Source organism: Photobacterium sp. NCIMB 13483, assembly GCF_003025475.1.
In the GTDB taxonomy this organism is placed as follows: Bacteria; Pseudomonadota; Gammaproteobacteria; order Enterobacterales; family Vibrionaceae; genus Photobacterium; species Photobacterium piscicola.
Genome location: NZ_PYLV01000004.1, coordinates 115,343 through 173,013, shown reverse-complemented (window position 1 = coordinate 173,013; position 57,671 = coordinate 115,343). Strand labels below are relative to the sequence as shown.

General features: G+C 37.8%; 51 protein-coding genes and 1 pseudogene (2 of these 52 running past the window's edge). 27 read left to right on the top strand and 25 right to left on the bottom strand.

All coding sequences use genetic code 11. From position 1 onward, the window contains the following. Positions 1–1,284, top strand: partial view of a carboxy terminal-processing peptidase gene (gene prc, locus C9I86_RS05550; RefSeq protein ID WP_080157468.1) — the 3' portion only. It extends 720 nt beyond the left edge of the window; the window shows 1,284 of its 2,004 coding nt (coding positions 721–2,004); its start codon lies off the left edge, out of view; it ends in the stop codon at positions 1,282–1,284. A 239-nt stretch (positions 1,285–1,523) separates the two neighbouring features. Next, positions 1,524–2,189 carry a hypothetical protein gene (locus C9I86_RS05545; protein ID WP_107275863.1) on the top strand — a complete coding sequence of 222 codons (666 nt, stop codon included), beginning with the start codon at positions 1,524–1,526 and terminating at the stop codon, positions 2,187–2,189. 98 nt (positions 2,190–2,287) lie between these two features. Here C9I86_RS05545 and pncB read toward each other — a convergent pair whose 3' ends face one another. Then, positions 2,288–3,487: a nicotinate phosphoribosyltransferase gene (pncB, locus tag C9I86_RS05540; RefSeq protein WP_107275862.1), complete on the bottom strand. Its 1,200-nt coding sequence runs from the start codon at positions 3,485–3,487 to the stop codon at positions 2,288–2,290. A 379-nt stretch (positions 3,488–3,866) separates the two neighbouring features. Between pncB and pepN the strand changes: the two genes are divergently transcribed. The 9 genes from pepN to rmf all read left to right on the top strand — a co-directional run bounded on the left by pepN (position 3,867) and on the right by rmf (position 16,787). Further along, a complete protein-coding gene (pepN, locus tag C9I86_RS05535) occupies positions 3,867–6,497 on the top strand; it encodes an aminopeptidase N (protein WP_107275861.1) in 2,631 nt (876 codons plus the stop codon). 120 nt (positions 6,498–6,617) lie between these two features. Next, positions 6,618–6,836 carry a DUF2835 domain-containing protein gene (locus C9I86_RS05530; RefSeq protein ID WP_107275860.1) on the top strand — a complete coding sequence of 73 codons (219 nt, stop codon included), beginning with the start codon at positions 6,618–6,620 and terminating at the stop codon, positions 6,834–6,836. A gap of 501 nt (positions 6,837–7,337) precedes the next feature. Further along, a complete protein-coding gene (gene pyrD / locus C9I86_RS05525; RefSeq protein ID WP_107275859.1) occupies positions 7,338–8,348 on the top strand; it encodes a quinone-dependent dihydroorotate dehydrogenase in 1,011 nt (336 codons plus the stop codon). Positions 8,349–8,565: 217 nt separating this feature from the next. Next, positions 8,566–9,108, top strand: coding sequence for a cell division protein ZapC (locus tag C9I86_RS05520; RefSeq protein WP_107275858.1), 543 nt, complete (start codon positions 8,566–8,568; stop codon positions 9,106–9,108). Positions 9,109–10,047: 939 nt separating this feature from the next. Continuing rightward, positions 10,048–12,186 (top strand): bifunctional 23S rRNA (guanine(2069)-N(7))-methyltransferase RlmK/23S rRNA (guanine(2445)-N(2))-methyltransferase RlmL, encoded by a 2,139-nt coding sequence (rlmKL, locus tag C9I86_RS05515; protein ID WP_107275857.1) that lies wholly within the window; start codon positions 10,048–10,050, stop codon positions 12,184–12,186. Then, positions 12,187–12,447 (top strand): glutaredoxin family protein, encoded by a 261-nt coding sequence (locus C9I86_RS05510; protein ID WP_080157458.1) that lies wholly within the window; start codon positions 12,187–12,189, stop codon positions 12,445–12,447. Positions 12,448–12,453: 6 nt separating this feature from the next. Next, the gene (locus C9I86_RS05505; RefSeq protein ID WP_080157457.1) at positions 12,454–14,388 is read left to right on the top strand and encodes an ABC transporter ATP-binding protein; all 1,935 of its coding nucleotides are present in this window, start codon (positions 12,454–12,456) and stop codon (positions 14,386–14,388) included. Next, positions 14,388–16,442, top strand: a complete 2,055-nt coding sequence (locus tag C9I86_RS05500; RefSeq protein ID WP_080157455.1) for a DUF3466 family protein — start codon at positions 14,388–14,390, stop codon at positions 16,440–16,442. The genes C9I86_RS05505 and C9I86_RS05500 overlap by 1 nt, the downstream gene beginning before the upstream one ends. A 171-nt stretch (positions 16,443–16,613) precedes the next feature. Then, on the top strand, positions 16,614–16,787 hold the full coding sequence (gene rmf, locus C9I86_RS05495) for a ribosome modulation factor (protein ID WP_036794667.1): 174 nt from the start codon (positions 16,614–16,616) through the stop codon (positions 16,785–16,787). 331 nt (positions 16,788–17,118) lie between these two features. Here rmf and fabA read toward each other — a convergent pair whose 3' ends face one another. Beyond that, positions 17,119–17,634: a 3-hydroxyacyl-[acyl-carrier-protein] dehydratase FabA gene (fabA, locus tag C9I86_RS05490; protein ID WP_045029019.1), complete on the bottom strand. Its 516-nt coding sequence runs from the start codon at positions 17,632–17,634 to the stop codon at positions 17,119–17,121. 68 nt (positions 17,635–17,702) lie between these two features. Beyond that, entirely contained in the window at positions 17,703–19,418 is a 1,716-nt protein-coding gene (locus C9I86_RS05485) for a Lon protease family protein (RefSeq protein WP_080157453.1), read from the bottom strand. Between the two features lie 196 nt (positions 19,419–19,614). Between C9I86_RS05485 and matP the strand changes: the two genes are divergently transcribed. The 3 genes from matP (at position 19,615) to C9I86_RS05470 (ending at position 20,914) form a co-directional block, all read left to right on the top strand. Beyond that, positions 19,615–20,076 (top strand): macrodomain Ter protein MatP, encoded by a 462-nt coding sequence (matP, locus tag C9I86_RS05480; RefSeq protein WP_080157452.1) that lies wholly within the window; start codon positions 19,615–19,617, stop codon positions 20,074–20,076. A gap of 66 nt (positions 20,077–20,142) precedes the next feature. Then, a complete protein-coding gene (locus C9I86_RS05475; protein ID WP_080157450.1) occupies positions 20,143–20,448 on the top strand; it encodes a DUF3634 family protein in 306 nt (101 codons plus the stop codon). Positions 20,449–20,512: 64 nt separating this feature from the next. After that, on the top strand, positions 20,513–20,914 hold the full coding sequence (locus C9I86_RS05470; RefSeq protein WP_107275856.1) for a PPC domain-containing DNA-binding protein: 402 nt from the start codon (positions 20,513–20,515) through the stop codon (positions 20,912–20,914). 34 nt (positions 20,915–20,948) lie between these two features. Here the strand turns inward: C9I86_RS05470 and C9I86_RS05465 are convergent, their stop codons facing one another. From C9I86_RS05465 to C9I86_RS05440, 6 genes and pseudogenes are all read right to left on the bottom strand, one after another. After that, positions 20,949–21,194, bottom strand: coding sequence for a hypothetical protein (locus C9I86_RS05465; protein WP_080157448.1), 246 nt, complete (start codon positions 21,192–21,194; stop codon positions 20,949–20,951). Between the two features lie 120 nt (positions 21,195–21,314). Next, a complete protein-coding gene (locus C9I86_RS05460; protein WP_107275855.1) occupies positions 21,315–21,734 on the bottom strand; it encodes a hypothetical protein in 420 nt (139 codons plus the stop codon). Next, the gene (locus C9I86_RS05455; RefSeq protein WP_107275854.1) at positions 21,724–22,518 is read right to left on the bottom strand and encodes a winged helix-turn-helix domain-containing protein; all 795 of its coding nucleotides are present in this window, start codon (positions 22,516–22,518) and stop codon (positions 21,724–21,726) included. Before C9I86_RS05455 ends, C9I86_RS05460 begins: the two co-directional genes overlap by 11 nt. A 486-nt stretch (positions 22,519–23,004) precedes the next feature. After that, positions 23,005–24,119: pseudogene (locus C9I86_RS05450) on the bottom strand (ISNCY family transposase); the annotation flags it as partial. 410 nt (positions 24,120–24,529) lie between these two features. Then, on the bottom strand, positions 24,530–26,626 hold the full coding sequence (locus C9I86_RS05445) for a PAS domain-containing hybrid sensor histidine kinase/response regulator (RefSeq protein WP_107275853.1): 2,097 nt from the start codon (positions 26,624–26,626) through the stop codon (positions 24,530–24,532). Between the two features lie 5 nt (positions 26,627–26,631). Next, positions 26,632–27,795, bottom strand: a complete 1,164-nt coding sequence (locus C9I86_RS05440) for an FIST signal transduction protein (protein WP_080157441.1) — start codon at positions 27,793–27,795, stop codon at positions 26,632–26,634. 150 nt (positions 27,796–27,945) lie between these two features. Here C9I86_RS05440 and C9I86_RS05435 point away from each other — a divergent pair, with 150 nt between their 5' ends. Then, positions 27,946–28,683 carry an SDR family oxidoreductase gene (locus tag C9I86_RS05435; RefSeq protein WP_107275852.1) on the top strand — a complete coding sequence of 246 codons (738 nt, stop codon included), beginning with the start codon at positions 27,946–27,948 and terminating at the stop codon, positions 28,681–28,683. Positions 28,684–28,746: 63 nt separating this feature from the next. Here C9I86_RS05435 and C9I86_RS05430 read toward each other — a convergent pair whose 3' ends face one another. Then, entirely contained in the window at positions 28,747–29,190 is a 444-nt protein-coding gene (locus tag C9I86_RS05430; RefSeq protein ID WP_080157438.1) for a hypothetical protein, read from the bottom strand. A 153-nt stretch (positions 29,191–29,343) separates the two neighbouring features. Between C9I86_RS05430 and C9I86_RS05425 the strand changes: the two genes are divergently transcribed. The 5 genes from C9I86_RS05425 to uspE all read left to right on the top strand — a co-directional run bounded on the left by C9I86_RS05425 (position 29,344) and on the right by uspE (position 34,668). After that, complete coding sequence (locus tag C9I86_RS05425; RefSeq protein WP_107275893.1) at positions 29,344–31,734, top strand: heavy metal translocating P-type ATPase; 2,391 nt, start codon at positions 29,344–29,346, stop codon at positions 31,732–31,734. Then, a complete protein-coding gene (gene ccoS, locus C9I86_RS05420) occupies positions 31,735–31,953 on the top strand; it encodes a cbb3-type cytochrome oxidase assembly protein CcoS (protein WP_080157437.1) in 219 nt (72 codons plus the stop codon). Beyond that, on the top strand, positions 31,940–32,617 hold the full coding sequence (locus C9I86_RS05415) for a sulfite exporter TauE/SafE family protein (RefSeq protein ID WP_107275851.1): 678 nt from the start codon (positions 31,940–31,942) through the stop codon (positions 32,615–32,617). Before ccoS ends, C9I86_RS05415 begins: the two co-directional genes overlap by 14 nt. Positions 32,618–32,691: 74 nt before the next feature. Then, entirely contained in the window at positions 32,692–33,447 is a 756-nt protein-coding gene (locus C9I86_RS05410) for an FNR family transcription factor (protein WP_080157434.1), read from the top strand. Between the two features lie 273 nt (positions 33,448–33,720). Further along, the gene (uspE, locus tag C9I86_RS05405; protein WP_080157432.1) at positions 33,721–34,668 is read left to right on the top strand and encodes a universal stress protein UspE; all 948 of its coding nucleotides are present in this window, start codon (positions 33,721–33,723) and stop codon (positions 34,666–34,668) included. 53 nt (positions 34,669–34,721) lie between these two features. On the opposite strand, the gene C9I86_RS05400 is transcribed toward uspE, so the two are convergent. The 3 genes from C9I86_RS05400 to C9I86_RS05390 all read right to left on the bottom strand — a co-directional run bounded on the left by C9I86_RS05400 (position 34,722) and on the right by C9I86_RS05390 (position 37,343). After that, positions 34,722–35,030, bottom strand: a complete 309-nt coding sequence (locus tag C9I86_RS05400) for a hypothetical protein (protein WP_080157431.1) — start codon at positions 35,028–35,030, stop codon at positions 34,722–34,724. Between the two features lie 78 nt (positions 35,031–35,108). Next, positions 35,109–36,002 (bottom strand): tRNA 2-thiocytidine(32) synthetase TtcA, encoded by an 894-nt coding sequence (gene ttcA, locus C9I86_RS05395; protein WP_080157429.1) that lies wholly within the window; start codon positions 36,000–36,002, stop codon positions 35,109–35,111. 162 nt (positions 36,003–36,164) lie between these two features. Beyond that, entirely contained in the window at positions 36,165–37,343 is a 1,179-nt protein-coding gene (locus C9I86_RS05390) for a D-alanyl-D-alanine carboxypeptidase family protein (protein ID WP_107275850.1), read from the bottom strand. A gap of 344 nt (positions 37,344–37,687) precedes the next feature. Between C9I86_RS05390 and C9I86_RS05385 the strand changes: the two genes are divergently transcribed. Continuing rightward, on the top strand, positions 37,688–39,172 hold the full coding sequence (locus tag C9I86_RS05385; RefSeq protein ID WP_107275849.1) for a carboxypeptidase M32: 1,485 nt from the start codon (positions 37,688–37,690) through the stop codon (positions 39,170–39,172). 157 nt (positions 39,173–39,329) lie between these two features. Next, positions 39,330–39,572, top strand: coding sequence for a hypothetical protein (locus tag C9I86_RS05380; RefSeq protein WP_107275848.1), 243 nt, complete (start codon positions 39,330–39,332; stop codon positions 39,570–39,572). 90 nt (positions 39,573–39,662) lie between these two features. Here the strand turns inward: C9I86_RS05380 and pepT are convergent, their stop codons facing one another. Beyond that, positions 39,663–40,892 carry a peptidase T gene (pepT, locus tag C9I86_RS05375; protein ID WP_080157421.1) on the bottom strand — a complete coding sequence of 410 codons (1,230 nt, stop codon included), beginning with the start codon at positions 40,890–40,892 and terminating at the stop codon, positions 39,663–39,665. Between the two features lie 309 nt (positions 40,893–41,201). Continuing rightward, positions 41,202–42,029: a hypothetical protein gene (locus C9I86_RS05370; protein WP_080157769.1), complete on the bottom strand. Its 828-nt coding sequence runs from the start codon at positions 42,027–42,029 to the stop codon at positions 41,202–41,204. A 444-nt stretch (positions 42,030–42,473) separates the two neighbouring features. Here C9I86_RS05370 and potA point away from each other — a divergent pair, with 444 nt between their 5' ends. The 4 genes from potA to potD all read left to right on the top strand — a co-directional run bounded on the left by potA (position 42,474) and on the right by potD (position 46,697). Then, positions 42,474–43,592: a spermidine/putrescine ABC transporter ATP-binding protein PotA gene (potA, locus tag C9I86_RS05365; protein WP_080157419.1), complete on the top strand. Its 1,119-nt coding sequence runs from the start codon at positions 42,474–42,476 to the stop codon at positions 43,590–43,592. Then, positions 43,576–44,433 (top strand): spermidine/putrescine ABC transporter permease PotB, encoded by an 858-nt coding sequence (potB, locus tag C9I86_RS05360; protein WP_080157417.1) that lies wholly within the window; start codon positions 43,576–43,578, stop codon positions 44,431–44,433. The genes potA and potB overlap by 17 nt, the downstream gene beginning before the upstream one ends. After that, positions 44,433–45,200, top strand: coding sequence for a spermidine/putrescine ABC transporter permease PotC (gene potC / locus C9I86_RS05355; RefSeq protein WP_080157415.1), 768 nt, complete (start codon positions 44,433–44,435; stop codon positions 45,198–45,200). Before potB ends, potC begins: the two co-directional genes overlap by 1 nt. Positions 45,201–45,644: 444 nt before the next feature. Continuing rightward, a complete protein-coding gene (potD, locus tag C9I86_RS05350) occupies positions 45,645–46,697 on the top strand; it encodes a spermidine/putrescine ABC transporter substrate-binding protein PotD (RefSeq protein ID WP_080157413.1) in 1,053 nt (350 codons plus the stop codon). Positions 46,698–46,784: 87 nt separating this feature from the next. Here the strand turns inward: potD and C9I86_RS05345 are convergent, their stop codons facing one another. The 10 genes from C9I86_RS05345 to C9I86_RS05300 all read right to left on the bottom strand — a co-directional run bounded on the left by C9I86_RS05345 (position 46,785) and on the right by C9I86_RS05300 (position 56,894). Next, entirely contained in the window at positions 46,785–47,027 is a 243-nt protein-coding gene (locus C9I86_RS05345) for a hypothetical protein (RefSeq protein ID WP_107275847.1), read from the bottom strand. Between the two features lie 174 nt (positions 47,028–47,201). Next, the gene (cobB, locus tag C9I86_RS05340) at positions 47,202–47,954 is read right to left on the bottom strand and encodes a Sir2 family NAD+-dependent deacetylase (RefSeq protein WP_255418359.1); all 753 of its coding nucleotides are present in this window, start codon (positions 47,952–47,954) and stop codon (positions 47,202–47,204) included. 158 nt (positions 47,955–48,112) lie between these two features. Continuing rightward, the gene (locus C9I86_RS05335; RefSeq protein ID WP_369925084.1) at positions 48,113–49,123 is read right to left on the bottom strand and encodes a formate dehydrogenase subunit gamma; all 1,011 of its coding nucleotides are present in this window, start codon (positions 49,121–49,123) and stop codon (positions 48,113–48,115) included. Positions 49,124–49,292: 169 nt separating this feature from the next. Next, complete coding sequence (gene fdh3B, locus C9I86_RS05330; RefSeq protein WP_045030423.1) at positions 49,293–49,910, bottom strand: formate dehydrogenase FDH3 subunit beta; 618 nt, start codon at positions 49,908–49,910, stop codon at positions 49,293–49,295. 11 nt (positions 49,911–49,921) lie between these two features. Next, positions 49,922–52,780, bottom strand: coding sequence for a formate dehydrogenase subunit alpha (locus tag C9I86_RS05325; RefSeq protein ID WP_107275846.1), 2,859 nt, complete (start codon positions 52,778–52,780; stop codon positions 49,922–49,924). Positions 52,781–52,792: 12 nt separating this feature from the next. Further along, positions 52,793–52,990: a twin-arginine translocation signal domain-containing protein gene (locus tag C9I86_RS05320; RefSeq protein ID WP_080157406.1), complete on the bottom strand. Its 198-nt coding sequence runs from the start codon at positions 52,988–52,990 to the stop codon at positions 52,793–52,795. A gap of 66 nt (positions 52,991–53,056) precedes the next feature. Then, entirely contained in the window at positions 53,057–53,674 is a 618-nt protein-coding gene (locus C9I86_RS05315) for a molecular chaperone (protein ID WP_080157404.1), read from the bottom strand. A 9-nt stretch (positions 53,675–53,683) separates the two neighbouring features. Continuing rightward, positions 53,684–55,393 carry a 4Fe-4S binding protein gene (locus tag C9I86_RS05310; RefSeq protein ID WP_107275845.1) on the bottom strand — a complete coding sequence of 570 codons (1,710 nt, stop codon included), beginning with the start codon at positions 55,391–55,393 and terminating at the stop codon, positions 53,684–53,686. 294 nt (positions 55,394–55,687) lie between these two features. Further along, on the bottom strand, positions 55,688–56,413 hold the full coding sequence (locus C9I86_RS05305; RefSeq protein WP_158258919.1) for a DUF3306 domain-containing protein: 726 nt from the start codon (positions 56,411–56,413) through the stop codon (positions 55,688–55,690). Next, complete coding sequence (locus C9I86_RS05300; RefSeq protein WP_107275843.1) at positions 56,403–56,894, bottom strand: DUF3305 domain-containing protein; 492 nt, start codon at positions 56,892–56,894, stop codon at positions 56,403–56,405. The genes C9I86_RS05305 and C9I86_RS05300 overlap by 11 nt, the downstream gene beginning before the upstream one ends. A gap of 263 nt (positions 56,895–57,157) precedes the next feature. Between C9I86_RS05300 and fdhD the strand changes: the two genes are divergently transcribed. Then, a protein-coding gene (gene fdhD, locus C9I86_RS05295) for a formate dehydrogenase accessory sulfurtransferase FdhD (protein WP_080157397.1) crosses the window boundary here: on the top strand, positions 57,158–57,671 show its 5' portion. The gene runs 332 nt beyond the window's last position; only the first 514 of its 846 coding nucleotides appear in the window; its start codon is at positions 57,158–57,160; its stop codon lies off the right edge, out of view.

Sequence of the window (57,671 nt, the reverse complement as noted above, 5' to 3'; positions counted from 1 at the left end):
ATGAATCTGTCATTAGAAGGAATTGGTGCAGTATTGCAGGTTGAAGACGACTATACCAAAATTCGTTCTTTAGTTGCTGGTGGACCAGCGGCAAGTTCGAAAAAAATTACAGCAGGTGATCGCATTATTGGCGTAGGTCAAGAAGGCAAGAAAGTTGTTGATGTTATTGGTTGGCGTCTTGACGATGTTGTGCAGTTAATCAAAGGGCCGAAAGGCAGTAAGGTTATTCTGGATATACTACCTGAAGGCAATAATGCAAAGAGTTACACCGTAACTATTGTACGCGACAAGATTCGTCTTGAAGATCGTGCAGCGAAGTCGGAAGTGAAGACTGTCGATGGTAAAAAAATTGGTGTACTTGAAATTCCAAGCTTTTATGTGGGACTGTCAGAAGACACCAAAAAAGAACTGGTCAAATTAAACGATCAGAACGTTGACGGTGTTGTGATCGACTTACGTAATAATGGCGGTGGTGCATTAACTGAAGCGACAGCATTAACAGGACTCTTTATTGCAAGTGGACCTGTCGTGCAAGTTCGAGACAGTTATGGTCGAATTAAAGTAAATGGTGATTCAGATGATCAAATTTCTTTTGATGGCCCATTAACTGTATTGATTAACCGTTATAGCGCATCAGCGTCAGAAATATTTGCTGCCGCTATGCAAGATTACGGACGTGCTATTGTTTTAGGTGAACAATCTTTTGGTAAAGGTACGGTGCAACAACACCGGTCATTAAATCATCTGTATGATTTATTTGATAAACCATTAGGCCATGTTCAATATACTATTCAAAAATTCTACCGTATTAATGGTGGAAGTACTCAGAATCTAGGTGTTGTGCCTGATATTTCTTTTCCTTCAGCTATCGATCCTGCTGAAACAGGAGAGAGTGTTGAAGATAATGCATTACCTTGGGATAGTATAAAACCAGCAGGTTATAAGAAGTTACATAATTACACTACGCTTGTACCGAGACTAACCGCTGACCACCAAGCTCGTATTAAAAATAATATGGAGTTTGGTTTTATCAATGAAGATATTTTGACCTATAAAAAGGAAAAAGATATCAATACGATTTCATTGAATGAAAAGACACGTGTAGCTGAACAAGATAAAGAAGATTCAGATCGTTTAGCCCGCTTAAATAAACGTCAAAAAGTATTAGGTAAAAAACCTTTTGCTGATTTGGATGCGGTGCCAAAAGATTATGAAGCACCAGATGTTTATCTTGATGAAGCTGTCGCGATAACAGCAGATTTTAGTGATCAGAAACAATCGTAATATTGAGTAACGGAATGACATTACTGTGTTGATGTCTCTATTATTAAAGCGCTCTTAGGAGCGCTTTTTTTTTGATCGTACTTTTAGTGTCTTATTATTGAGATAGATGAAATCACAAACTGTGATATTCCGCATATTTTTCATCGAGAATTAGGTTTCCCAACTAGCTTTAAGTATATGACCTCTGCAATTTGAAGAGGTGATACAAAAACTAAAATCTTCACCAAGGGGAAATGCGTATGATGAAGACGTTTTATTTTTTCTGGTTATTTATCTTAAGCTTGTTTAGCTTTCATTCTTCTGCTGATGATATTACTGAATTTGATTATCCTTTCTTATTAGGTAATTGGTATTGGTTTAGTGATCAACAAGAAGGTATTGAAAGTGATGGTGAACGATACCGAGCAATGCATGTCATGTTCAAATCAGATTATCAATTTGCAATGCGTTTATTACGTATAGATGGTCAAGTTGAACAATGGACAGGTGGTTATGATATTGATGACACCAACATCACTTTTATTTCAGCGGGTGAAGATGATCAAATTCATACTTATTTACTAAGTTACAATCGATTTATTCTTGATGGTGCTCAGTTTACTAAATTAGCGCCTGAACATTTAGCGGGTAATTGGAGAACAAAAGATATTTCAGGCCAAGATGTTGCTGATAATATTTCAGAATTTGCCTTGTCATTACGACCAGATTTTTTATTTTCTGCTGAAATTTCTAATCAAGCAGGTAAAACGAAAGAGCACCGTGGCGTGTATTATTTAGAAGATGATCAAATTGTATTGTTATATGAAGAAGGACAACATGATAGCCGTTTTGTATTAAATGGACATAATACCTTAACGTTGACGAATAAACATTTTGGAATGGAAGCGATATTAAATCGAGAATAATATAATTAATAAAAAGTATTAACTATTGGTTTGGGGAATAATAAAAGAGCGAACAATAACTTGTTCGCTCTTTTAATTAAATAATGATGAGTAGGTTATTATTCGTTAACTAACTGAAATGCAGTACGCAATTGATCAAGATAGTCTTCATCACGACAAATACTTTTACCTGGTTCATCTGATATTTTGGCAACCGGTCGACCTTCACACTCTGTCAGTTTTAAAACGACATTCAATGTTTTTACATCAGGTAGATCACAAGTAAGTTGTGTACCAATACCAAAGCTAACATTGATGCGATCATTAAAGTGTTTATAGATCACTAAAGCTTTATCAAGTGTAAGGCTGTCTGAAAAAACCAAAGATTTTGTTTTTGGATCAATACCTAATGCTTGGTAATGTGCAATGGCTTTTTCACCCCAAGAAATAGGATCACCACTGTCATGGCGTAAACCAATAAAACGCTCAGATAAACGCTGATCGAAATCACGTAAGAAAGCATCCATATTGATGCAGTCTGTTAGTGCTATACCTAAATCATGTGGATATTCTTGTAACCAGCGGTTAAGTGCTAACTGTTGAGAATCAGCCAATTCACCAGACAGTTGTTGATGTGCTTGGAACCACTCATGAGCTTGAGTACCAACAGGGGTTAATCCGCGAGTATAAGCTAAATAGTAATTCGATGTGCCTTTAAATTCAGGCATATTATCTTTAAGATAATCAACAACATGGTGATGAACGTCTTTTGAAAAACGACGACGCGTACCAAAATCAACTAACGCAAATTGGCTCAAATCACAATCTTTTGCATCATGATAGAAACGGTCAATTTTTGTTTTTAGTTGTTCAATAGCAATGGCGGCTGTCGCTTGTGGATAAAGATGCTTACAGCGCGTTTCACAAATAATGGCAAGTAATGGTACTTCCCATAAAATGATGTCTAGCCATGTACCACGAATAGTAATCGCCAGTTGATCACCTGAGATATCAATATCAACGTCATTTGCTTTAAGTTTAAAATCTTTTAAGAATGCAAGGTAATCAGCATGAAAAAAAGTTAGAGTCGATAAGAAGTCGAGTTCACCTTGGGTGAAAGATAAGGTCGCAATGTGATCAATTTGTGCTTGAATTTCAGCAGCGTAAGGACGTAGATCTTCTTCGCTACGGCAATGAAATTCTGCCACAGCTTCAACGCCTGGGTATTGATGGAAAACTGCTTGTTGCATATGCAATTTATAAGCATCCGTATCAAGCAGGGAGTCGATAACCCCAATATTGTGTCTGTTATTATTCATACCTGGTAATAGATACTCAAATTAATAAACTTAAAGAATTTATTTTTATAATTATAGGATCTTTAAATTCAATGTCTTGGACATGGTTTATAAGGTTTAGTAAATAAATAACTAAACTATTTAACTGGTGTGAGATTGTGACCTAAGAGGTGAACTACGTCAAGGAATATCAAGTTTACGCCTTGTGACTGTTGCATTAATCATCTCAACGTGTATCACGAGTAAAACACGGAAACGATTTCGTTTGTAATAATATATATTGTCGATTAAGTCATGCTTGAAAAGTGTTAGTCGTGACACAATATTAATATATGACAGTCAACATTAATCGGTCGCTCATGCCTATCGCATTTGAGCAATCATAAAGGATATAAAAATAATGACAGAACATTCTACAGTGACTCAACCTGCGGCAAAATATCGTTCAGACTATCGCTCGCCTGATTACACCATTACGGATATCGATCTGACATTTGACCTTCATGATACCAAAACAACAGTTGTTGCTATTAGTCATGTAGTACGACTTAGTGAGCAAGAAAATGCTGAGTTAGTGTTAGACGGTGATGATTTAACATTGATCAGTGTGACTGTGAATGGCCAAGCGTGGTCAGATTACCACCAACAGTTAGGCCATTTGACGTTAACTAATCTTCCTGCTGATTTTGAATTGGCAATTACGACTGAAATTAATCCTGAAGCTAATACGCTACTTGAAGGTCTATATAAGTCTGGCGGTGGTTTTTGTACTCAGTGTGAAGCAGAAGGTTTCCGCCGCATTACGTTCTATTTAGATCGCCCTGATGTTTTAGCACGTTTTACTACTAAAATTATTGCAGATAAAGCCGCTTTTCCTTACATGCTAAGTAATGGTAATCGAATTGCGGAAGGTGAGCTTGATAATGGCCGTCATTGGGTACAGTGGCAAGACCCATTCCCTAAACCATCGTACTTATTTGCACTTGTTGCTGGTGATTTTGATGTATTGCGCGACACATTCACCACTATGAGTGGACGTGATGTTGCACTAGAAATTTTTGTCGATAAAGGTAATCTTGATCGTGCTGATTATGCAATGACATCATTGAAGAATTCCATGAAGTGGGATGAAGAACGTTTCGGTCTTGAATACGATCTAGATATTTACATGATTGTGGCGGTTGATTTCTTTAATATGGGTGCAATGGAGAATAAAGGTCTCAATGTCTTTAACTCTAAGTTTGTATTAGCAAATCCAAATACCGCAACAGATACTGACTATCAAGGTATTGAAGCAGTGATTGGTCATGAGTATTTTCATAACTGGACAGGTAACCGTGTTACTTGTCGTGATTGGTTCCAATTAAGTTTAAAAGAAGGCCTAACCGTTTTCCGTGATCAAGAGTTTTCTTCAGATTTAGGCTCTCGACCTGTTAACCGTATTGCTAATGTGCGTATTGTTCGTGGTCCACAATTTGCTGAAGATCGTGGCCCAATGTCTCATCCAATTCGTCCTGAAAAAGTCATTCAAATGAATAACTTCTACACATTAACTGTGTATGAAAAGGGCAGTGAAGTGATCCGTATGCTACATACTTTATTGGGTGAAGCAAATTTCCAAGCGGGCATGAAGCTATACTTTGACCGCCATGATGGTACAGCAGCAACCTGTGATGATTTTGCACAAGCAATGGAAGATGCTTCTGGGATTGATTTAAGCCGTTTCCGTCGTTGGTACAGTCAAGCAGGTACACCGGTCGTTAGTGTATCAACCGCTTATGATGCATCAGCGAAGAGTTACGCTGTCACTATTAAGCAGCAAACCCCATCAACAGCCGAGCAAGTTGAAAAGCAACCACTGCATATTCCGTTTGATATTGAATTATACAATAGTAAAGGTGAAGTGATTGCCTTACAAATCAATGGTGAAACAGTACATAATGTACTTGATGTAAAAGAAGCAGAGCAAACATTTGTATTTGAGAATATCGCAGAGCAGCCTGTCATTTCGATGTTACGTGAATTCTCAGCACCTGTGATCTTAGAATATGATTACACTGATGATGAGTTGATTTTCTTAATGGTTAATGCATCGAATGAATTTGCTCGTTGGGATGCGGGACAAATGCTATTAGCGAAATATATTCGTCAAAATGTAGCCCAAGTACAACAAGGTCACAGTGTAACGTTACCTGACGCTGTTATTGATGCGTTCCGTGGTGCATTACTGGATGAAAATCTTGATCCTGCTTTTATTGCTGAAATGCTAACACTGCCAAGTGAAAATGAAATTGCAGGTTGGTATACAACTGTTGACGTTGATGCGATCAATCAGGTTGTGGGTGCATTTACCCAGTTACTTGCTTCTGAAATGGAAGATGAGTTTAGTGCGATTTATCATAGCTTAACGCAAGGTAGCTATAGCTTAGATCATGCGGCAATGGCACAACGCGCACTGCGTAATAAATGTTTGTCATACTTAGCATATACTGCACAAGGTAATGCATTAGTTGCAGCACAATATAAAGCAGCTGACAACATGACAGATACGATGGCCGCAATGTCAGCAGCCAATAATGCGCAACTTGATTGTCGTGCAGAGCAAATGGCTGATTTCAGTGATAAGTGGAGTCATGATGGCTTGGTGATGGATAAGTGGTTTATGCTGCAAGGCACTAATCCTGCGGCAGATGCATTAGAAAATGTGCGTCAGACAATGAATCATCCTACATTTAGCTTGAAAAATCCTAACCGTACTCGTAGTTTAGTTGCAGGTTTTAGTGCTAATAACCCAGTACATTTCCATGCTAAAGATGGTTCAGGTTATGCGTTTTTAACTGAAATATTAACGATTCTAAACACCAGCAATCCACAAGTAGCGGCACGTTTGATTGAGCCTTTACTTAAACTTCGCCAATACGATGCTAACCGTCAACAACTAATGCGTGAGCAACTTGAAAAGTTAGCCGCGATGGATAATTTGGCTAAAGACTTGTTTGAAAAAGTCCAAAAGACACTTGTTCAAAAATAAGTGATTGATGTTTTAACGTGAGTGTAAGCGAAAGCCAGTGACTGATTGATAATAGTCACTGGCTTTTATTTTATCTTATTGTTTTAAAGATTTTATATAACAACGAATGGGGGATTAGCGATGCGCAGTTTTACGTTTACCATTAATATTAGTTACACTCTTTTTCTGCAACATTATTCAGGTGCCACCAGTAATGTGGTGGTTTTAACTGATACTGGCTTAAAACTCCAACTTCCTGCGGTAAGGTTGCGAGGTTTTTTAACTCATGCAGGTATTACAGGGAAATTTCGTGTCGTCGTTAACAGTGATAATAAACTTGAGGCAATCGAACGCCTTTAACTGTGGTTTTACCTATTTTTAATAGCGACAAATAACGAATGGAAATAATATTATTGCATGCTATTTCACAAAAAGGTCATTGTTCTCACTGCATCAAATGCCATCATTAATCTTGTTTGTTTAAATGAAAAAAATAAATAATAGCAAAAATGAAAAGTAAGGAAATACACGTTTGTGGTTAACCGTTTACTCAATCTTTCGTCTACACCTTATTAAAATAAAAAGTATATTTGTTTACTTTTAGTGTAAATAGAATGTATCAGTTAATATTATTGTGTGTTTCAAATGTTACTAGATAGTGCGTTTTACTTGAACTCACGAAAACGTTTGCTTTTGATGATAATTATTTAAAATTAATGCCACTCATAAGCCATTGTAAATATTGATATAAAATATAAGTCCATGTTTTATTGATAATAATCAAATGAATAGGGATTGTATTTAGCCTTATAACTGTGAATAATACCACCCCGTTTATACGGGATTTTTAATGGAGTTATAATGTTATATCGCATCGCACGATCCGCTATTTTCCAGTTGGATGCAGAAAAAGCACACGACCTCGCTATTCAGAATTTTTCTCGCTTTACTGGTACTCCACTTGATCTCTTTTATCGTCAACATGTTCCTGAGCGTCCTGTTGAAGTTATGGGTATTACGTTTAAAAATCCTGTCGGTCTAGCGGCTGGCCTAGATAAGAATGGCGAATGTATTGATGCATTTGGCGCAATGGGATTTGGTTTTGTTGAAGTTGGTACTGTAACACCTCGCCCTCAGTCGGGTAATGATAAGCCGCGTTTATTCCGCTTGATTCCTGCTGAAGGTATTATTAACCGTTTTGGTTTTAATAACCTCGGTGTCGATAATTTAGTTGAGAATGTTAAGAAGTCGACTTATGACGGTGTGATTGGTATTAATATCGGTAAGAATAAAGATACACCGATTGAAAAGGGTGCTGAAGACTATTTAATCTGCATGGAAAAAGTTTATCAGTATGCAGGTTATATTGCAGTCAACATCTCATCACCAAACACACCAGGATTACGTTCGCTACAATATGGCGAAGCATTAGATGATTTATTATCGCAACTAAAACACAAACAAACTGAGCTAGCTGAATTACATGGCAAGTATGTACCGCTAGCACTTAAGATCGCCCCTGATCTTGATGATCAAGAAATTGTTCAAGTTTGTGAATCACTCATTCGCAATAATATTGATGGCGTTATTGGTACTAATACCACATTAGATCGTACCTTAGTTGAAGGTATGGATCATTGTGATGAAATGGGAGGCTTAAGTGGCCGTCCATTACAAAATAAGAGTACTGACGTTATTCGTAAAATGGCAATTGCGTTGAATGGTGCATTACCGATTATTGGTGTGGGGGGTATTGATTCGGCAATGTCTGCTCGTGAAAAAATCCAAGCTGGTGCGCAATTGGTTCAAGTTTATACTGGCTTTATTTACCATGGTCCACGTTTAGTAAAAGACATTGTTAACGGCCTTTAATATAAGCAGCTAAGCCCATCCATCATACGATATTTATTGATAAGCCAAATTGGATCATGCATTCAATTTGGCTTTTTTATATCTACAAATTAAAAAATTAATAAAACTACATAATTAATGATGAAATATTGTCATCATTTTTCCCCTTTTAATTTGTCATCTGTGACGTAAAATTTTATCTATAATCGTTGATACAGAGTAAGAGAGCGAGGGATCCATGCTAACTCCAAACAATTCTTGGCACTGGCGGTTTGATATAAAGCGCAATACATTGATGCTCGATCTTGGCAATGAATTATTATTTTGTGTTTCTATACCAACAAAAAAATTAGTTGAAGAAGCTAGATCAACATTAAAGCAAGTCTTTACGGTAACCGATGTTGCTGCTTACCAAGCGTTTAAAGAAGGGATGGATGAGTTATCACTATCTGAAGCGCGTAAGTCTGAACTGGCACTAAATGCCGTAGCAACGTATCGTTTTCAAAAACCGATAATGGCTAAAAGTTGGTTCTTTACGCCGCAAGCTGGGGCTGATCCTCATTGGGGTGAAGTGGTTATGTTACAAACTGAACATGGCTGTGCTCGGTTTATTGTTATTGAAAATGACGGTAATTCAAGCCTTTGTATGTTAGCTGATGTGACACCCATGGCATTAGATAATAATAAAGTAATGAGCTTTTCTGATACGATCCGTGTGATGAATAATCGAATGACGTCTTATTTAGGCTCTAAGTCAATGAACTTTGCTTTAGTAGGGTAGGGAATAGTTATTTCGTTATTCTCTATCTGCTTTAGTCAGCTGTTTGTAACGCTTTATCACCTATTTTCGAAGTTATCCTCACGTAATAACATGCCTTATTCATTGATATAATAATAACCTGATCCTATCTCTTTTTACTCTTCCTGCTTTGTTTATATTTTTATCACTGTTATCAGCTTGGTTATTTTCAATCGGTGTTTGTTATACCGTCCTACCTACAAACCATCATTTCTTAATTTCTTAATATAGCTATATTGGCTTATATATTTAGCGATATAGTCTTGCTCTTATTTACCTATTACCTTATTAGTGTGCTGGTGGTTTTAATTAAATTGCGCCAAAAAAGTGATATGAGTATCAATAGCTGTGTGATCTATGTCAAAAAAATGATCATTTGAGTGTGAAAAATGAGCAATATAGAGGCGACTATAGCCCAATAATCGCTTTATATTGTTACAAACAACCTCATTATTTATCTGTTAATTTCCTTATTTTAAAAACACCAACCTTGTGGTTGCAAAAGAGTAAGTCAAATTATTCCAATTATTCCTTTTGGTCGGTTTTACGTAACTATGGTGTTTTGATTCGATGTGGTATTTATTATTTCAATGTGGTTTTTGCTTATTATACTTTTATTAATCAATACCCTAGAAATTGTCTTTGTGTGGGAACAATTGTTTTTTTAGTATTTTGTTTAATAATAAATGGTTGAGGTGAGCTATATTGTTTCCGTGAGGGGTTAATGCTGTTTTTGATAGGGTGAATGATCTACTAGTAAAAAGATGCGCTGAATTTGTGTTCAAAAAACGAGGTTAAAAGGCCTATCAGTTATCAAAGGCTGGTTTTTTCATCTAATTAGGAAATTGATTGTGGTAAAAGCGAGGTATTTAATGTGATTTCAGTTATAATTCGACGCAATATTAGTGTGAAAAGAACGCCATGAATCAATATTTAGCGATTACTTCCCGCGGCCTAGAAAACTTGCTTGCGGATGAACTAGAACAATTAGGTGCACAAAACATTCAAGTTGTGCATGCCGGTGTCCGTTTTAAAGCAGATCAAGCAATGGCTTATCGTTGCTGTCTATGGACTCGTATTTCCTCTCGAATCATCCAAGTGTTGAGTGAGTTTAATGTCCGTGATGATATGGACTTATACTTAGGTGCAACGGCGATTAATTGGATGAGCCACTTTGATAGCAATACCCGTATTGTGGTTGATTTCAATGGTACTAACCGTGAAATTCGTAATAGCCAATACGGTGCGATGAAAATCAAAGATGCGATTGTTGACCGTTTTACTAAAGCGGATCTTCGTCGCCCTAATATCGATCGTGAAAATCCAGATCTACGTATTCATATGCGTCTTTCTGGTGAGAAAGGTATCCTTGGCCTAGATATGGCCGGCAGCGGTTTACACCAACGTGGTTACCGTAGCGAAGCCGGTCGCGCACCTCTTCGTGAAACTCATGCTGCGGCATTAGTGATGAAAAGTGGTTGGACACCAGAAACTGCATTGTTAGATCCAATGTGTGGTTCTGGTACGTTAGTGATTGAAGCCGCTATGATGGCTGCTGACATTGCCCCAGGCCTTAAACGCAAGCGCTGGGGTTTTGAGTCAATTAAAGACTTTGACAAAGAAGCATGGTTAGAGATTCATGCTGAAGCGACAGTGAAAGCGCGTCGTGGTCCTGCAAAAGTAACCACAAAGTTCTTTGGTCGTGAAATGGATCAACGTGTATTAGCGATTGCTCGTGATAACGCGGGTCGTGCTGGTGTGAAGAGTTTGATTGATTTTGCCTATGGTGATGCAACACAATTGATTCGCCCAGAAGGCTTTGATACTGGCATCATTCTTTGTAACCCTCCTTACGGTGAGCGTTTAGGTACAACATCTGAACTTATCTCATTGTACAAAGAGTTTGGTAACCGTTTAAAACTTGCCTTTGAAGGTTCAGTTGCGGCTATCTACTCAGGTTCAAATGAATTGCTAAGTTGTATGCGTATGCGTGCAGACAAACAATTTAAATTAAGTAACGGTGCATTAGATTGTGTACTTAAAACATACTTAATTACGGCAGGTAGTGTTAAGAAAGAAGACGGCGAAAAAGAAGGCGTTATTGTTCAAGAAGACGTAGCCCCTGATTTTGCCAACCGTTTGAAGAAGAATATTGCTAAGTTAGGTAAGTGGGCTAAACGTGAAGGCGTTGAGTGTTACCGTATTTACGATGCGGATCTTCCTAACTACAATGCTGCTATTGATAAATACAATGATTATCTGATCATTCAAGAATACGCAGCACCAAAGACAGTTTCTGAAGAAACCGCACGTCGTCGTATTATGGATGTATTACGTGCCACGATTGAAGTAACAGGTGTTGAGCCAAATAAAGTTATTTTAAAAGTACGTGAGCGTCAAAAAGGTCGTAATCAATACCAAAAGCTATCAAGTGCAGAACGTCACATGACAGTGGATGAATACGGTATTAAGTTTAAAGTGAATCTTTATGATTACCTTGATACTGGTTTATTCTTAGATCACCGTATTACACGTCGTATGCTAGGTAAAATGGCAGCAGGTAAAGATTTCCTTAACTTGTTTGCTTACACTGGTTCTGCAACGGTTCATGCAGCAGTCGGCGGTGCTAAGTCGACAACAACGGTTGATATGTCGAATACTTACTTGCGTTGGGCTCAAGAGAACATGGAGCTTAATAACCAAGTAGGTGATCAACATGAGTTTGTTCAAGCTGACTGTCTACAGTGGCTACAAGAAGTTGATGATACGTTTGATCTGATTTTTATCGATCCACCAACGTTCTCAAACTCTAAGCGTATGAAGCAGACGTTTGACATTGAACGTGATCACATCATGTTGATGGAAAACTTAAAGCGTATGCTGCGTCCAGAAGGACAGATTGTATTCTCTAACAATAAGCGTCACTTCAAGATGGATCTTGAAAAACTGACTGAACTTGGCCTACAAGCTAAGAACATTTCAGATAAGACTTTACCACTTGATTTCGCTAAGAATAAGCAAATCCATAACTGTTGGATTATCACTCACAAGGAAGACTAAGTGTTAATAACACTTTATAGCACACAAGGATGTCATCTCTGCGAGCAAGCTTATGGTTTGCTGGTGGAGATGGGTGTGCAGCATCAAGTAAGCATCGTTGATATTGCCTTTGACGATGCTTTATTCTCTCGTTACGGTGTAACAATACCCGTACTCTCAATTTCAAATCATGATGATCACACTATTTCGAAGCCAGAACTTCATTGGCCGTTTGATCGGAATAGGTTAACAGCATGGTTAACTACTAATGAGCTTGGTTAAAAAAAGATGGCACTAATTAAAATCAGTAACGCCCAACTAGCCTATGGCGATCATGCTTTACTCGATAAAGCAGAATTTCTTCTTCATTCTCATGAGCGTGTTTGTCTTGTTGGTCGTAATGGCGCTGGCAAATCAACATTAATGAAAGTGATTGCTGGTGAGGTATTACTTGATGACGGTAGCATTCAACGTCAAAACGAGCTGGTGGTTTCGCGCTTAGAGCAAGATCCACCACGTAATGCTGAAGGTTCAGTATTTGATTATGTTGCTGAAGGTCTTGCTGACGCCGGTCGTGTATTACGAGAATATCACCACCAGTTAGATTTAGTGACAGAAGATCCTAGTGAAGCAAATATTAATAAGCTAGCACGCATTCAAGAACAAGTTGATCACCATAATGGTTGGCAGCTTGATACACGCATAGCCGCTGTACTAGAAAGTTTAAAATTAGAACCACATACATTGTTAACTGACCTTTCTGGTGGTTGGCAACGTAAAGCGGCACTTGCTCGTGCGCTTGTATGTGATCCTGATATCCTTTTATTGGATGAGCCAACAAACCACCTTGATGTAACAACGATTGAATGGCTTGAAGGTTTCCTAAAAGATTTCCGTGGTTCAATTATCTTTATTTCTCACGACCGTGCATTCATTCGTTCAATGGCAACACGTATTATCGATTTAGATCGTGGTCAATTAGTGTCTTTCCCTGGTGACTATGAAGCTTACTTAGATGCTAAAACTGAACTATTACGTGTAGAAGAAGAACAAAACGCATTATTTGATAAGAAACTAGCGCAAGAAGAAGTATGGATTCGTCAAGGTATCAAAGCTCGTCGTACCCGTAATGAAGGTCGTGTCCGTGCGCTTAAAGCATTACGTAATGAGCGTAGTGAACGTCGTGACGTTGTAGGTAAGGCTGATATGCAGCTACAAGATGCTAACCGTTCAGGTAAGATTGTCTTTGAAGCTAAAAATATCGGGTATAGTTATGGTGAGAAGCAAATCGTTAAAGACTTTAGCTTTAATGTTATGCGTGGCGATCGTATTGCACTGATTGGTCCTAACGGTTGTGGTAAGAGTACGCTGATTAAAGTGATGCTTGATAAATTACAAGCAACAGAAGGTAACTTCCATTGTGGTACTAAGCTTGAAGTGGCTTACTTTGACCAATACCGTGAAATTTTAGATCCAGAGAAAACGGTAATGGATAACCTTGCTGATGGTAAGCAGGAAGTGACCATTAATGGTAAGACGCGTCATGCATTAGGTTACCTACAAGATTTCTTATTCCATCCTCGTCGTGCCCGTACACCGGTTAAAGCACTGTCTGGTGGTGAGAAAAACCGTTTGTTACTCGCAAAATTGTTCCTTAAACCTAATAATTTATTGGTTCTCGATGAACCAACAAACGATTTAGATATCGAAACATTGGAACTTTTGGAAGATATTCTTGCCAATTATCAAGGGACATTGCTTTTAGTGAGTCACGATCGTCAATTTGTTGATAATACTGTGACGACAAGCTGGATTTTTGAAGGCGATGGCGTTGTTAACGAATACGTTGGCGGTTACCATGATGCCCAATCTCAGCGTGCTAATTCTTATGCAAATCAAGCAAAAGAGCAGGCTGCTCAAATTGAATTAGCAAAAAAGAAAAAAGCAGATCAAGAACAAAAGCAGCAACAAGCAACACCTAAACGTGCAGGTAAGAAGTTATCTTTTACGCTTCAACATGAGCTAGCAGGCTTACCGCAAAAAATTGAAGACTTAGAGAATGAAATCGCAACATTGCAGGAGCAAGTTAATGATCCTGCGTTTTTCTCGGATCCGAAAAAAGATACTCAAGCGACGCTAACAGCTTTAGCTAAGCTTGAAGAAGAATTTGAAGTAGCTTTTGAACGATGGGAAGAGCTGGACGCGATGCAAAAGGAATCCTAATGCCACATAAGATGTTAAAGCTTTCTACACTTGCTATTTTAATTGCAGGGGCATCACAAGCGAGTGCTGCTGTATATACTGTTGTACCTGTTGCAAATGCTGATAGTGCCGGCGTTAAGCAACTCGCTAATCAAGATTATTTTGCAGAAGCTCAAGCTAACGCAAACAGTACGCCGATCACTGTATCAAGTACGGGTATTAAACCATCAGCTGAGAATGCTAACTGTTTTACAGGTACTGAGTGTGCTGTTGATGATTACACTGTTACAGGTGTTGCTCGTCGTGGTACAGAAGGTACACCGATTGCAGATGTAACGCCGTATAATCAAAATAGCCAAGAAATCGTTAATCAATATGAATTACGCCGCTATTGTGATGATTACTTAGGTTATGGCACTTGTGATGTTTGGGCTGAAAGTCAGTTTTTTGGTCTGAAATACACTGATGATGACGAATGGAATGGCCAAGGCGTAGGTGGCTTACAGAAAAAGTTAGCCGCTTGGGTATACGGTTACCATTCTAATGCTCAAGGCTTATTGAATGGTGAAGCTGTAGATTCTTTTGCTACTGATGCTACAAAATACGATGGTACTCAAAAAGCAAACCTTGGTAATATTATTGCCGACACTACAGACACGCTTGTAAAGGGCGCTGTAGGAACTAATTTTGTTTACGGTATTACGTCATCGTCATTATTTAAGAATGGCTCTGGTATGCCTCGCGCATTTGAAAAGCGCGGTTTTGTTAATACTAACGGTGAGTCTGTTCAATTAGCGCCTGTAACTACATCAAATGCGCTTGTTTCAAATATGGGACAAACACAGGCTAATGATGCTGTTGCTATGACTGACGGTAAGTTACTTGTTGTTGGTTCATCGTCTTATGCGCCTAGTTTCTTTGCTAAAGATAGTGATGGTAAAGATCGTGAAGATGATAATAAATTACCAAGCTCTGATGATATTTTAAATAATGGCTCACATCCGCTAAATTTTAACACAATGAAGCAATGTGCAATTAAGTCATCAGATAATCTGTATGCAAATTGGGAATGTCAGTTTAGTACGTTTGCAAACGAAGCTGCATATTGGCTGGTGGATACCGATGGCACTGTAACATCTCATGCTATTACGGCGGGTAGCGGTGATAATCGTGATGGTTTAGCTGTTATTGATAAAGACAATGACGCATTATCATTCCAAGCATCTGCTCAAGCGGTAGCACTGGATACTAATGGTGCTCCAATTGCTGTTGGTTATTCAACAACAGATGTTAGAGATGACTTTTACGCAATACAAGCAGCATATTTTACTCCAAAATCGGCTGATTTAACGTCATGGACACGTACTTTAATTCCTGGATTAGATATTAAGCCAGGTGATGATCGTGACTTTACTTACACTATGGCAAATGGCGTTAACAATAAGTCTGTAATTGTAGGTGATGCAAAAGGTAATGGTGAAAAGCCACAACGTGCATTCGTTTATAAAGCAGGGCAAAGTAAAGCGCAGTTTTTTGATGATCTAGCTCCCGCTATTTTCTTCAAAGATTCAAACAGTAATGCAGCTGCAGTCAATGATAATGATCAAGTTGTAGGCTGGGTTGATATTGAAGCAAGTAAAGGTAAAGAAGCACGTCATCGCGCATTTACTTATATGACAAATAATTCTGTTATTAAGAATGCCAATGGTGAGGTTGTACTTGCTCCAAATAAAGCGTGGATGCTTGATGACCTAACTAATGATCCAAATGCTGGTGCGGGTTCTGTAGCAAACTCATACCGTATTTTAGACGCGACTGGTGTTAATAATGCGGGTGTAATTGCGGCAACTGCTTATTACTGTCAAGGTGGCTATGCGAATCTTAGTAACCTTGCACACTGTAATGGTACAGAGCAACGTGTCATCGTTAAGCTAGTGCCTAATGCAAATGCAACCGCTAATGATATTCAACCTCGTGTAAAAGATGAAGATGAACCGTTGAAGCGTTCTGGTGGCTCACTAGGTATTTTAGCTTTGACAGCGTTAGGCTTTATTGGTTTCAGAAGAAGAAAATAATTTTTTAATTAAATTGTTTAATTGCAACGGGCTCACAATTTGTGGGCCCGTTTTGTTTTTGAGCTTGATCAATTTTAGAATTTGACCCATTTTTAATAAAGGAGTCATAACACTCCGTCATTACTTTATTGTAATGAAAAGTACCAAACAGATAAGGATGAGGATCGAACTATGAAGAGACAAAAGCGGGATCGTTTAGAACGCGCACAAGCTCGAGGTTATCAAGCCGGTTTGAATGGCCGTTCTACAGATGATTGTCCGTACAACGGTACTGACGCCCGTACGAATTGGTTAGGCGGTTGGCGAGACGCAAGAGAGGAAATGCAACAAGGTCTCTATAAATAAGATAACCTCCCTCATGGTTAACCTTTCTGAGGCCCCTTAGGAGAAGGGGCTTTTTATTATAACAAGTATTATTGCTATCATTTTTGCGTGGCGTTGATGATTACCCTTGCACAATAAGCTATCTATTTTTGATTTATTGCTGGTGGAATTTAAATTAGCTAGCATTAATGTTGAAAGACAGTATATTTGTAGAAGTATTGCTTGAGGTAATTGCTTGAGGTAATTGCTGGTGGATGCGATAGAATATTAAATATTGTTCATCAGTATAAAACGGGTAAAAAAAAGCCCTGAAGAAAACTTCAGAGCTTTAATATGTTAACTTCTAATCGAATTAGAAGTTATCGGTATCTTTGAATAGACCTACTTTAAGATCTTTAGCAACATAGATTTCTTTGCCATCAACAAGTACGCGACCATCCGCAACACCCATAATAAGCTTACGATTAATAACACGTTTAAGCTGAATATCGTAAGTGACTTTTTTAGCTGTTGGTAGTACTTGGCCTGTAAATTTAACTTCACCTACACCAAGTGCACGGCCTTTACCTTCACCGCCAGACCAGCCAAGGAAGAAACCAACAAGTTGCCACATAGCATCTAAGCCAAGACAACCTGGCATTACTGGATCACCGATAAAGTGGCAGTTAAAGAACCATAGATCAGGATTGATATCTAATTCCGCATGGATAAACCCTTTGCCGTGGTCTCCACCTTCTGCAGAGATATTCACAACACGGTCAATCATCAGCATATTATCTACTGGTAGTGATGGAAATTCAGGACCGTATAGCTCGCTTTTACCACATGCAACTAGTTCTTCGTGTGTATAAGAATTCTGGCGTGTCATTAGAATCATTTACTCCTTCAAAAGTATGCAAGCAATTTAGCTTACACGTGTACGCTAAACAACTCGGATCAGTTCTGGCCCAACCAGTTGGATATCATTAATCGAAGTCGATTCACAATACCAATCTCACTTGAAAGGTCACCATGGTGGAAATAATCGATGCGTTCTTCAATTAAAGAGAGGATAGTTTCGTCGTCCTCATTTTCACTGCGGAACGCTTTATTTGTAAGACGAGGGATTGCCTCATCAACATTATTTACCGCCCAAACATGGAATTGTTTCGCTTTAATTGCTTCAATCACTTCGTCGTTTAAGCAAAGACTAGATAGATTCGTATGCGGTAAAATCACACCCTGATTGCCAGTAAGGCCACGATGAACACAAACCTTATAGAAGCCTTCAATCTTTTGGTTGATACCGCCAACCGCTTGTACACGACCAAATTGGTCAACAGCACCAGTCACTGCAATCTCTTGATTAATCGGTTGCAATGATAATGCAGACATTAATGCACAAAGTTCAGCTAATGATGCGCTATCACCATCAACTTCTGAATAGGATTGTTCAAAAACAATCGACGCAGAGTAGGGAAGCGCTTGATCTAAATCGAGTGCTGTCGCAACAAAGGCTTGCATAATCATCATGCCTTTTGCGTGAATATTACCGCCAAGTTCAACTTTTCGTTCAACGTCAGTAATATCACCATCACCAAAGTGGACCACACATGAAATACGAGCCGGTTCGCCATAAGCACTCGGGTGTCCTGGCATTTCAACAACAGTTAAGCCATTTACCTGACCAATTTCTTCGCCTTCAGTGGCAATTAATACTTGGCCATGATGAATATCTGCAATAGCACGTTCAGGTAAATATGACTCGCGGTATTCTTTTGCCCTTAACGACGCTTTAATGTTACCCGCAGTAATAGGCTTGCCTTCTGATTCGACTGATGCTTCTGACAGTAAATTTAAATGCCATAATGGACATAAAGGTAAACGTGTTTGATCTTCTGCGTGGCGAGCACCTGCCAGTAATAAAGCATGGATCGCATCTGAGTCAGCAAGAGCAGGTAAGTTATAGTATTGGCTAATACCTTTAACATAACGGATGTAATCGGTCAGCGTTGCTTCATTAAGCAATAGATCTTGCTCAAATTCACCATACATTGCCATACCATCACTTAAATCCGGCTCAGCAGCATCAAGCTCAGCCATGAGATAACGTTCGCCTATAATTATAAGCTTAACGTTAACTGTTTCTGATACTGGTATTTCATAGAGACGTTTATTCGTGATAGGTTGCCATTCAAGTTGGCCATCCATCAGAACATTTTTTAACTGTGGCCATAAGCTAGGATCACTTAAAATGGCTGTAATAGATAAAACAAGGTAACCGTTATGGGCTTGATGAAGTAGACCGTGTTTTAATTGTGGTTGTGTTTCACCGTCTTTAGCCGGATAAACTGCGCCAAATAACTTCTCATGAGTGACGTTGTCACCAGCAATGATGATGGGTTGTTCTACAGTGTTTCCATTATTTACACTTGATTTATTAATACTTTTTTTTAGCAATTCAATAATGTAATCACGATATAACGTGTTATCAGAAGCTGTAATGCGTAGAATGCGTGGCTGTAAATTCATCGCGGTGAAGCGGCGTATAGCATCTGACAAGCGAGACTGAAGGATGCCGACCAGAGTAGGTTCTAGATCATCATATTGATCTAATACGTGCTGATACGGGCTGTAATCTGGAAACATGTTACGCCAAGATTCTTCATGCATAAATTTATGATTTCTATTGTTACTGTGATAAAGATGTGCAGTATAAAGCAATCAAAGGGCTCATAATAGACACTTATCGTCTATATTTAAATTTCAATATTAAGCCGACTTAATATTAAGAGAATTGATTGTCATTTTACCGATCAAGAGTTACACTGTAACAGTTAACCTAAATAGTTTGAGAATTATCAATCCTATGAAATATCAGCAACTTGAGAACCTTGAAGCAGGTTGGAAATGGACTTATTTGGTGAAAAAATGGAAAGAAGGAGAGGCAATAACAAGCTTTATTGATCAAAGTGAAGCTGACGCAGCAATACAAACCTTGCTTGCGATTGAGCATGAACCAACCAAGGTTATCGAGTGGATTAATAATAATATGGCGAATAGTTTAGAAAATAAACTAAAACAAGCCATTAGAGCCAAACGAAAGCGACATTTTAATTCTGAACAGACGCATACCAAAAAGAAATCAATTGATCTGGATTATCGCGTTTGGGAAAAATTAGCTGAAAAATCACAAGAGTTAGGTTCAACGTTATCAGACACAATCGAATACTTGATCAGTGAAAGCTCTCGAACCGAACAAGCAAGTAAAACCGTTTCAAATTTGAAGAATGATCTTAACCAACTACTTAATTCAGATTCTTTTGAATAATATACTTTTTGATAAAGTCGTTGGGGCTTTTCTTTCAAGCTAAACTTTATTATTAAGGAGTGTGTAATGGAATATGTTCTTTTATTAGCTGTTGTGGTCATTTTTCTTGTATTTAAAGATCGACCTATAATGGTACTAGAGTTTAAAGATGGTGATCTTATCAAGACAAAAGGGCAAGTACCTACGGGATTTCAAACTGCGTGTCGAGATATTGCCCATAAAACCCCATTTTCTGGACGTGTAAAAGTATATAAAACACGATTTGCTACCAAATTAGATTTTTCAAATACAATTCCACAAAAAGTAAAACAACGTATAAAAAATGTTTTCCCTCATAATGTATCTACATCTAAACGTGGAAAAAGAGCGTAAATGTGGATTTTAAATAAAAAACGCTATCATTAACGGTGCGTTTTTTATTTAAATAAGGTTTAAAATGATAACTCCTTACACAAAACGATTATTAAAAGGGGATGATCTACGTCATTCACTATTAGAATTTATTCAATTAAATAAGATACAATCTGGTTCATTATTAACAGGTGTTGGTTGTTTATCTCAAGCTAAAATCAGATTAGCAAATGAGCAAAAAATATTACATCTCGATGGACCATTAGAAATTATATCTTTGTCTGGAACATTAACACCTAAACATGTTCATATACATATATCTGTAGCTAATGGTGAAGGGCGGGTATATGGTGGTCATTTAGTTCCTGGTTGTATAGTGTCTTATACCGCAGAGCTCTGTATGATTGAATATAATAATTTAAGATTTGAGTGTGAATATGATCGTCAAACTGGGTTTGATGAATTGGTTATATCGAACAATAACTAATTAGCCCAAGTGATGCATTCTTGGGCTGTAATTGTTATCTAATAGATTTCATTAATGCTTCTTTACTTTGAATAAAAAAGGCTATTTTTTCTTTTAATTCAGCTAGTTCATTTTCTGCTTTTAATCGTAGAATTGTTTCTTGTTCTAATTTTTCACCTATTTCAACGGCTAAATAACCACCCTTAATTAATGCCTTTGTTGTTACATTTGTTTCTGTCAGAGATTTTAATGCTTCAATCATGTAATAATGCTGATCGATATCTCTAATTGTAATTGCCATAGATACTCCTTTTGTTATTAATAATATCAAGAAGATAGCAATCAGTGAACCTTTTATTCTAATGCACTATAACTTTTAATATGTCTTATAAAAAAGCCACCTCTCGATGGCTTCAATACTCTAACTTATTGTTCTTTTACCTATTAAAATCTCTGAGAAATCCGTGTTTTGACAAGAGAAAGGAGAGCGTGATATATAAATAGCATCACCAGAACGCAATGAATCTATAAAAAAGTTACTCAACATTAATTGTGAATTATTATTATCTAAATGTTCCATTCCTAATAAGTAATAATGATTTTGGAATCGTAGAAATAAACCATTAAAATGACTAGAATAATAATTATTCGTACTACATTTTCGTGAAATCACCATTGATGCATGACCATCATTTAATGTTAACTGTAATGTATCTTGTGTAGCGTTATTATTTTTTGTTGAAAACTCATATGTAGCTTTCGTATTTACCGAGCTGATAATTGCTTGGATTAATAAAAAAACAATCGCACTAATAATGCCAATAAGCGCTTTATTTAACACTACAAATTTCCTGTTTAACGGTTGATGAGAAATCAACAAAATGGCCATTACTTATGCTAAACAATTGATAATAATTACATCCTTTACTCATCGGGAAGGCATACCATTGGCTTATACTGCTATTATCATTCTGTAATATTGCATTCTGTACTGGCTTAGGTAAATCAATACCATTATAAATAACAGGTAAGCCCTCAACAGAAGTTGTATCAACAAAAAACAAAAAACGATAACAAATTATTAATGTAGTAAAGAAAAAAGCAAGGCCAATAATAATATCAAGAAGTTTAATATTGCGAATACGTGTTTTTTTAACGGTCACATCATCTAATTCTTGATGAATCAAATTTTCTTTTTTTTCTAAATTAACAATAGGTTGAGTTTCATTTATTACATGTATATTTTTGTCTTCATTACTTACAACATTATTTTTCGGAGGGTGAGAACCATCGTCAATCAGTGCTGTTTGCCGAATACAGTAACCTAATTTAGGCTCCGTTGTTATTATTTTATGTTCACCAATTTTAGTAAAGGCAGTACGTAAATTTTTAATTGCAACCGTTAATGAATTATTGGTAACAATTTTACCTTGCCAGCATTCAGCTAATAAAACTTCTCTATATATTGTATTATTAGCAGCTTCAGCAAGAAGAGTGAAAATTAAGGTTTCCGATCGTGATGCTTTAATAAAAGCACCATCACTAATCCGCGTTATGGTTCTACGTGCAAAATCAACATCGAAACGCCCAAGACGTTTACAACCGCCGTTTACTTCATCGTTCATTTTTATTCTTATCTATCAGTTTTAGCTATAAAACAATAACTAAATTGTCATCAAATACACAATATCAAAGTAGAGACAGTGTCTTAGTATTCTATACAAAACCGCTAAATATGCAATTGTGAAACGGGTATAACTATCATAAAACCTATAACTCTTCGACATGATTTATTCTCTTTAAAAGATAATCTATACATTATTGTCTTAAATCTAAGTATTTTTATCGTAAATGTTAATTTCCTGCCTGATTAATGCAAGATAACTTATATTTTATGGTACTGATAGTGTAGAAAATTTAAATACGAAGAGCAAAACGCTGGTTTTTTATGGCTAAAAATAGGCAATAAAAGGGGATATTATTCATAGAGAATGATATATTTTGTTGAATTCTGCCTTAATCAATGGATGTTGATTACGATAAAAATAGTGTTAAGTAAGCTATAGTGATAAAGCTAAGATTATAAAGCAGGGAAGTTAGGCATTTTTCAAACATCTTAAAAACCAATTTCGGTGACCATATTGGATCGCAATGGTGCCATCTGGACGATCTGAACTTTAACAACTTGATGTACAAGTCGTTGATTTTCTTCGGTTGGATCAATTAAATAGATAACTTTATCGTATTGAAATGTCAGTGACTTTGATAATTTTCTTGGCTCTTGCCATGCAAAAATATCATGTAATTCATCTGTAGATTCACGTAATGGCCGATGCATGTCTTTAGGATATTGAGCAGCTTTAGCAAAACGTTGGTTAAAATCAGTGATAAAGTCGGGGAGCCATACATTAGCTTGTTCAATATTATCAATGTGTTGTAAACGCATTTCTTTGACTAAGCGATCTTGTAAGGTTTTGTTGGCACGCTCAACACGGCCTTTAGCTTGAGAGCTGTTTGCGCAAATCAATTCAATGTTTAAGTCATGCAATACACGACCAAACTGAGTGATGCGGTTTGTTTTTGCATCCCGTTTATTGACATGAAACACCGCATGTCGATCGCTGTAAAAAGCAGTGGGCTTGCCATATTGCTCAACATATTCGCGCGTGGCGACCATGTAATCAAACGCAGATTCTGTTTCACTAAAACGTAAGTTCATCAGTTTGCCGGTGGCATCATCAATGAAAACCAACAAACAACATTTGTCACTGCGACCTTCAAACCAATCATGATGTGAGCCATCTATCTGAATTAACTCACCATAACAATCACGACGATGACGTGGTTGATAAACACGAGGCTTACGTTTGAAATGTGGTACCCAAAGGCCATCAGCGATCATCCATTGGCGTAAGGTTTCTAATCCAATTTTAATGCCGTGGCGTTCAATCAGTTTTTCACGTGCTAACGTGGGTCCGAAGTCTGCGTAATATTCGTGGATGAGATTTAAAATACGCAGCCTAAGATTATCATCATAGCGATGATTACTTGGCACGCCGCGTTGTTGTGAAAGTAATCCGTTAGCACCGAACAGAGTAAAGCGTTTTACTAATCGTGATACTTGACGACAGCTCAAGTTCAGTCGGCGAGCAGCTTCAACACCAGTTATTTGTTTATCACAAACATCTTGAATAATTTTGATTCGGCTTAATTCATTTTCAGTCATAGTGAGCAACATTTATTGATTCCAGTTCATAGCAAAACCTATGATCTGAAGATAGTTCAACATGACATTTCTAACGGGTTCAAACCGGACATTTCTAAATGGGACCTACAACCTAAGTGCGCATTATGTATATTATGTTAAATACGGTATTAAATGTTCAGTATCTGATGCTATATTGTATGAACCTACGTTTAAGTACTCCTCTCTATCTTGTGCTTTATCAACAAAACCTGCTATTTAACAGTATTGGCTATTTACCATAAAATAGGTAATTAACACTTAATTTAAATACTGCCGCACATGTTCATTTTGCTTGGTACTTAAATTAAGTATTAATTACTCACAGATCAAAAAACAAAAAAACGGACAACCATTAAAATTGTCCGTTTAGTTCGTCTGTCAATAATCGTTTATGAAGATACTTTGCTAATAGATTTCAGATTTTGGTATTTCTCTAACATTAAATCTAGCTCTTCAGGCTGTATTGGTTTGGCTAAAAAACCATTCATACCAGCTTGCTGATAAAGAAATTGATCGCTTTGCATTGCATTTGCCGTTAAAGCAACGATTGGAATGTTAATATTGAGCTTTCTGATGTGTTTTGTTGCTTCTAACCCATCTAAAACTGGCATTGAGATATCCATAAGCACTAAATCATACGTTTTGTGACACTGTAACAGTTTTAAAACGGCTTCTTGCCCATGATTGGTTATGGTAACCTTATGTCCTCGACGCTCTAGCATTAATTTAGCGACTAACTGATTAGTTGGACTGTCTTCTGCAAGTAATATATCTAGAGGCCGTGTTGAATGTGTTAACTTATCAGTCGTTAAACTCGCAATCTGATCAATGGCTGGATTAATTGGAAAGATTATTTTAAAACAACTACCAACACCCAATTGGCTATTAAGTGTAATGTTGCCATGCATTTTTTTAATCAATAGCTGACTGATCGTTAACCCTAATCCTGTACCACCATACTTACGAGTGATGCTACCATCTGCTTGATGAAATGGATGAAATAGATTTTCTTGAGCATCTTCTGCAATACCAATTCCGGTATCAAAAACAGAAATTTCAATATCGTTATCTATTTTATTGGCCACAATTTTAACTGAACCGTCATCTGTAAATTTAATCGCATTACCAATGAGATTAAACATGATTTGAATAATTCGATTCTTATCGGCAAAAATGTATTCAGGAATTGATTTAGAAATATTACATTCAAGGAGTATGCCTTTTTTATTAGCCTCTGGTTGAAGTTGGTTCTTTACTAAAACAATACTATTAGAAAGATTTATATTACTGTTGAACAACTCAAAACTGCCTGATTCAATACGTGATAAATCAAGGATGTCATTGATAATGGTTAACAGTAAATGTGCTGATTGCTCCATTTGCCCTAGCCATTGTTGTTGCTCATTTTCCAAACCTGATGACGACAACATATCCATTAAACCTAATACAGCATTTAATGGAGTGCGTATTTCATGGCTCATCATAGCGATAAATTGTGATTTAGCTTTGTTAGCCGCTTCTGCTTGTTGGCGGGCTTGCTGTAAATCAAATAGCCGTTTTTTCCTTACAGTAATATCCTTTACCGTACCACGATAGCCCAGTAATACACCATGCTTACTATAGTAAGGTGTTCCACTAAAACTTAGCCATTGTTCTTTTTCATCAATAAATAATTGCCATTCAAGATCTTCAAACGATTTATTTTGCTGTAATTGTGTACGAAATTTTTGCTTGAAATCTTCATGGTCACCAAAAAAATCTAATATATTATCTTTATCTATTAAATGGTTAGCAATTTGAGGGGCCGAAATATAGCTAAATTTATAGTCTGTATCAATTTCCCAGAACCAATCACCAACAGTACGTGCAAAATCTTTAAATCGTTGCTGACTATGAATTAATTCTTGAGTCCTAGCGGTCACTAATGACTGTAATCGTTCACGGTAATCAATATCTATAATCGCTCGTTCAAGTAATGGTCTGAATCTATTAAGAACCCGACGACAACTTGATGTGAAATGCCCTTTTTCACAGCTCATAAGAATGATCATCGCATCGCCTGAGCTGATTTTTACGCCAGTGATTAAACTAGAATGACAAATATTTAATAAATCAGGACTTTTATTTTTAAATTCTTCAATGTCTTTAGGTGAATATAAAGCAATACATTCTCCGTTTATGCAGCGATTAAAGGTGCTGCTTACTTGCCAATGACTTAAATCAAGGGCCGTTACTGTACTCATTAATACTTGTAAATCAGATGCTTCGTCGTCACGCGTTAAAACTATTGCATTATCAAAGGCAATGAACTTTCTTAATACTTCTAATAAGCTATTAAATACTTGTCGTTTATTATTGGCGCCAGCCATTGCAGAAACACCTTCTAGAATAGCCGCATTCTCTATTCGTAATTGTGTTTCTCGTTCTTGGGTACGCTGAAGATCTAATAATGTTTCTTGTAGTTTTTCTGAATCACTACTAATCATAATTATTAGTCCCTATGAAAAACAACAGCTGAAATCATTAAATTGCCATGAGCATTCTCACCCGTAACAAATTGTCCTTGCTCTCCAAAAGTAAATGGACAAACAAAAGGTTTATTATGCATGGCTATATTTACATAAACAGCAACTTCTTTCATACGTTGTTGAACTTTAAGCATACACCCAGCACAATATATCGTTAGACCGCCAATAGGATTTAATTTAATACCATTAGTTGCCGTAATTACTCGTCCAGCTCGCGTTATTAAGCGCGCATCTGTACCCGTCATAAAATATAAACGCTCGCCTTCAATAATTGAGGCAAACATTTTTAATCCATTCGTTTGTGTGACCATCAAAGGATGCGCTAATTTAAAATACGGTAAATCATGAATAGTTCCGACTAAACGACCAAGAGGGTTTAAACTGCTTTCGTTTATAATACTGCTGTTCGCTTCAAATTTTTGTTGGATCCATTTTTGGTAAACATCAGCTGCAGGTTGATGATCTAATTCAATAACGTCACGACCACGTACTTTTGTTGCAATCGCAGAATACTCTGTTGCGGCATAACCGGAGTGGAAAGAAAAACTTATTTCACAATTAGGATAAAATACTGCAATACCTATACCTTGTTGTGTTTGTTGTTCTTGATTAAATATCTGCCACTTACCTTCTACATTATTATCTGCCGCACTACCACCTATGATTGCAATGTTTTTTCCGACAACATCTTCTATGCCTCGAATAACCTCTTCTTCATTACCCGGTGTTGCATGAAGTAATATTAGTGCCGGAGCTTCACCAATACGGCCACTATTATTAATTGCTTTGAGTATTGCCTGTCGCGCTATATTAAATATAGAACTATTAGAGGAAACAATAGATGTTCCATAAGTACCAACGATGTCATTAATAGCCCAAAGTGCGATACCTTGTCCTTTTATATATCCCTCTTCTGTCATAAAACCCTGACAAGATGAACATGCAAGAAAAGGAGTATTTGGGTAATGTTCAGTCAACGTTGCTTGTAAAATATTGCAATCGTAATCTTCTGAAAAATACAGCAATAATAATGATGGTGGTGCTATTTTCTCATCTAATTTATTGATAGCTTCAACAATTGCGTCGTGAGAATTATTTAGCAAAGAAAAACTTGTTGCAATATCCATAGCCATATCTTTTTAATTTTCCCCTATCATAATCATTTTTCTGAATACGATCAGTAAGCAAATCATTTTTAATTGTTATTTTTTATCTTATTATTAAGAATTAACCCGTTATCTCCTATCATAGTACAGTTAATCGACGCATGGAGTGTTATGTCACATTCAATTACTCAAAATGTTATCTTGGTTACAGGTGGTGCAAAAGGTATTGGTAAAGGTATTTGCCAATATTTATCCAATAAAAATAATATCGTCATTGCTATCGATATTGATATTGATGCTGGTCATCAACTTGTTGCCGATAATCCTAAAATACGTTTTTGGCCTGCGGATGTAACTAATAAAAATGACCTCACAACAATTATTAATGAGATCACATTACAATTTGGTCAACTCAATGGCCTTGTTAATAATGCCGCGATTGCCAATCCTTATAACACACCATTAGATTTATTACCCATTGATGAATGGCAGCGTATTATTGATGTTAACTTAACAGCGCCGTTAATGGTCACGCAACAATGTTTATCTTTATTAAAGGCCTCACATGGAAGTGTTGTTAATATTGCTTCAACACGGGCATTACAATCAGAGGCGAATACCGAGGCTTATAGTGCAACTAAAGGAGGCATTGTTTCTTTAACGCATGCATTAGCGGTAAGTTTAAGTCCAGAAATAAAAGTAAATTGTGTTTCACCTGGTTGGATAAATGCTACAAACGACATCCTAAGCCAATCAGATCATCAACAACATATTAGTGGGCGTGTTGGAAATACTGATGATATTGCTGAGGTAATAGAGCTTTTAATTTGTACTCAATCGGGATTTATTACAGGGCAAAATTTCGTTATTGATGGCGGAATGACAAAGAAAATGATTTATACAGAGTAAAAAATTGTGACAATACTTTTACTCTGTATAAGGTATTCGGCGCAAAATAGCGTCGAATTGCATTTATTTAATGACAGTAAATTGTGATGAATAAATATCGTTATTAACTTTAAGATCAATAGCCCATGTCATCTTATCGTGGGTACAATTAGGAACAGTAAACTTACCAAGCCAACCATCCTTTTGTTGCGTAAATTCAATCGGCAATATACCCATATTCATAGTAATACCGCTAACAGTTGCGCTTGGAGCTACATCAATATTACTAATATGCAGTTCAAGTGGTGTATCTGCTTGTGGTTCTTTTGATAATAATGTGACCGTAGCCTGCTTATTATTAATAGTAAATACACAGTTTCCAGCATTCAAATTACAGGTGGTTATCTGCGCTTGATTCGGTGTTTTTGGTTGGTATGTTACTGTTCTCCAAACAAAAGCAGAGATTAAAATAATCATTAAAACAATAATTTGAATTAATCGTCCTCGTGTTAATTTTTGTGCTGCCATGTCTATTTATTCCTTAGTTACTATTCTGATATGTTCTGAAACTAAAATACTTTATACGTGATATTAAGTGCTAACCTTATAAGGAGCTAATTTTTTTCCTATTTAATTACATGGGTATAGCAATAAATGACCTCAACAAGTATAACACCACCCATGATTCAAGGTTGTTATCATTGTGGTGAACCAATACCTGATAAATGTGAATTTAGCGTTGAAGTTCTCGGCGAATCTCGCCATTTATGCTGTGCTGGGTGTAAAGCGGTTGCAACAATGATCGTTGAAAATGATTTAACTAATTATTATGAATATCGAACCCAACCCGCTCAAAAAACTGACTTAATTCCTAATCATTTAAAGACATTATTACTTTATGATCATCAAGATATTCAAGATGATTTTGTGAGTGAAAATGCACAACACCATAAGGAAATTTTGCTTTCTGTCGATGGTGTTTCCTGTGCTGCATGTGCATGGTTAATCGAAAAACAACTATATAAACAAAGCGGTGTTATTACGGTTGAAGTTAATATTACAACTCATCGTGCTTTATTAGTGTGGGACGACTCATTGATAAAGTTAAGCCAATTACTCACGATTATGCATCAACTCGGTTATAAAGCAGCACCGTTTGAAGTTGATAAGCAAGAACAACAATACCAACAAACGATGCGTCATTATCTTTATAAATTAGGCGTAGCAGGCATTGCAACGATGCAAGTAATGATGTTGGCCATTGCACTCTACTTTGACGTTTTCGATAAGCATGAGAATAGTTTTAGGCACTATTTACGTTGGATAAGTCTGTTTATTACAACACCGGTATTATTATATTCAGCATTACCTTTCTACCTTAATGCATGGCGTAATATTAAAGGGTTCACATTAGGGATGGATGTCCCCGTTTCCATTGCCTTACTCTGTGCTTATAGTGCGAGTATATATGCCACAATTACCGATCAAGGTGAAGTGTATTTTGAATCAATTTCGATGTTCACTTTTTTCCTACTTCTTGGTCGCTTTTTAGAAATGCGAGCACGGCGTCATGCAACAGCCATCAGTGCTAACCTATTAAAGCTTATTCCAACAATGGCCACTCTCGCATCTGGTGAACAAGTAGCTGCTAAAACATTAAAAGAAAGTGACGTTGTCACAGTGCTGCCTGGGGAATATTTACCAGCTGATGGCGTTATCATTCAAGGCTCAACGACTATCGATGAATCAATGCTGACGGGAGAATCAATCGCGGTTAAACGATCTAAAAATGCCCATGTTTTTGCAGGAACACTAAATGGCAATGGCAATATAACCATAAAAGTAACACATAACCGTAAAAATACCTTTATCTCTAGTATCATACGATTACAAGATCATGCTTTATATTCTAAGCCCAAAATTGCAGTAATGGCTGACAATGTTGCTCGTTATTTTGTGGCCGTTATTCTCGTTGTTGCTTTAATGACATGGCTATACTGGCAAGTTTATCGCCCACAAGATGCATTATGGATAACATTGGCAGTGTTAGTTGCTACTTGTCCTTGCGCACTGTCACTTGCAACACCAACGGCTTTAACTTGTTCAACATCAAGTCTCGGTCGATTAGGGTTATTGGTTCGACGTGGTCACGTTCTTGAAACTCTGTGCAAAGTGAACCATGTCATTGTCGATAAGACAGGCACTCTAACCGAGGGCAATATTCAATTAGTTGCAATAACCGTTTTTGGTCAATATTCTACATCTGATGTGCTTACTTATGCTGCTGAATTAGAACGTTATGCTAATCACCCATTAACTAAGCCTTTTCTTCCTTATCAAGCACAAATGCCTCTTTTTAACAGTGTTGAAAATATTGTCGGTTATGGTTTGAGCGGCATAATTAACAACCAACAATGGCGCATTGGTAAGTATGAATTTGTACGGCATCATCAACCCTATTTAGGTCATCCTACTGATATTGAATACTCTGATGCCTATTCAATATGGCTTTCGTGCGAAAACCATATCGTTGCGGCATTTAAGCTTGAAGATCCACTTCGACAAGATAGTAAGCAACTGATTGATAGCTTCAAGCAACAAGGAATAAAAGTGACAATGTTAACAGGAGATAATTCTATTCATGCCCAACGTGTTGCTAAACAAGTAAATATTGATAATTTACATGCCAATATGACCCCGATGAGTAAATTGAATTTTTTAAAGAAAATACCCGCAACGGATGTTTCATTGATGATTGGTGATGGTATTAATGACGCCCCTATTTTAGCAGGATCTCACCTGTCTATCGCCCTTAGTAGTGGGACTGATATTGCTAAATCATCAGCAGATATGGTGCTATTGGGCAATAATTTATTATCTATTATAACTGCGCGTCAATTAGCTTTACGTACTCGTAATATTATTCGAGAAAATTTAGCGTGGGCATTAGGCTATAATTTAATTATTCTTCCATTGGCTGTCGCTGGGCTTGTTGCACCTTATATTGCTGTTATAGGTATGTCCGCAAGTTCGATTATTGTTGTATCAAATTCTTTAAGGTTATTAAGATAAATGGCAATTCTTTACATATTAATACCTATAGTGCTCATTTTTATTTGCCTTACAATCATGGTTTTTTTATGGGCTGTACACAATAATCAATTTGAGGATTTAGAGCGCCAAGGGCACAATATTCTGTTTGATGACGATGTCGAAAAGCCTCAACATTGTCCTAAAACATCAATAAAAAACACTACTACAATATCTGATTCTAGTAATGACCGAACTTAACTTTGTTGCTGCATTACTCATAGGTTTAACTGGAGCTGGTCATTGTATTAGTATGTGTGGCGGTATTGCTGCGGCGGTAACCATCGGGATGCCAAACAAGCCCCAGCACCATTGGATATATTTACTTTATTACAACCTTGGTCGTATCAGTTCTTACATGATCGCTGGCTTGATTGTTAGTCAGGTCGTGGTTGAAGTTTCTGCCTTAAGTGGGTCAACTAATATATTGATTTCACTGCGAATATTAGCTTCTATCATGATGATTATATTGGGGTTGTATATTGGTAAATGGTGGTCAGGTTTGACGCATATTGAGCGTATAGGACATGTTATTTGGCGTTTCATTTTACCGCTAACAAAACACTTTCTACCATTAACATCACCGCTAAAAGCGATCCCTTTTGGTTTCCTTTGGGGATGGTTGCCTTGCGGATTAGTGTACTCAACATTAACGTGGGCGGCAGTCTCTGGTAGTGCTATTGATGGTATGATTATTATGCTTGCTTTTGGCTTAGGTACTTTACCTGCAATGCTTGCTCTTGGATCTATTGCTGACAAATTCAAATCATTATTGAACAACAGTTATTTCAAACGTATAAATGGATTATTTATCATCATTTACGGTATTCATACTGGTTACATTGCAATCAATCAAATATGGTAAGGTTTTTAACACTCGTAATATTGCTTCATAATATGTTAAAATATTGACCTACATCAAATTGGTTAGATAGGCATATGATTTCAGACAAATTTACCACAAAACGTATCCAATCAGGTGGATGTGCTATTCACTGTCAAGATTGCAGTATTAGCCAGCTATGTATTCCATTCACGTTGAATGAATCAGAGTTAGATCAACTGGATCAAATAATCGAACGTAAAAAGCCAATCCAGAAAGGTCAAGAGCTCTTTAAAGCGGGTGATGAGCTGAAATCATTATATGCCATTCGTTCTGGTACTATCAAAAGTTATACTATTACAGAGCAAGGTGATGAGCAGATCACAGCATTCCATTTAGCGGGTGACTTGGTTGGATTTGATGCCATTAATGAAATGCAGCACCCTAGCTTTGCGCAATCACTTGAAACATCAATGGTCTGTGAAATACCGTTTGAAATTCTTGATGATTTGGCAGGTAAAATGCCAAAACTTCGCCAACAAATCATGCGCTTGATGAGCAGTGAAATTAAAGGCGATCAAGAAATGATTTTATTGCTGTCTAAGAAAAATGCGGAAGAGCGTTTAGCTGCATTTCTTTACAACTTATCACTGCGTTTTTCTCAACGAGGCTTCTCTCCTCGTGAATTTCGTTTAACAATGACACGTGGTGACATTGGTAATTACCTTGGCTTAACGGTTGAAACAATTAGTCGTTTATTGGGACGTTTCCAAAAGTCTGAAATGTTAAGTGTTAAAGGTAAATACATTACAATCTTAGATCATGATGAACTAGCCAAGCTTGCTGGTGTGAGTAAGAATAACAATTTATAACCTTATAATACCCTATCTAATCTATTTATAAGCAGGTGCTATTTTAGCGCCTGTTTTTATATCTATCACTACTACATATAACTGTTCATTTATCCCATTTTTGCATTTTATTGCTCAAACTACTCCCCATTTTGGTGAGTTTAGAGTACAGTAAATATTATGTTAATTTTTTAATCACTTGATTTGAAAGTGTATCTGATAAATACAACGGTAAATGTGTTTCTTTGTTCTTGCTTATTCAGAAAAAAGATTCTGCCGTAGGGAGACATTATTATGCAAAAATATAAAAACATACTTGTTGTCGCTGATCCTGAACGTGAGCAACAACCAGCAATATCTCGTGCTATTCATTTAGCGAAGACTTGTGATGATGTGAAAATTATTGTTTTCCTTGCTATTTATGATTTTTCGTATGAAATGACATCAATGCTTTCTTCTGACGAACGTGACGCAATGCGTCGTGGTGTCGTTATGCAGCGCGAAGAATGGCTAAAAGAAATCATACAGCCACACGCTGAGCTTGGTCTTAACATTGAGATTAAAGTCGTATGGCATAACCGTCCTTACGAGTCCATTATTGCCGATGTGTTCAGTCAAGATATTGATTTATTAATAAAAGCCACACATGAACATGCAAAATTAGGATCAGTTATCTTTACACCAACAGACTGGCATCTATTACGTAAATGCCCTGTTCCTGTTTTATTAGTAAAAGGTGAAAACTGGCCAGCAAATGGTAACGTTCTTGCTTGTGTTAATTTATCTGCTGAAGATGAAACTCATGACGATCTTAACGATAAGATTGTAAAAGAAGCTATCGCCTTCTCATCAATCACACATGCAAACGTGAACTTGGTTAACGCCTACCCTGCAACGCCTGTCAATATCACGATTGAACTACCAGAGTTTGATCCAGCATCATACACAGATGCAGTACGTGGTCACCACTTAATGACAATGAAAGCATTACGTCAAAAGTATGCCATAGATGAAGAACAAACCTATGTAGTTGAAGGTTTAGCTGAGGATGTTATTCCACAAATTGCCGATGAGATTAAAGCAGAGCTTGTTATTCTTGGTACGACTGGACGCACTGGTTTATCTGCGGTCTTTATTGGTAATACGGCAGAAAATACAATTGATAGTCTAAATTGTGACTTATTGGCTTTAAAACCGGATGGTTATATTAGTCCATTAGCACCTAATTCTATCGACGAATAATTTTTTCGTTTGATATACATATACCAATAAACGCCTCAACAGAGGCGTTTATATTATTTAGGTTCGGCTTCTTTTTCATTGGCAAGCCATTTAGCAAACTTCGTTAAATACCATTCATTTTCTTGTTTCGAACAGTAAGCTCGACTCAATTTACGGTGTTTCCACTCCGCAGCGATTGACACACGCGTTTGATTTGTCGCTCGTTTACCTAGATATGTTTCACAAAGCTGACTGTTAGACATTTGTCGTGCATAGCTATTAACACTGCTTCCCTGTATACCCATCTGCTGCGCTTGATGTGAACTACATCCCACAATTACACAACACAGACCAGTAAGCATAATTAGTCGTGGTTTTATCATTCTTCATATCCTATAAAGCAAAACAGCATCGGCTCAATAAAGAACCCGATGCTGTTTTGTGACTAATTGTGATTATATTTAAACGTTAGTAACATCAATAAACATACTTTCATCGATGTTAGTTGATGATACTTTTGCTTCAGTGAAAGCATACTCAGCCCTCTCACCTTCACGATCTAATGGTAAATTAACAAAATCAAATAAGTTCTTATCTGCTAATTGGCTTGGGCTGATATTTTGAATTGATTTAAAAATCGCATCGACACGACCTGGGGTCTTTTTATCCCAATCAATCAACATTGCTTTAATGCTTTGACGTTGTAGGTTCTCTTGTGAGCCACAAAGGTTACAAGGAATGATCGGGAACTGCTTATATTCAGCGTATTTGATCAGGTCTTTTTCACGGCAGTATGTCAATGGACGAATAACAACATTTCGGCCATCATCAGAGCGTAATTTAGGTGGCATCGCTTTTAGACGTGAACCATGGAACATATTTAAGAATAATGTTTCTACGATATCATCTAAATGGTGACCTAGTGCAATTTTAGTCGCACCAATTGTTTCAGCAAAAGAATACAGCGTACCACGGCGTAAACGAGAGCATAAGCCACAGGTCGTCTTACCTTCTTCAACTTTTTCCTTAACAACAGAATAAGTATCTTTATCAACAATATAGTAAGGAATATTTAGGCTTTGGAAATACTCTGGCAAAATGTGCTCAGGAAAGCCTGGTTGCTTTTGATCAAGGTTAACCGCGACAACGTCAAACTTAATTGGCGCTGCTTTTTGTAAATTAAGCAGAATATCCAGCATCGCAAATGAATCTTTGCCACCACTAATACATGCCATTACCACATCACCTTCTTCGATCATGTTGTAATCAATAATGGCGTTACCCATATTGCGGCGAAGACGTTTTTGCAGTTTATTATATTCAAGTGTTTCTTTACGGTTATCTGTCTGATTCATTACTACTTCTCGAACTACCGACAACATCGATAGTAGAATTGCGGGATAAGAATTTATAGGGCATGAATTATACGTATTTTATTGTTGACTGGAAATAGCTATCCACAATAAAAAAGCCCAGCACATAATGGCTGAGCTTGTTTAATCAAAATGATTGAAGGATTACTTAAAAAATCCCATTACAAACTTTTTCACTTGGTCAATTAAACGACTAAAGAAACTGCCTTCATCAACCGCTTCTAAAGACACAAGTGGTTGTGTGCCGACTTGTTTATCATTTACAGAGTAAATAATCTCACCCACTTGTTGCCCTTTCGCAATTGGAGCCTCAAGTTCACTGTTTAACTCAACACTAGCAGTTAACTTTTTTGTATCGTTACGTGACAATGTCACATAACTTGTTTTATCAACACCTAGCTTCACTTGATCTTTATTACCAAACCATACATGTTCAGTAATGATCTCATCACCCGCTTTATGAGGCGTTACTGTTTCAAAAAAGCGGAAGCCATAGTTCAAGAGTTGTTTACTTTCAATCTCACGCGTTTTAGTACTTTTAGTTCCCATAACAACCGCAATTAAACGCATGTCACCTTCAGTGGCTGAACTGGTTAAGCTATAACCTGCACCACTGGTGTAACCTGTCTTCATACCATCAACGTTCATACTTGGATCATAAAGCAAGCCATTACGGTTACGTTGGGTAATATTGTTATAGGTGAATGATTTCTCACTATACAGTGGGTAAATACTTGGTAAATCACGGATAAGCGCCTGGCCTAACAAGGCAATATCATAAGGTGTGGTATATAAATCGTCATTGTCTAAGCCATGTGGGTTAGCAAAATTAGAGTTATTCATTCCTAATTTTTTTGCCCATGAGTTCATTAAACTTACAAATGATTGCTCAGATCCCGCTACGTGTTCTGCAATTGCCACACTTGCATCATTACCTGATTGAATAATCAAGCCACGAAAGAGATCCATTAGTGGAACTTCGCTACCCACTTCAATAAACATTTTGGATGAATCAGGAAAATTTTTCGCCCAAGCATTACGGCTAATAACAACAAGATCTTTCTCATTGATATTACCTTGCTTCATTTCTTGACCGGCAACATAGCTTGTCATTAATTTCGTCAAGCTCGCTGGGTTTAACTTTTCGTTTGCATCCTTCTCTACTAAGACCTTACCTGTATTGTAATCCATCAATACATAGCCTTTGGCACTTAATGTTGGTGCATCAGGTACGACTGTTGGCATTGCAGCAAATGCTGAAGATGATAAAGAGTAAAGCGCAGTAGCACCGACAAGAGACAAAAAACGAGTAGTCTTTTCCATGTTAGGCAAAATTCCTTTAAAAAACGATAAAATCAATCTACATAGCTATTAAGGACTTGCAGAAACCTAATAGGTATTGAGATTGGCTGCCAGTATATCGAAAAAATATAATAAAACAGGTCTTGGTAACATTGTCTTACGAATTCCTATCACTGATTACATTTATAACGTTAATTGCTTTAAATATAAATCATTACGAGCAATTAACTACTGCTTATTTGATTTTAAATTAATAAATACTGCTGTGTTCGCATTTTTATTACTGCACTAACAGAGAATCTCTATTAAATAGTTATAGGTTAGGTTAAATTTATTCTATTGCTGTTTATCAATTAGGAACAAGTATGAATAATTACAATAAATTAGAACGTCATGCTAAAAAGCTATCTCGACTTGGGCATCTTAGTGCTATTTGTGGTTGGGATCAGGCTGCAATGATGCCTAATGGTGGTGCACAAGCGCGTTCAGAAGCAATGGCTGAGCTTGCTGTTATGTCACATGAATTGGCCACCGCTCCTTATTTAGAAAATTGGTTTGCAGAAGCAGAAAAAGAACATCTTACCGCAGAACAACGTGTCAGCCTTGCTGCCCTTAAACGTCATTGGATGATGCATAATATTTTACCCGCCGATCTTGTCGAACAGCAATCACTTGCCGGTTCTCAATGCGAACATGCTTGGCGTTCACAACGTACAGAAAACGATTGGGATGGCTTTAAAGCTAACTTAAAGCCTGTGGTTGAATTAGCTCGCCAAGAAGCCGCTATTCGCTCACAAGCAACAGGCTTAAGCCGTTATGATGCTTTACTGGATATTTATGAGCCAGGAATGACATCTGCAGTACTCGACGGTATTTTTGCTGAAGTAAAATCATGGTTACCTCAACTAATTCAACAAGTCGAAGCTAAACAGGCAACAGAAGAAATATTACCTCTAACGACTCCATTTGCTATCGACAAACAACAAGCACTAAGCCTTGATGCAATGGCTTTACTGGAATTTGATTTTGACCACGGACGACTAGATATCAGTACTCACCCATTTTGTGGTGGCGTACCAACGGATGTTCGTATTACAACCCGCTATGATGAAAATGATTTCACTTCTGCATTGATGGGGGTCATTCATGAAACCGGCCATGCACGTTATGAGCAAGGCTTACCACAACAATGGCGTGATCTTCCTGTCGGTGAAGCACGTTCAATGGGCATTCATGAATCACAAAGTTTATTTTGTGAAATGCAATTAGCGCGTAGTCCTGCATTTAGCAGTTTATTAGCGCCAATGGTGCAAAAATCATTTAATTCAACAACAGCATCATTATCGGCTGAGAACCTTCGTTTGATTAATACACGCGTTAAACCAGGATTTATTCGCGTTGATGCAGATGAAGTGACTTACCCTGCACATGTTATCTTACGTTATGAAATTGAACGTGACTTAATTGAAGGTAAAATTGAAGTGGATGATATTCCAACGATTTGGGACCAAAAAATGACCCAATATCTTGGTATTTCAACGCAAGGTAACTTCACTAATGGTTGTATGCAAGATATTCATTGGACTGACGGTAGTTTTGGCTATTTTCCAAGTTATACCCTAGGTGCAATGTACGCAGCACAATTTATGGCGACCATTAATAAAAAAATGGATGTTGAACAGCTTGTCACTCAACGCAATCTAACGCCAATATTTGAGTGGTTGCATGACAATATTTGGAGCAAAGGATCAACATTATCAACCGATGAACTGGTGGAGCAAGCAACTGGCGAAACACTTAACCCAGAGCATTTTAGAAAACATTTAGTGCAACGTTACTTAAATAATTAGTGATTGTTTTTTATGAACGACAAACAATGAAAACAGTAATTATTTTATTTAGTTGTAGTATTTATCAAAATAATCTCGATTAGATCACGGTTTAATCAGTATTGTTTTTTATACTCATTAACAATAAAAATAACAATTACCCTTTAAGGATTTAAGAATGACTTATAAAGCAGCAGATCTCAATTACCATGGCGAAAATTGTGGTGTGCATAACTGGATCACAGATGGCGGCCAATCATTCTACTGGCATCCTGATTGGTTACACATTGCTGAAGATGAAACAGGCCTTCACAGTCGACATGAAATTGAAGTTGAAAAAGGTGGAGAAATCACTAAAGGTCATGCTGTTCATGCGATTTTGAAGCGTTTAAATGAAATGTTAAGCAACGATCACGCTTAAATTACACACTAGAAATTATTAATGTTTCATAAAAAAGCCACTATCAGCATTGATGATAGTGGCTTTTCTTTTATCTATTAATTAGCAGAATTAAGCGTATCGATTCGCTGTATTCTCAGCAACTTTTACAATAACTTTAACTGCAAGTTCCATACCTTCAACAGTGATAAATTCATGAATACCGTGGAAATTATAACCGCCAGTAAAGATATTAGGACAAGGTAAACCCATAAATGATAGTCGAGCACCATCAGTGCCACCACGAATAGGTTTTATTTCCGGCTTAACATCACAATCAAGCATCGCTTGCTGAGCAATATCAATGATATGTGGGAAAGGTTCCACCATTTCACGCATATTATAGTAAGAGTCCGTTAAGATCAGTTCTACTCGGCCCTGTGTCAACTTGCTGTTCAGCTCGTCTACTTTTTGTTGTATGAAGGCTTTACGCTTCTCTTGACCATCACGATCAAAATCACGAATGATATAACCCAATTCAGTACGAGCAACAGATGCTTCCATTGATTTAAGGTGGTAAAAACCTTGATAGCCATCAGTGCATTCAGGCGTTTCATCAGCAGGCATCATTAATTGAAATTGTGCTGCAATGTTCATGGAATTAACCATTTTATTTTTTGCAGTGCCTGGATGAACGTTGACACCATGACAAATAACATCTGCAGAAGTTGCATTGAAATTTTCATATTCCAACTCACCAATTGGGCCTCCATCGATAGTATAAGCCCACTGTGCACCAAACTTTTCAACATCAAATAAGTTTGCGCCACGACCGATTTCTTCATCCGGTGTAAAACCAATACAAATATCGCCATGCTTAATTTTAGGATTGGCAATAAGATAAGCGATAGCTGTCATGATCTCAGCAACCCCCGCCTTATTATCAGCACCAAGCAGCGTTGTACCATCTGTCGTAATTATATTGTGACCGTGTAACTTATTAAGATCTGGGTATTGAAATGGAGAAAGGATTTCATCCCCTATTCCTAATGCAATATCGCCACCACGGTAGCTCTCAACAAGCTGTGGGCGAACATTTTTACCTGAAGCATCAGGTGCGGTATCCATATGAGCAATAAAACCAATTGCAGGAATATCACCTTCCATATTTGCAGGTAATCGTGCGGTAAGGTAGCCATTGTTATCTAGAGCAACGTCACTAAGCCCTAACTCAACCATTTCTGATTGAAGAGCCTCAGCAAATACACGTTGCCCAGCTGTACTAGGGCAAGAGGAAACTGCATCGTTAGATTGAGTGTCAAAACTTACATATCGTAAAAAACGTTCTATTAACTTATCCATAAAGTCGCCTTTCTTGCTTGAGCTGACAGCTTATACTGCCCTTATCTATTATTGGCTACATTATGATTATATAGAAAACAAATGACATTGAGATACATCATCATTAAGGCTTTTTTTTTGTAAAATGAGTCCCCATTTTTAAATGAATATTTAATTAAACAGCATGATTTATTTGAAATTAAGTATTATTGATGAATTCAAAAGGTGCGTTATTTTTAATAACAAACACATAAAGTTATAGTGCGTTAGGTTGTAGATCTAAAAAAAAGCTCCTATATAAAGGAGCTCTTTGTACCTATCTTAATAGTATTACGCATTAAATGTGTCATTGTTAAGCGGCTCACTGACATTATCATCAGATTTTGGCTTATTACTATCATTTGGATTAGATACAGAAGTGACCTGTAGAGTAATACCAAACATATTACGATAGATAATTGCTTTTACATTAAAGAAAAATGGTAATGTCCAAATTAATCCAATACCTGCCGTCGCAATAGACATGAAAAAGAAGATCATTACGATTAAGTAAATTGCAGTCATTGGCATTACTTTACGCACTGTCGCCATGAAGGAATATTGAATGGCTTTAATCGGTGTAATGCGCTTCTCACACACAAGCAAGATAGCCATGCTTAGCGCCATTGTTAAAAACAACCCAACTAAAGGAAAAATGCTGCTACCAATCCCCTGAATAGAAGAAATTAATAACATTGTAATAATCGATACGAGTGTAAACGAAAATCCTTTAACGATTTGACTTGGTTTTGTTGGCAGCCCTACTGAATGATTAAGCGCCATTAAGCTAACCCCAGCATATAATGGAGCAATCAAAACATCAGACCAAAAGTTGGCCATAAAGCCTGCTTTTAGAATATCTGCGGTAAACCCCTTCCCAGTTATAAAAGCGTCAAAAAACACATTAGGATTACCTAACTGAACTTTTAAACTTAATAGCAATAATGCGATTTGTGCAATAAATAAACAAATAACAGCAGGCAAAAACTTAGTGAAATTCTTTGCTGTAATTTTGAACGCTTCTTGAAGAACGGCAATCGGTTGTAGATCAACATCACCCTTCATTGCTTTTTCAATTGAACCGCCAACGTGAAAACTTTTTTTAGTTGTCTCTTTCATACTCATATCATCATTATTTGGGTACTTGTATTGTACGTCACTCATCATGGTACAAAAACACTATTCACGTAAAAATTTATTTCAAAACCATGTTACCGCCTGAAAAACAGACAATAAATTACTTGCAAGGCGATATCTACCGCTTTTTTATACTTTGTTACACATGTCACCAACGATAATTGAACGTAAGTAAAAGAATTTTGAGCTTAAAAATAAAACATTTTGATTATCACTTTAATCGTAATTTATTTTTTCAGTATTATTTATAATAGCGACCATATTGCAACGGATCGACGTGCTATCATTAAAGTAAGCAGCGTCTAATCTATAAATTTAGTGAGAAAATGCTTTAAATTGAAAGACTACAGGTCTATTATGCGCCCCTAATTTTAGCCAAAATATTGGGGCTTAACCAATCAGTCCCAAGGTGGAGATAACGTAGAATTGAACGTTGCAAAAACATCTAAGAAACCTGTAATTCAGCTGAAGGGTCTTAGCAAAAGCTTTGACGGTAAGCAAATCATTACAGGTTTGGACCTAGACGTAAACGATGGTGAATTTTTAACCATTTTAGGTCCATCAGGCTGTGGCAAAACCACAGTGCTTCGTCTTATTGCTGGCTTTGAAACTGCCGATAACGGTCAGATTACTATTGCCAATAAAGATGTTACTGACATTCCAGCTGAACAGCGTCTCGTTAATACGGTGTTTCAGAGTTATGCACTGTTTCCACATATGACAGTGTTTGAGAACGTCGCGTTTGGTTTACGCATGCAAAAAGTGCCATCGAGTGAAATTGAACCTCGAGTTATGGAAGCATTGCGTATGGTGCAACTTGATAAGTTTGCCCCTCGTAAACCACATCAATTGTCCGGTGGCCAGCAACAACGTGTTGCTATTGCCCGTGCAGTTGTTAATAAACCAAAAGTTCTTTTGCTTGATGAATCACTTTCTGCACTTGATTACAAATTACGTAAACAGATGCAGCTTGAACTGAAGCAACTTCAGCGGAAACTTGGTATTACTTTTATTTTCGTTACTCACGATCAAGAAGAAGCACTATCAATGTCTGACCGAATTATCGTTATGCGCGATGGTTGTGTTGAACAAGATGGTAGCCCTCGTGAAATTTACGAAGAACCGACGAACCTCTTTGTTGCTCACTTTATCGGCGAGATCAATGTATTTGATGCCATCGTTAAAGAACGTTTAGACAGTAAACGTATCATGGCAGATGTTGAAGGTCGTCACTCTTTAATCCACTGTGAGCTTGATGTTGCTGTTGGCGACAAAGTGAAAGTGCTATTACGCCCAGAAGATATCCGCATTGAAGAGATTCATAACGGTGAACAAGCGACGGGTATTTTAGGTAAGGTTAAAGAGCGTACTTATAAAGGTATGACGCTTGATTCTGTGGTACAGCTAGATTCAGGAAAATCGGTAATGGTTAGTGAATTCTTCAACGAAGATGATCCTGACGTAGACCACTCTCTTGATCAAAAAGTTGCCATTACTTGGGTTGAAAGTTGGGAAGTGGTGCTAGCAGATGAGCAAGAAGTTTAATCTCCAAAACATCATCATAACGATTGTTGTAAGTTGGTTACTGCTATTTGTATTTGTACCAAACCTTATGATTATCGGCACGAGTTTTTTAACCCGTGATGATGCAAACTTGATCAAAATGGTGTTCACGCTAGATAACTATGAACGTCTTTTCGATCCAATGTATGCAAAAGTACTTCTGCATTCATTTAATATGGCAATTACAGCAACGCTATTGTGTTTGTTGATTGGCTACCCTTTTGCGTATGCCATAGCTAAAATGCCTGAAAGATGGCGACCATTTATGTTATTTATGGTCATTGTTCCCTTTTGGACTAACTCGTTAATCCGTACATATGGCTTAAAGCTGATGCTCGGTACGCGTGGTATTCTGAATAATGCGTTAATGTACTTAGATATTATTGATAAGCCCATTCGTATTATGTACACCGAGTACGCAGTAATGATCGGCTTAGTTTATATACTATTGCCGTTTATGGTATTGCCTTTGTACTCCGCGATTGAAAAGCTTGATAATAACTATATTGAAGCGGCTCGTGATTTAGGTGCGAATAAAGTTCAAACATTTATTAAAGTCATTTTTCCATTAACAATGCCTGGTATTATCGCCGGTTGTTTATTGGTACTACTTCCAGCATTAGGCATGTTCTATGTGTCTGATTTACTTGGTGGTGCTAAAAACTTGTTAATTGGTAACGTGATTAAGAGTCAGGTACTCAACGCTCGTGACTGGCCATTTGGCTCTGCAACCAGTATTGCACTGACGTTAGCAATGGCAATTATGTTATATGCCTACTATCGAGCAGGAAAATTACTGAATAAAAAAGTGGAGCTTGAATAATGGGTCGTTTTTTTAAATTCAGCTTTATGTCGGTGGTATACACTTTTTTGTATGCTCCGATTGTCATTCTGATTATTAACTCATTTAATGCTAGTAAGTTTGGTATGAAATGGGGCGGATTTACCACTAAATGGTATGAAGATCTGCTTAATAACGATAGCTTAATGCAAGCTGCCGGACACTCAATTACGATTGCGGTTATTTCAGCAACGGCAGCATCGTTAATTGGTAGCTTAACAGCTGTTGCCTTATTTCGTTATAACTTCAAAGGTAAGAAATTTGTATCAGGTATGCTATTTTTAGTCATGATGTCACCTGATATTGTAATGGCAATTTCGTTACTAGCTTTGTTCCTCTTAATTGGCGCAAATCTTGGTTTCTTAACGTTATTACTATCACATATTACTTTTTGTCTACCGTTTGTTGTAGTGACTGTTTACAGTCGTTTAAAAGGCTTTGATGTAAAAATGCTTGAAGCAGCACGTGACTTAGGTGCGAGTGAGTGGGTAATCCTAAAACAAATTATCCTACCGCTAGCTAAGCCTGCTGTTGCTGCTGGTTGGTTATTAAGCTTTACATTGTCACTTGATGACGTAATTGTGAGCTCTTTTGTTACAGGACCTAGTTATGAAATTTTACCTTTAAAGATTTACTCGATGGTTAAAGTCGGTATTTCACCAGAAGTTAATGCATTAGCAACTATCATGCTGATCATTTCATTGTTCCTTGTAATTTGTTCACAATTACTTGCAAGAGAAAAGAAATAACATCACCGCTTTTAGCGATATTAAATGGCTAACTTATTTAAGTTAGCCATTTTTTTATCCCCGCTTTTATCGCATTATATAAACTTTTAATGTTCGTCAGCACCTCAGCCCCTTCAATCGCACTTATTACACAACTAACCTCACATAACTATTCGAGTTCTGTTTTTAGTTTTAATTGGTCATAACATTAATTTGTATAACAATATTATCTAAACGTTAACTACCTGTTATTAATCAATACTCTGTAAATAAATATCTTATCAATGTGTTCATATTTGTGATGGCGGTATGATTTTATCTGCTATACTAGCTACGTTTACCAATTCATATTTGTTTTAAAAGCACACTCTTTTTAAGTGCTTATAAACGACATAAAATTAGGAGAGGCGGTTAAAGCCGCTAGAGAACACTCTCGATATCCTGTTTAGTTAGGAGCTAACAACGATGAAAAAATGGTCTTTAATGATGGCCGGTACAGTTTGTGCGATGTCAATGTATTCAAACATTGCCACTGCTGCAGATTCAGATAGTAATGAATTATACTTTTACAACTGGTCTGAATACATTCCAAATGATGTATTAGAACAGTTCACAAAAGAAACCGGTATTAAAGTAATTTATTCGACTTATGAGTCGAATGAGACCATGTACGCTAAATTAAAAACTTATGATAAAGGCTACGATTTAATCGTTCCTTCAACTTACTACGTTTCTAAAATGAGTAAGGAAGGCATGCTTAAGAAGATCGATAAATCAAAAATTCCTAATTTTGCAGGTATCGATAAAAACTATTTAGATAAGCCTTTTGATCCTAACAATGATTACTCTATCCCTTACATTTGGGGTGCGACAGGTATCGGTGTAAATACTGATGTCATCGATAAATCAAAAATCACTAGCTGGGCTGATTTATGGGATCCTAAATGGCAGGGTCAGCTAATGATGATGGATGATGCACGTGAAGTGTTCCACATTGCATTACGTAAACTAGGCTACTCTGCTAATACTCAAGATCCTAAGCAAATTAAAGCTGCTTATGAAGAGCTTAAAAAACTGATGCCTAACGTATTAGTATTTAACTCTGACTTCCCTGCTAACCCTTATATGGCGGGTGAAACATCACTAGGTATGTTGTGGAATGGTTCTGCATACATGGCGCGTAAAGAAGGCGCTCCTATTGATATCGTATGGCCAAAAGAAGGTGCAATCTTCTGGATGGACAGCCTAGCAATTCCTGTTAATGCAAAGCACGTTGATAATGCATACAAGATGATCAACTTCTTACTTCGCCCTGATATTGCAGCTAAAATTGCACTACAAATTGGTTACCCAACACCCGTTGCAGCAGCGAAGAAATTATTGCCTGCTGATTTCGTTAACGATCCAAGCATCTACCCACCACAATCAGTGATGGATGCGGGTGAATGGCAGAACAGCGTTGGCCCTGCAAGTGAACTATACGAAGAGTATTACCAAAAGCTAAAAGCTGGTGAGTAATAATTATCGTTAGAAAATAAAAAACCGAGCTTTAAAGCTCGGTTTTTTTATACACAAGATAAGTGCTCTATTTAATGATAATAAATATTACAATTTAACCATCAGAATACTCACCTCTTTACTAATAGGATTAACTTCAAACTGATCACTTATTTTAAGCGACTCAACTTGAGGTAATCCCCATGCTTCATAATTCACAACGTTCCCATCAGTGCTAATATTAATAGGATCACCGCTTAATACACGACCACTCCATGAAATTGATGTAGCAAATGTCATTGAACTAAAAATTGATAATATTACCAACAATAAATATTGTTTCTGTTTCATATGCAAGCAATGCTATGGTTATTGAATCATTACGTTAACTATAGTATTAGCATTTTACATATTGAATATTTAAATATGCCAATAGGCATTTTATTGCTTCTTATCAAAAACACCTTATATCCCATATAGAATTATTCTCTTTTTATATAGAATAAATAGCATACCATTTAAGCTCTACTTAACCGCCTTGATAATATCGTCTACGAATTTAGGTACTAGCTCAGATGCTTTACCATAATGTTTTTCTTCAAATTCATTGCCAACATTACTCGGCTCTAAATTAAGCTCTACTGTATGAGCGCCTTGCAATGCAGCCTCATGGACAAAACCAGCTGCCGGATAAACATTCCCGGAGGTGCCGATAGCAATGAACAAATCAGCCTTCACAATCGCGTCATGGATTTTATCCATACCAATTGGCATTTCTCCAAACCATACAATATCAGGTCGTAGAGCGGCTGGAATTTGGCAACAATGACAATGATCACTTGTATGCAGATCGCCTTGCCATTCCACTGTTTGACCTGACTCACAACAACGTGCTTTTAATAGCTCACCATGCATATGGATCACATTATGACTACCTGCCCGCTCATGAAGATTATCGATATTTTGTGTCACAATCATTACTGTGCCGTCTAATTCAGCTTCTAGCTTTGCTAATGCATAATGAGCAGCATTAGGAGCAACAGATCCATTCTCTATCTGCGCTCGACGAGCATTATAAAACGCTTGTACTAACTCTGGATCGCGCTGATAGCCTTCAGGAGTCGCAACATCTTCAACTCGATGTTCTTCCCACAATCCATCTGCTGCACGAAAGGTACGTATCCCTGATTCAGCAGAGATACCCGCCCCCGTTAATACGACAATATTTTTGTAAGGAAATAACATAGCAACATCCCTATGGTGATAATAATGGTTAATCTTTATATTATATTTATACCACTGATTTTATATGGATTAACGGTGTTTTTTATTAGACGTTAGTCTGAGAGTTCATGTATTGCCACGAATCCTAAATTATGCTCATAAAAAAAGCCGATACAGTTGACTGTATCGGCCTTCATTTTGATGCTTAATCGTTAACTATCTAGCGATGGTTTTGATTTTCCTGCATCCTGTTTTTCTGGTTCATAACCCGGTTGGTTTTCAGGTAAATCTTTTACTTCATCAAACCACAAATTATGGTGCTCACGTGCCCATGTTTCATCAACATCGCCAGTCACCATGCCATCTAAACCCGCTTCCATGCCAAATAAACCAATATAAATATGGAATATAAAACCACAGATCAAAATCAGTGCCGATAACATATGCAGTAAATTTGATAGCTCCATATCACGACGGGTTTGATCAAAAATAGGGAAATCTAACACAAAACCACTGGCCGCAATCGAGAAACCAAATACGATCAATAGCCAAAAGATAACTTTCTCACCACCGTTAGAGAAACCCGCTGATGGATGTGATCCTTTATGTTTACCCACCATGCCGCCCATCTTTTTAAACCACTCAAGATCGACTTTGTTAAAGGTACTTTTACGCCACCATTTAACCAAGACAGCAAGTAATAGGATCGCAAAAATAGGTCCCATGTAGTTATGGTATTGCTTAGCAGCAAGAATAACCCATCCCCAAATTTCAGTAGGCACAATAGGCTTAATAAAATGTTTACCATAAACTAACGTTAAGCCACTGAATCCTAATGTAAGGAAAGTGAATGCCATGCTCCAGTGCAATGCACGATCAATACGGCTCCAGCGTTTGATTTTACGGCCCGTTTTAGGCTTACTTAGCTTTAGTGGTCCAATAACCACATAAGCTAGCGTTACCATCACCAGACTACCAAAAATCGCTAAAGCACCTAATGGTGACATCCACTTTTCTTTAAGGATATACCACGTTTGTCCTGGCACACTGATTAAAACATCATGCTCAGGCCAACCAGATGTGGTGTAACCTTTCTCGCCATCTTTTACCATGCGCCAGTAATCAGCCCCAGCAAAGCCGATCACTTCTTTTTTAACTACGGCTTCACCAGCGGTTGTTGTATCACTATCACTTGCCATCGTGGATACTGAAAACACCATCATTAAAGCGGTAACTATGATAGTTAACCAGCGTTGAATTCGCTTAGTCATTAAAGCTCCTATCCACTTTAAAAAGTAGATTAATTGGCACACCTATCACAACGGTGTGCCTAACTATTACACGCGTCGATAAATGGACTTAACATTCCTCATTAAATCCATTTAAATATGATTAAGCTTTACGTACTTTACTTGCGTCGTAAGCTAAATCATCAGTGCTTGCCCAACCCGCATCTTTTGCACCACGAGCCACAACACGCTTACTGAAAATTTCAGAGATTTTTTCAGCATCACCAGCAAGTAATGATTTAGTCGAACACATTGAAGCACACATTGGTAACTTACCTTCCGCAATACGGTTTGCACCATAAAGCAAACGTTCTTTTTCAGAACCAGGTTCAGTATTTGGACCACCAGAACAATAAGTGCACTTATCCATTTTGCCACGCTCAGCAAAAGCATCTTGCTTAGGAAATTGTGGCGCACCAAATGGACAAGCAAATAAGCAATAACCACAGCCGATACATAAATCTTTATCGTGCTGCACAATGCCGTCTTCTGTTTGGCTAAAGCAATCAGCAGGACATACCGCCATACAAGGCGCATCACTACAGTGCATACAAGCAACAGAGATTGATGTCTCTCCCGGAAGACCGTCGTTTAAGGTTACAACACGACGGCGTTGAATACCCCAACCAACCGCTTCTGAGTTGGCATTTTTACAAGCTGTTACACAACCATTGCACTCAATACAACGCTTAGAGTCACAAAGAAATTTCATACGTGCCATCAGGTGACTCCTTACGCTTTAGTGATTTTACACAAAGTAACTTTGGTTTCTTGCATTTGGGTAACAGGATCATAACCATACGTTGTTGCCGTATTAGCCGCTTCACCTGAAACATAAGGTGCACAACCTTCAGGGTAATGCTCACGTAGACTCACACCCTCAAATTCACCACCAAAGTGGAACGGTAAGAAAGCCAGACCTTCACGAACACGTGGTGTTACCATCGCCTTCACTTTAATTCGGCCTTTTTCTGCACCTTCAACCCACACCATCTCACCATCTTTAATACCACTATCGTTGGCATCTTTGAGGTTGATTTCAACAAACATTTCTTTTTGAAGCTCAGCAAGCCACGGGTTTGAACGTGTTTCTTCACCACCACCTTCATATTCAACAAGGCGGCCAGACGTTAGAATAATTGGGTATTCTTTAGATACATCTTTCTCTTGAATAGACTTATAAAGTGTTGGCAAACGGAACATCGCTTTGCTGTCGTCCCATGTTTGGTACTCAGGTAATAAGTCACGACGCGGTGTATACAATGGCTCACGGTGAATAGGTACTGCATCAGGGAAGGTCCATACAACAGTACGGGCTTTCGCGTTACCAAATGGAATACAACCGTGTTTAATCGCAACACGCTGAATACCACCAGACAGGTCTGTCTTCCAGTTTTTACCTTCAGCTGCCACTTTTTCAGTTGCAGTTAGATCATCCCACCATCCCAGTTGCTTTAGCATCTTCGCGGTAAATTCTGGATAACCATCTTCAAGCTCACAGCCTAATGAATAACTATCATCCGCCAACAAGCTCACACCATTACGCTCAACACCGAAACGGGCACGGAAATTACCACCACCTTCTGCGACTGTTTTCGAGGTATCATAAAGAATGTGTGTGCCTGGGTGCTTCATTTCTGGCGTCCCCCAACATGGCCACGGTAAACCATAGGTTTCACCATTAGCTGGTCCGCCAACCGCTTCAAGCGTCGTAAAATCAAACGTACCCCAGTTTTTCTGATGCTCTTTCAAACGCTCAGGGCTTTGACCTGTATAACCAATTGTCCACATACCCTTGTTGTATTCACGAGTAATATCTTCAATGTTTGGCTTATTATTCTCAACCTTAATGTGTTTGAATAATTGATCAGAGAAACCCAAACGCTTAGTCAATAAGTACATGATTTCATGATCGGGTTTAGCATCAAACAACGGTTCAATTACCTGATCACGCCACTGAATCGAACGGTTAGTTGCCGTTACTGAACCGTAAGTTTCAAACTGCGTAGTTGCAGGGAAAAGATAAACGTTATCTGTACGGCCATTCATTACTGCAGCAACGCCCGGGTATGGATCGACGATCACCATCATATCCAGCTTGCCCATCGCGGTTTTCATTTCAGGACCACGCGTCTGTGAGTTAACAGCATGACCCCAATAGAACATCGCACGAATATTATCGCGTTGTTCAATATTATCTTTGTTTTCTAAAACACCATCGATCCAACGAGAAACAGGAATACCTGCGTTGTTCATTGGCTTTTTACCGTTATAGGTATTTTGATCAAAACGGCCTTGTAGCCATGAATAATCAATATCCCATACTTCAGCCCAATGCTTCCAAGCACCTTCAGATAAACCGTAATAGCCCGGTAAGTTATCAGATAACACGCCAAAGTCAGTTGCACCCTGAACGTTATCATGGCCACGGAAAATGTTTGCGCCACCACCTGATTTACCCATGTTGCCAAGGGCTAATTCAAGAATACAGTAAGCACGAGTGTTGTTATTACCTGTTGTATGTTGAGTACCACCCATACACCAAACAACACAGCCAGGACGGTTTTCAGACAGCATTTTTGCCGTTTGATAAACTTGATCTTCAGGCACACCCGTTACGCGTTCAACTTCTTTCGGGTTCCACTTCGCCACTTGTTCACGCACTTCTTCCATGCCATAAACACGTTGACGAATAAATTCTTTGTCTTCCCAACCATTATTGAAGATGTGATATAGCACACCCCAAACAAAAGCAACATCAGTACCAGGACGTAAAGAAACATAGTGATCAGCTTTTGCCGCTGTACGTGTACGACGTGGATCAACCACCACAATCTTACAACTGTTAGTTTCTTTAGCGATCAGAATATGCTGCATTGCTACTGGATGAGCTTCGGCTGGGTTAGAACCAATAAACAGAATCGACTTACAGTTATGCATGTCGTTCAGTGAGTTGGTCATTGCGCCGTAGCCCCACGTATTTGCAACACCTGCAACCGTGGTTGAGTGACAAATACGTGCTTGGTGATCGACGTTATTTGATCCCCACAGCGACACCATTTTACGGAACAAATACGCTTGTTCGTTGTTGTGTTTCGCTGAACCTAAAAAGTAAACTGAATCAGGGCCAGATTCTTGACGAATTTTAAGTACCTGCTGGCTAACTTCATCTAATGCTTGCTCCCAGCTTAGTTTTTTCCATTTACCATTAACCAGCTTCATTGGGTATTTTACGCGTTTAGCACCATGGCCATGTTCACGTAATGCCGCCCCTTTTGCACAATGTCCACCAGCGTTAAAAGGATGATCGAAAGCGGGTTCCTGATGGGTCCATACACCATCTTGCGTTTCAGCATAAATGCCACAACCTACAGAACAGTGAGAACAAATGGTACGTTTAACCACTTTAGGTGCGTTGTAATCGGCTTCAGGGAAAGCTTCCGCCTTGCGCATAAAACCAGGCGCAAAAAGGCTTGTCCCAGCAACACCACCAGCGGCAGCAAGAGAAGAATTACGAATAAAAGAACGACGAGAAATACCTAGTTGGTTTTCATCTTTGCTCACTTTATCGGAACGTTTAGTCAGTTTCATTTCAGGCTCCGCTTATAGGGTATTGTAGTAATCACGAATATGTTGGGTTTCGTGATACCCTTTTTTTGTTTTAGGATCTTTCTTTTCAGTGTCGGTTGTTGAAGCGTGAACGGCAGTTGTCGTTCCTGCTACTACAGCACCAGCCGCTACAGTTAAACCAATGTTTTTTAACAATTGGCGACGGCTATCATTTGTTTTTTGCTCACTCATTGCGTTTGCTCCTCTATCGACATTTTTATGAACAAATGTCGATTTTTTATTATCGCGAGTATCTTTTTACTGGGACTCTAAAAAACGGGTCTTTTCTATTGTCAAAAATTGCCAAGCTAATTCACCGACAGCGGTATAAAACACAGCACTCTTAGCCGCTTTTAAATCGGTACAAAACTTTTCACACCATTGTGCAAGATGACGATTAAAAAATGTCTGTTGAAGGTGTTCATCGCCACCTTCCACCAGCATAGCCATAACCTCTAGCAATGCAGATATATGATCTTCTGGTTCAATCACAGATTGAGCACGTTCAAAACCCATTTGTTTTAAGTCTTGACGTAAATAAGCCAGAGGCATTTCCATTAAAGAACCGGTTAAATACCATGAACCAAATGGAACAACTTCCCCACGGCCAATACCAATAAATACATCTTGATATTCTTCTTCAGCACTCAATAATGTTGTTTTCTGAGCCGCTAGTTTTAGTAAAGGCCAAGCTGAAGCCATAGTCTGACGTTGAAATGTTTGTGCCGTATCAACATCAAGATTTGCAAGAAATTCAAGCACAGATTGTTCAGGGGCTTGACGACATAGATGTGCCAACATGTTATAAATTTCAATACGTAGCAAATCATCTTGATCAGTAAGATTTGTGTGAGCATTCATAGCTGCGTTTTCCATATAATGACCTTATACCCTTGTCTGACTTTGTGGATCTTGTTCCATCTTTTCAAAAATATCGCGAACACGGCAATCTTCACACATAGATAAACGACGAATCGCTTCTCCTTGAAAATGTGAATGACGTTGAAGTTTTTCGGTCAACATTTTCACCATAGATGCTGGGGCAAAAGGCTTTCCACAACTAATACAACATGCAGCAGGTTCTTCATGAATCAGAGCATCGGCTTTACGCGCTTGCCAATCCCAATTAAAACCGGCTTCAAGTGTTATAACTTTCTCAGGACATGCGGTTTCACACATTCCACATTGAATACAATCTTGTTCTACAAATAATAATCCAGGGCGATCACCAATGGCATGTAAGGCACGGGTTGGACAAACAGCAACACAACTCATACATAACGTACAATCATCTGTCTTACATGTTACAGAACCATAAGGGGCATTAGCCGCTACAGCCGAATGGGTAGGTTGCGCTGGACTTGTCTGATTAAGTGCTTCCAAAACAGTAAATAGCTTTTCACGCTTAGTGCCTGTTAGTGCAGTTTCAATCGGAGTAATAAGTGCAGCTTCATAAGCTTCAAAATTCGCACTATCAGCAAAATCAAATAAACAAATACGATCAGCGTCATAACCCAATTCAGTTAAGAAATTTTGAGCAATCGCTAATTCATTAGTCAGAACAGCATCAATCGTTGCAGGGATATATTGTGTATTTGTTGCCAATAGAACTTGATGCACACCATAAGCTAAGGCACTAAACCAAGTATCAATACCAACCGTCGCCAGTTCTTCTAATGCAATCGTAATAACAGAACTAGGTAATGTCGCCAGTGCCTTTGTTACAGCAGCGGTATCACGATCACCATAAAGAAGCAGTGTTGGAGATTGACCACCTTCTTGCTTATAACGTGCTAAAACACTATGAACAAAATTTTGAGTGATTTGAGGATCTGGCAATGCATAACTGATAGCTTCCGTTGGACATGCCGTGGCACATGTTCCTACCCCCTGACAAAGGTAAGGATCAATCGCAATAGCGATACCATCAGAACTTAATGCTCCCGCAGGACATGCATCAATACAACGATCACAGCCTTTTACACTTCGTGATGAATGTGCACAAAGATCAGGATTTAGACGAAAGTATTTAGGCTTATCAAAAGTACCAATCATGGCTGGCAGTTCATCCACCAGCGTCGCTAGTTTTTCAGCAACACGTTTTTTTGATGCTTGAGATGCAGAAGCTTGACCAACGGCATAATAACCCGCAGCTGGAATTTCAACATTCATAACCCCAGTTGCTGTCATATCAAGCACAATATCAAAGCATTGACGTCCAATAGCTATTTTGGCTAAGTTCGTTTCAAGTGCATTAATATCAAGGGCTGTCGCGTCATGTCCTATACGACAATGAACATCAAATGCGCCAAGGTATCCTTTTACCGTAATAGCTTGACTGTAATACAAGGTATGTGATGTTTTGGTATCGCATGTATTTGCATCTGTCGCCAATAACGTCACACTGTTTAGTGCTACAAATTGATCGGCAACCTGAAGTAATTGTTCAGCGTCACCAATAATCAATAAATTACCACGACTTTCATACGTCACTGTTGGCGGAATAAGATTGGCAAGTTCTACTGTTCCTGTAATGGCCGTTGCACGAGCGACGCCATTAATATCAGTAAATGCATTTAATGTACTTTTTAACATTGTTATTCCTGTTTGCTCACTACCGCTAATCAGTATCGTTAGAAAATAATGACTTTTCTTCTACTCTCTATAGAGCAATAACCGATCCAACTTTTCACGGAATAAAATGACTTAAAAGGAACTAAAATCATAACGATGATATTGCGTAATCAACTAATGAGACATTTTGTCTTACTTGTAGCGAACTAACGCGCCAAATTGTCTCTCTTTACGATTTTATTGATCTTCCCTTTTTGTCCCAGTCTGTTTTTATGATTAGTATTAATAATTCTCAAACGTTTTTATTTTTTTACGTTAGGATTTCTGTTCATTACTTTCATTGTCACAATTAAGAATCGGTGTTAACGATAAATCAGCCGTAGGGAAAGCCTCTTCATCGGTATGTGTTGTATCTAGGTGATTAACTAATCCATCCTCCTCGTCATCCTTACTGGCTATGGCTATATGATTAACTGACAAATCAGCTGTTGTTACATCAACAGTCGTAGAATCAACCGTATTAAGATCAGACGTTGATGTTAATGCTGTTATTCCCTCATCTTTGAGAGCTTCCGTTGCCGTCTCCGTAACCGTATTTATCCACCCCCGCATTTGTGATGCAATTTCTGGTGCTAAACCTTGCATATTGCTGAAGTCTTCAGTGCTATCATCCATATCACTGATATAGTTAAATTCTTCAGAATGAAATAATTTTCGTAATGCCGCCTTTTTCACTGACTTAGTCACTTGTTGCTGCATAAATGACGCAACACCTGAGTCATAAGTTACTTTATCAGCGTCATCAATCGTCAATGCAATGACAGGCTCTTCAGCTATAACATTTGGTGACGTTGCTGAGGGAACAATTGATGTTTGTTCATGATCACTGGTCTTTGTTACTTCTTCTTCGGTTGTATCTATAGCATTAAGAGTCAGTGACTCATCAACCGTTTCAGTTATCGTTTCCGAAATAGCACGTTCCGTATTATCAACAGGGGTTAACTTACGGCTTGACCAACGCTGAAAGAAATTAGTTGCCACTTGAACGTCCTTTTTTCTTATCGCCGCCACGTTTACGTTTAAATTCAAACAATTCCCCATGACGACCTAAAAAGGCTTCCATCCATGCTTGAATTGCTAATGGAACATCAATATGTAAAACCACATAATCACCATCCATATAACGAGCTGCTACACCTTGCGCTGCGGTAACTAAAACAGGTTTTAATTGCTCATTCTCTTCAGCACAAATAAAGAACAAATGCGGACTCTGTGAATTTAAGTTAAATCGATATTCCATCCGTTCATCACGAAAAAGTTCTAGAGGCATCATGTAGTTACCAGCCCCTATATCAGCAAATGCCATATCAACGGCGAGATCTTCTTCATACAAACAAATGTCTTCAATCGTCCATGCATAAGTTGTCCAACGACCCACTTGGCGTTCTTCTGCTTGTAAGCGAAAATTGATTGGCCAAACATGTTCATTTTTCTTTAATTCAAGTTCTGCTTGTTTTGGCACATTCACTCCTACTGGCGGGTTCTATTTCGCCTTTATCTTGTTATTTAATCACTTTTTACATTAAGCGATATTTCACTTAATAAGCAGACATAAGCAAATATTAGACCAATAACAAGAAACCACATTAAAAGTGCGCATTTTTATCAATCTCAGCCTATTAACGATAGATTGGTGAATGTTAGTAATATTGGAACAATCTTTGCTTAATTTAGGTTTCAGTATCCATAATTAAACACACCACAATTATTATGCAGGGATCTCAAATGGCGACATTGCCTAAAATTATAAAAACCAAAGCGACAGTGCAGCAGACGATGTCGGTAGAAATTATTGATGAATATGGTGATCCACAAACAAAAGAGATCGCCTGCGAGCATCCATTAACGGTGTACCTTAATTGGGTTGAAGTAGTAACACTGATGACCTTAGGTGAGCGCCCATCCGCATTAGTATTAGGCTATTTAAAAAACCAAGGCTTTATTAATGACCTTAGCGCTATTGAATCAGTAATGATCGATTGGGAAACCAATGCCGCGGTTGTTATAACTCATGAAAATACTGAAAACTTAGCGCAGCAATTAGAAAAGAAAACCGTCACCTCTGGCTGTGGGCAAGGCACGATGTATGGCAATGTAATGAAAAAGCTTGAAGGTATAACCCTGCCACAACCGCAAATTAAACAATCGCTGCTATATGGTTTACTTGAAGCATTGACTCATCATAATGAAACCTACAAAGCTGCAGGTGCTGTTCATGGTTGTGCCGTCTGTAAAGGCA

What these genes read in the sequence shown, in the direction of transcription:
- C9I86_RS05545 (WP_107275863.1), top strand. Translation starts at nt 1,524, where the DNA reads ATGATGAAGACGTTTTATTTTTTCTGGTTATTTATCTTAAGCTTGTTT.
- pncB (WP_107275862.1), bottom strand. Translation starts at nt 3,487, where the DNA reads ATGAATAATAACAGACACAATATTGGGGTTATCGACTCCCTGCTTGAT.
- pepN (WP_107275861.1), top strand. Translation starts at nt 3,867, where the DNA reads ATGACAGAACATTCTACAGTGACTCAACCTGCGGCAAAATATCGTTCA.
- C9I86_RS05530 (WP_107275860.1), top strand. Translation starts at nt 6,618, where the DNA reads ATGCGCAGTTTTACGTTTACCATTAATATTAGTTACACTCTTTTTCTG.
- pyrD (WP_107275859.1), top strand. Translation starts at nt 7,338, where the DNA reads ATGTTATATCGCATCGCACGATCCGCTATTTTCCAGTTGGATGCAGAA.
- C9I86_RS05520 (WP_107275858.1), top strand. Translation starts at nt 8,566, where the DNA reads ATGCTAACTCCAAACAATTCTTGGCACTGGCGGTTTGATATAAAGCGC.
- rlmKL (WP_107275857.1), top strand. Translation starts at nt 10,048, where the DNA reads ATGAATCAATATTTAGCGATTACTTCCCGCGGCCTAGAAAACTTGCTT.
- C9I86_RS05505 (WP_080157457.1), top strand. Translation starts at nt 12,454, where the DNA reads ATGGCACTAATTAAAATCAGTAACGCCCAACTAGCCTATGGCGATCAT.
- C9I86_RS05500 (WP_080157455.1), top strand. Translation starts at nt 14,388, where the DNA reads ATGCCACATAAGATGTTAAAGCTTTCTACACTTGCTATTTTAATTGCA.
- rmf (WP_036794667.1), top strand. Translation starts at nt 16,614, where the DNA reads ATGAAGAGACAAAAGCGGGATCGTTTAGAACGCGCACAAGCTCGAGGT.
- fabA (WP_045029019.1), bottom strand. Translation starts at nt 17,634, where the DNA reads ATGACACGCCAGAATTCTTATACACACGAAGAACTAGTTGCATGTGGT.
- C9I86_RS05485 (WP_080157453.1), bottom strand. Translation starts at nt 19,418, where the DNA reads ATGCATGAAGAATCTTGGCGTAACATGTTTCCAGATTACAGCCCGTAT.
- matP (WP_080157452.1), top strand. Translation starts at nt 19,615, where the DNA reads ATGAAATATCAGCAACTTGAGAACCTTGAAGCAGGTTGGAAATGGACT.
- C9I86_RS05475 (WP_080157450.1), top strand. Translation starts at nt 20,143, where the DNA reads ATGGAATATGTTCTTTTATTAGCTGTTGTGGTCATTTTTCTTGTATTT.
- C9I86_RS05470 (WP_107275856.1), top strand. Translation starts at nt 20,513, where the DNA reads ATGATAACTCCTTACACAAAACGATTATTAAAAGGGGATGATCTACGT.
- C9I86_RS05465 (WP_080157448.1), bottom strand. Translation starts at nt 21,194, where the DNA reads ATGGCAATTACAATTAGAGATATCGATCAGCATTATTACATGATTGAA.
- C9I86_RS05455 (WP_107275854.1), bottom strand. Translation starts at nt 22,518, where the DNA reads ATGAACGATGAAGTAAACGGCGGTTGTAAACGTCTTGGGCGTTTCGAT.
- C9I86_RS05445 (WP_107275853.1), bottom strand. Translation starts at nt 26,626, where the DNA reads ATGATTAGTAGTGATTCAGAAAAACTACAAGAAACATTATTAGATCTT.
- C9I86_RS05440 (WP_080157441.1), bottom strand. Translation starts at nt 27,795, where the DNA reads ATGGATATTGCAACAAGTTTTTCTTTGCTAAATAATTCTCACGACGCA.
- C9I86_RS05435 (WP_107275852.1), top strand. Translation starts at nt 27,946, where the DNA reads ATGTCACATTCAATTACTCAAAATGTTATCTTGGTTACAGGTGGTGCA.
- C9I86_RS05430 (WP_080157438.1), bottom strand. Translation starts at nt 29,190, where the DNA reads ATGGCAGCACAAAAATTAACACGAGGACGATTAATTCAAATTATTGTT.
- C9I86_RS05425 (WP_107275893.1), top strand. Translation starts at nt 29,344, where the DNA reads ATGATTCAAGGTTGTTATCATTGTGGTGAACCAATACCTGATAAATGT.
- ccoS (WP_080157437.1), top strand. Translation starts at nt 31,735, where the DNA reads ATGGCAATTCTTTACATATTAATACCTATAGTGCTCATTTTTATTTGC.
- C9I86_RS05415 (WP_107275851.1), top strand. Translation starts at nt 31,940, where the DNA reads ATGACCGAACTTAACTTTGTTGCTGCATTACTCATAGGTTTAACTGGA.
- C9I86_RS05410 (WP_080157434.1), top strand. Translation starts at nt 32,692, where the DNA reads ATGATTTCAGACAAATTTACCACAAAACGTATCCAATCAGGTGGATGT.
- uspE (WP_080157432.1), top strand. Translation starts at nt 33,721, where the DNA reads ATGCAAAAATATAAAAACATACTTGTTGTCGCTGATCCTGAACGTGAG.
- C9I86_RS05400 (WP_080157431.1), bottom strand. Translation starts at nt 35,030, where the DNA reads ATGATAAAACCACGACTAATTATGCTTACTGGTCTGTGTTGTGTAATT.
- ttcA (WP_080157429.1), bottom strand. Translation starts at nt 36,002, where the DNA reads ATGAATCAGACAGATAACCGTAAAGAAACACTTGAATATAATAAACTG.
- C9I86_RS05390 (WP_107275850.1), bottom strand. Translation starts at nt 37,343, where the DNA reads ATGGAAAAGACTACTCGTTTTTTGTCTCTTGTCGGTGCTACTGCGCTT.
- C9I86_RS05385 (WP_107275849.1), top strand. Translation starts at nt 37,688, where the DNA reads ATGAATAATTACAATAAATTAGAACGTCATGCTAAAAAGCTATCTCGA.
- C9I86_RS05380 (WP_107275848.1), top strand. Translation starts at nt 39,330, where the DNA reads ATGACTTATAAAGCAGCAGATCTCAATTACCATGGCGAAAATTGTGGT.
- pepT (WP_080157421.1), bottom strand. Translation starts at nt 40,892, where the DNA reads ATGGATAAGTTAATAGAACGTTTTTTACGATATGTAAGTTTTGACACT.
- C9I86_RS05370 (WP_080157769.1), bottom strand. Translation starts at nt 42,029, where the DNA reads ATGAAAGAGACAACTAAAAAAAGTTTTCACGTTGGCGGTTCAATTGAA.
- potB (WP_080157417.1), top strand. Translation starts at nt 43,576, where the DNA reads ATGAGCAAGAAGTTTAATCTCCAAAACATCATCATAACGATTGTTGTA.
- potC (WP_080157415.1), top strand. Translation starts at nt 44,433, where the DNA reads ATGGGTCGTTTTTTTAAATTCAGCTTTATGTCGGTGGTATACACTTTT.
- potD (WP_080157413.1), top strand. Translation starts at nt 45,645, where the DNA reads ATGAAAAAATGGTCTTTAATGATGGCCGGTACAGTTTGTGCGATGTCA.
- C9I86_RS05345 (WP_107275847.1), bottom strand. Translation starts at nt 47,027, where the DNA reads ATGAAACAGAAACAATATTTATTGTTGGTAATATTATCAATTTTTAGT.
- C9I86_RS05335 (WP_369925084.1), bottom strand. Translation starts at nt 49,123, where the DNA reads ATGATGGTGTTTTCAGTATCCACGATGGCAAGTGATAGTGATACAACA.
- fdh3B (WP_045030423.1), bottom strand. Translation starts at nt 49,910, where the DNA reads ATGGCACGTATGAAATTTCTTTGTGACTCTAAGCGTTGTATTGAGTGC.
- C9I86_RS05325 (WP_107275846.1), bottom strand. Translation starts at nt 52,780, where the DNA reads ATGAAACTGACTAAACGTTCCGATAAAGTGAGCAAAGATGAAAACCAA.
- C9I86_RS05320 (WP_080157406.1), bottom strand. Translation starts at nt 52,990, where the DNA reads ATGAGTGAGCAAAAAACAAATGATAGCCGTCGCCAATTGTTAAAAAAC.
- C9I86_RS05315 (WP_080157404.1), bottom strand. Translation starts at nt 53,674, where the DNA reads ATGGAAAACGCAGCTATGAATGCTCACACAAATCTTACTGATCAAGAT.
- C9I86_RS05310 (WP_107275845.1), bottom strand. Translation starts at nt 55,393, where the DNA reads ATGTTAAAAAGTACATTAAATGCATTTACTGATATTAATGGCGTCGCT.